This is a genomic window from Thioalkalivibrio thiocyanoxidans ARh2 (genome assembly GCF_000385215.1).
Classification (GTDB): Bacteria; Pseudomonadota; Gammaproteobacteria; order Ectothiorhodospirales; family Ectothiorhodospiraceae; genus Thioalkalivibrio; species Thioalkalivibrio thiocyanoxidans.
The window spans coordinates 1-45741 of sequence record NZ_ARQK01000033.1 but is presented as its reverse complement, the minus strand read 5'-3'; the positions used below and the strand labels follow the sequence as shown (position 1 = coordinate 45741).

General features: G+C 67.1%; 42 protein-coding genes, 3 tRNA genes and 1 other RNA gene. 36 read left to right on the top strand and 10 right to left on the bottom strand.

Features of this window, described 5'->3' with window-relative positions; translation table 11 throughout:
* The first annotated feature begins 86 nt into the window (after positions 1–86).
* The 3 genes from G372_RS0102535 to G372_RS0102525 all read left to right on the top strand — a co-directional run bounded on the left by G372_RS0102535 (position 87) and on the right by G372_RS0102525 (position 2897).
* Positions 87–1508, top strand: a complete 1422-nt coding sequence (locus G372_RS0102535; protein ID WP_018864671.1) for a multicopper oxidase family protein — start codon at positions 87–89, stop codon at positions 1506–1508.
* A gap of 108 nt (positions 1509–1616) precedes the next feature.
* On the top strand, positions 1617–1985 hold the full coding sequence (locus tag G372_RS0102530; protein WP_018864672.1) for a copper resistance CopC family protein: 369 nt from the start codon (positions 1617–1619) through the stop codon (positions 1983–1985).
* Between the two features lie 3 nt (positions 1986–1988).
* Positions 1989–2897 carry a copper resistance D family protein gene (locus G372_RS0102525; RefSeq protein WP_018864673.1) on the top strand — a complete coding sequence of 303 codons (909 nt, stop codon included), beginning with the start codon at positions 1989–1991 and terminating at the stop codon, positions 2895–2897.
* 42 nt (positions 2898–2939) lie between these two features.
* Here G372_RS0102525 and G372_RS0102520 read toward each other — a convergent pair whose 3' ends face one another.
* Positions 2940–4064 carry a S1C family serine protease gene (locus tag G372_RS0102520; RefSeq protein WP_018864674.1) on the bottom strand — a complete coding sequence of 375 codons (1125 nt, stop codon included), beginning with the start codon at positions 4062–4064 and terminating at the stop codon, positions 2940–2942.
* A gap of 223 nt (positions 4065–4287) precedes the next feature.
* Here G372_RS0102520 and G372_RS0102515 point away from each other — a divergent pair, with 223 nt between their 5' ends.
* From G372_RS0102515 to G372_RS0102490, 6 genes are all read left to right on the top strand, one after another.
* Positions 4288–5037, top strand: coding sequence for a Nif3-like dinuclear metal center hexameric protein (locus tag G372_RS0102515; protein WP_026279050.1), 750 nt, complete (start codon positions 4288–4290; stop codon positions 5035–5037).
* 332 nt (positions 5038–5369) lie between these two features.
* Positions 5370–5972 carry a ubiquinol-cytochrome c reductase iron-sulfur subunit gene (petA, locus tag G372_RS0102510; RefSeq protein ID WP_026279051.1) on the top strand — a complete coding sequence of 201 codons (603 nt, stop codon included), beginning with the start codon at positions 5370–5372 and terminating at the stop codon, positions 5970–5972.
* Complete coding sequence (locus tag G372_RS0102505; RefSeq protein WP_018864677.1) at positions 5972–7381, top strand: cytochrome b; 1410 nt, start codon at positions 5972–5974, stop codon at positions 7379–7381. The genes petA and G372_RS0102505 overlap by 1 nt, the downstream gene beginning before the upstream one ends.
* Positions 7381–8124 carry a cytochrome c1 gene (locus G372_RS0102500; protein WP_018864678.1) on the top strand — a complete coding sequence of 248 codons (744 nt, stop codon included), beginning with the start codon at positions 7381–7383 and terminating at the stop codon, positions 8122–8124. Before G372_RS0102505 ends, G372_RS0102500 begins: the two co-directional genes overlap by 1 nt.
* A gap of 105 nt (positions 8125–8229) precedes the next feature.
* Entirely contained in the window at positions 8230–8856 is a 627-nt protein-coding gene (locus G372_RS0102495) for a glutathione S-transferase N-terminal domain-containing protein (protein WP_018864679.1), read from the top strand.
* Positions 8853–9287, top strand: coding sequence for a ClpXP protease specificity-enhancing factor (locus G372_RS0102490; RefSeq protein WP_018864680.1), 435 nt, complete (start codon positions 8853–8855; stop codon positions 9285–9287). The genes G372_RS0102495 and G372_RS0102490 overlap by 4 nt, the downstream gene beginning before the upstream one ends.
* Here G372_RS0102490 and G372_RS0102485 read toward each other — a convergent pair.
* From G372_RS0102485 to G372_RS0102475, 3 genes are read right to left on the bottom strand one after another with little or no spacing between them, the layout of a single operon-like run.
* Complete coding sequence (locus tag G372_RS0102485) at positions 9280–10674, bottom strand: FAD-binding oxidoreductase (protein WP_018864681.1); 1395 nt, start codon at positions 10672–10674, stop codon at positions 9280–9282. The genes G372_RS0102490 and G372_RS0102485 overlap by 8 nt on opposite strands.
* Positions 10671–11027: a YraN family protein gene (locus G372_RS0102480; RefSeq protein WP_018864682.1), complete on the bottom strand. Its 357-nt coding sequence runs from the start codon at positions 11025–11027 to the stop codon at positions 10671–10673. Before G372_RS0102480 ends, G372_RS0102485 begins: the two co-directional genes overlap by 4 nt.
* 3 nt (positions 11028–11030) lie before the next feature.
* Positions 11031–12896, bottom strand: a complete 1866-nt coding sequence (locus tag G372_RS0102475; RefSeq protein ID WP_019624086.1) for a penicillin-binding protein activator — start codon at positions 12894–12896, stop codon at positions 11031–11033.
* Positions 12897–12976: 80 nt separating this feature from the next.
* On the opposite strand from G372_RS0102475, the gene rsmI reads away from it, so the two are divergent.
* The 19 genes from rsmI to lpxC all read left to right on the top strand — a co-directional run bounded on the left by rsmI (position 12977) and on the right by lpxC (position 33114).
* Positions 12977–13813, top strand: a complete 837-nt coding sequence (rsmI, locus tag G372_RS0102470; RefSeq protein ID WP_018864684.1) for a 16S rRNA (cytidine(1402)-2'-O)-methyltransferase — start codon at positions 12977–12979, stop codon at positions 13811–13813.
* 47 nt (positions 13814–13860) lie between these two features.
* Positions 13861–14207: RNase P RNA component class A (gene rnpB, locus G372_RS13630), an RNA gene on the top strand.
* A 292-nt stretch (positions 14208–14499) separates the two neighbouring features.
* Positions 14500–14940, top strand: a complete 441-nt coding sequence (gene mraZ / locus G372_RS0102465; RefSeq protein WP_018862592.1) for a division/cell wall cluster transcriptional repressor MraZ — start codon at positions 14500–14502, stop codon at positions 14938–14940.
* A gap of 2 nt (positions 14941–14942) precedes the next feature.
* Positions 14943–15872, top strand: a complete 930-nt coding sequence (gene rsmH / locus G372_RS0102460; RefSeq protein WP_038070513.1) for a 16S rRNA (cytosine(1402)-N(4))-methyltransferase RsmH — start codon at positions 14943–14945, stop codon at positions 15870–15872.
* Positions 15872–16156 (top strand): cell division protein FtsL, encoded by a 285-nt coding sequence (gene ftsL / locus G372_RS0102455; protein ID WP_018864686.1) that lies wholly within the window; start codon positions 15872–15874, stop codon positions 16154–16156. Before rsmH ends, ftsL begins: the two co-directional genes overlap by 1 nt.
* A complete protein-coding gene (locus G372_RS0102450) occupies positions 16144–17859 on the top strand; it encodes a peptidoglycan D,D-transpeptidase FtsI family protein (protein WP_019624087.1) in 1716 nt (571 codons plus the stop codon). The genes ftsL and G372_RS0102450 overlap by 13 nt, the downstream gene beginning before the upstream one ends.
* Positions 17856–19373: a UDP-N-acetylmuramoyl-L-alanyl-D-glutamate--2,6-diaminopimelate ligase gene (locus G372_RS0102445; protein WP_020008817.1), complete on the top strand. Its 1518-nt coding sequence runs from the start codon at positions 17856–17858 to the stop codon at positions 19371–19373. Before G372_RS0102450 ends, G372_RS0102445 begins: the two co-directional genes overlap by 4 nt.
* Positions 19370–20743, top strand: coding sequence for a UDP-N-acetylmuramoyl-tripeptide--D-alanyl-D-alanine ligase (locus G372_RS0102440; RefSeq protein WP_019624089.1), 1374 nt, complete (start codon positions 19370–19372; stop codon positions 20741–20743). Before G372_RS0102445 ends, G372_RS0102440 begins: the two co-directional genes overlap by 4 nt.
* Positions 20724–21806 (top strand): phospho-N-acetylmuramoyl-pentapeptide-transferase, encoded by a 1083-nt coding sequence (gene mraY / locus G372_RS0102435; RefSeq protein WP_018864690.1) that lies wholly within the window; start codon positions 20724–20726, stop codon positions 21804–21806. Before G372_RS0102440 ends, mraY begins: the two co-directional genes overlap by 20 nt.
* Before the next feature lie 4 nt (positions 21807–21810).
* On the top strand, positions 21811–23157 hold the full coding sequence (gene murD / locus G372_RS0102430) for a UDP-N-acetylmuramoyl-L-alanine--D-glutamate ligase (protein ID WP_019624090.1): 1347 nt from the start codon (positions 21811–21813) through the stop codon (positions 23155–23157).
* On the top strand, positions 23154–24356 hold the full coding sequence (gene ftsW / locus G372_RS0102425; protein ID WP_019624091.1) for a putative lipid II flippase FtsW: 1203 nt from the start codon (positions 23154–23156) through the stop codon (positions 24354–24356). The genes murD and ftsW overlap by 4 nt, the downstream gene beginning before the upstream one ends.
* Positions 24353–25453 carry an undecaprenyldiphospho-muramoylpentapeptide beta-N-acetylglucosaminyltransferase gene (gene murG / locus G372_RS0102420; protein WP_018864693.1) on the top strand — a complete coding sequence of 367 codons (1101 nt, stop codon included), beginning with the start codon at positions 24353–24355 and terminating at the stop codon, positions 25451–25453. The genes ftsW and murG overlap by 4 nt, the downstream gene beginning before the upstream one ends.
* Positions 25450–26886: a UDP-N-acetylmuramate--L-alanine ligase gene (gene murC, locus G372_RS0102415; protein WP_019624092.1), complete on the top strand. Its 1437-nt coding sequence runs from the start codon at positions 25450–25452 to the stop codon at positions 26884–26886. Before murG ends, murC begins: the two co-directional genes overlap by 4 nt.
* Positions 26883–27842, top strand: coding sequence for a UDP-N-acetylmuramate dehydrogenase (murB, locus tag G372_RS0102410; protein ID WP_018864695.1), 960 nt, complete (start codon positions 26883–26885; stop codon positions 27840–27842). Before murC ends, murB begins: the two co-directional genes overlap by 4 nt.
* Positions 27839–28780: a D-alanine--D-alanine ligase gene (locus G372_RS0102405; protein WP_018864696.1), complete on the top strand. Its 942-nt coding sequence runs from the start codon at positions 27839–27841 to the stop codon at positions 28778–28780. The genes murB and G372_RS0102405 overlap by 4 nt, the downstream gene beginning before the upstream one ends.
* A gap of 59 nt (positions 28781–28839) precedes the next feature.
* Positions 28840–29562 (top strand): cell division protein FtsQ/DivIB, encoded by a 723-nt coding sequence (locus G372_RS0102400; RefSeq protein WP_019624093.1) that lies wholly within the window; start codon positions 28840–28842, stop codon positions 29560–29562.
* 23 nt (positions 29563–29585) lie between these two features.
* Positions 29586–30821 carry a cell division protein FtsA gene (ftsA, locus tag G372_RS0102395; RefSeq protein WP_018864698.1) on the top strand — a complete coding sequence of 412 codons (1236 nt, stop codon included), beginning with the start codon at positions 29586–29588 and terminating at the stop codon, positions 30819–30821.
* A gap of 91 nt (positions 30822–30912) precedes the next feature.
* Positions 30913–32070, top strand: coding sequence for a cell division protein FtsZ (gene ftsZ / locus G372_RS0102390; protein ID WP_018864699.1), 1158 nt, complete (start codon positions 30913–30915; stop codon positions 32068–32070).
* 120 nt (positions 32071–32190) lie between these two features.
* Complete coding sequence (lpxC, locus tag G372_RS0102385; protein ID WP_012983556.1) at positions 32191–33114, top strand: UDP-3-O-acyl-N-acetylglucosamine deacetylase; 924 nt, start codon at positions 32191–32193, stop codon at positions 33112–33114.
* Between the two features lie 12 nt (positions 33115–33126).
* Here lpxC and G372_RS0102380 read toward each other — a convergent pair whose 3' ends face one another.
* Positions 33127–33555, bottom strand: coding sequence for a DciA family protein (locus tag G372_RS0102380; RefSeq protein WP_018864701.1), 429 nt, complete (start codon positions 33553–33555; stop codon positions 33127–33129).
* Between the two features lie 48 nt (positions 33556–33603).
* Between G372_RS0102380 and G372_RS0102375 the strand changes: the two genes are divergently transcribed.
* The 4 genes from G372_RS0102375 (at position 33604) to G372_RS0102360 (ending at position 39608) form a co-directional block, all read left to right on the top strand.
* Complete coding sequence (locus G372_RS0102375) at positions 33604–34494, top strand: M23 family metallopeptidase (RefSeq protein WP_018864702.1); 891 nt, start codon at positions 33604–33606, stop codon at positions 34492–34494.
* A gap of 112 nt (positions 34495–34606) precedes the next feature.
* On the top strand, positions 34607–37393 hold the full coding sequence (gene secA / locus G372_RS0102370; protein WP_019624094.1) for a preprotein translocase subunit SecA: 2787 nt from the start codon (positions 34607–34609) through the stop codon (positions 37391–37393).
* Positions 37394–37414: 21 nt separating this feature from the next.
* Positions 37415–38626 (top strand): bifunctional glutamate N-acetyltransferase/amino-acid acetyltransferase ArgJ, encoded by a 1212-nt coding sequence (argJ, locus tag G372_RS0102365; RefSeq protein ID WP_018864704.1) that lies wholly within the window; start codon positions 37415–37417, stop codon positions 38624–38626.
* Complete coding sequence (locus G372_RS0102360) at positions 38607–39608, top strand: Nudix family hydrolase (protein ID WP_018864705.1); 1002 nt, start codon at positions 38607–38609, stop codon at positions 39606–39608. The genes argJ and G372_RS0102360 overlap by 20 nt, the downstream gene beginning before the upstream one ends.
* A gap of 22 nt (positions 39609–39630) precedes the next feature.
* On the opposite strand, the gene zapD is transcribed toward G372_RS0102360, so the two are convergent.
* The 5 genes from zapD to pilB all read right to left on the bottom strand — a co-directional run bounded on the left by zapD (position 39631) and on the right by pilB (position 45020).
* Entirely contained in the window at positions 39631–40401 is a 771-nt protein-coding gene (zapD, locus tag G372_RS0102355; protein WP_018864706.1) for a cell division protein ZapD, read from the bottom strand.
* Between the two features lie 148 nt (positions 40402–40549).
* A complete protein-coding gene (coaE, locus tag G372_RS0102350; RefSeq protein WP_018864707.1) occupies positions 40550–41158 on the bottom strand; it encodes a dephospho-CoA kinase in 609 nt (202 codons plus the stop codon).
* A 3-nt stretch (positions 41159–41161) separates the two neighbouring features.
* Positions 41162–42025: a prepilin peptidase gene (locus G372_RS0102345; RefSeq protein ID WP_018864708.1), complete on the bottom strand. Its 864-nt coding sequence runs from the start codon at positions 42023–42025 to the stop codon at positions 41162–41164.
* Position 42026: 1 nt separating this feature from the next.
* On the bottom strand, positions 42027–43238 hold the full coding sequence (locus G372_RS0102340; protein ID WP_018864709.1) for a type II secretion system F family protein: 1212 nt from the start codon (positions 43236–43238) through the stop codon (positions 42027–42029).
* 63 nt (positions 43239–43301) lie between these two features.
* The gene (gene pilB, locus G372_RS0102335) at positions 43302–45020 is read right to left on the bottom strand and encodes a type IV-A pilus assembly ATPase PilB (protein WP_018864710.1); all 1719 of its coding nucleotides are present in this window, start codon (positions 45018–45020) and stop codon (positions 43302–43304) included.
* Positions 45021–45238: 218 nt separating this feature from the next.
* On the opposite strand from pilB, the gene G372_RS0102330 reads away from it, so the two are divergent.
* From G372_RS0102330 to G372_RS13455, 4 genes are all read left to right on the top strand, one after another.
* Positions 45239–45323, top strand: a tRNA-Tyr gene (locus G372_RS0102330).
* 57 nt (positions 45324–45380) lie between these two features.
* Positions 45381–45454, top strand: a tRNA-Gly gene (locus G372_RS0102325).
* Between the two features lie 47 nt (positions 45455–45501).
* Positions 45502–45577, top strand: a tRNA-Thr gene (locus G372_RS0102320).
* Between the two features lie 68 nt (positions 45578–45645).
* On the top strand, positions 45646–45741 hold a 96-nt coding region (locus G372_RS13455; protein WP_018137563.1), incomplete at its 3' end, for a GTP-binding protein.

Here is a 45741-nt window from a genome sequence, read left to right as displayed (position 1 = left end):
GATCACGGAGATCACGGAGATCACGGAGATCATGACCATGGCGATCACGGTGACCACGGCGACGACGGTCACGGAGGGCATCACTGATGAAACGGCGTAACTTCCTGCTGGCCGCCGGCGCGGCAATGCTGCCGGCAACCACCCTGACCCGGGTGATGGCCGAAACGGGTCACGAGCACCACAACGAGGGCGAAACCACGCCCGGCGAGCGCACCGATCAGGGCTACATGCCGGTGCACACGCCGAACGGCTGGACCCTGCCGTACGAGATGAACAACGGCGTGAAGGAGTTCCACTTGGTTGCCGAAGAGATCGAGCACGAGTTCGCGCCCGGTTCGGTGGCCAGGTGCTGGGGCTACAACGGCACCACGCCGGGGCCGACCATCGAGGCGGTGGAGGGCGACAAGGTCCGGATCTACGTGACCAATCGCCTGCCGGAGTACACCTCGGTGCACTGGCACGGCATCCATCTGCCCTCGGGCATGGACGGCGTGAAGGGCGTGACCCAGCCGCCGATCCATCCGGGCGAGACCTTCGTCTACGAGTTCGAGCTGAACCAGCACGGCACGCACATGTACCACCCGCATGCCGACGAGATGGTGCAGATGGCGATGGGGATGATGGGGATGTTCATCATCCACCCGAAGGACGGCGAGATCGAGCCGGTGGACCGCGACTACGCGATCCTGCTGCACAACTGGGCGCTGCATCCCGGCACCCGCACGCCGGACCCGTCGATCATGGTCGACTTCGACCTGTGGTCGATGAACTCCAAGGTGTTCCCGGCCATCGACTCGCTGGTGGCGAAGACCGGCGAGCGGGTGCGCATCCGCATGGGCAACCTGTCGATGTGGAACCACCCGATGCACGTGCACGGGGTGTCCTTCGAGGTGACCGGCTCCGATGGCGGGCGCTGGCCGCGCGAGCAGTGGCGCAAGGAGACCACCGAGATCGTGGCGGTCGGCCAGACCCGGGATATCGAATTCATCGCGCCACCCGGTGACTGGGCGTTCCACTGCCACATGACCCACCACACGATGAACCCGATGGGGCACGGCATCGCCAACACCCTGGGTGTGGACCAGTCCGGCCTCGAGGAGGAGATCCGCACCCTGCTGCCCGGCTACATGGCGATGGGTGAACACGGCATGGCGGACCACCAGGATCACACCGATGCGGGCCACATGCCGGGGCCGGAGAACACCCTGCCGATGGGCATGGGGCACGGACCGTTCGGCAACATCGGTATGGGCGGCATGTTCACCCTGGTCAAGGTGCGTGACGACCAGGAGCCCGGGGACTTCAGCGATCCGGGTTGGTACTGGCACCCGGAAGGTGAGGTCGCCTGGAGAGTGAGCAGTGACCCCGATTTCGGCAATCCGGTACGTCGCGGCAAGGTCGCGGATGCGGATTCCGACGGGCTCCCGACCCCCAGCCGCGATGCCCACGGGCATCACGGCCATGGTGGACATGGAGGACATAACGGCCACGAAGGCCATAACCACTGAGCTTCCACCGGCGCGGGTGCCGGGGCCGCCGCAAGGCGGCCCCCGGTGGCCTGCGGCCGGCGGACTCTGACACGACACGACTGCACTTAAGAAAGAGGAAACTCAATCATGATGACGATTCGTACCCGCAATACCCTGCGTTCCGCCCTTGCGGCCCTGCTGCTGGCTGTCGCCGCGCCCCTGCTGGCCCACGAGGGCGAGATGGGGCATGTCCCGGAGGACGGTTCCACGGTGCAGGGCACCCCGGAGGAGATCGGGATTCACTTCGATGGCGCGATGCGCATTACCCAGTTCGACGTGGTGGGCCCGCAGGGCCGTGTGTCCCTCGAGAACGAGCCGGGCAATGACCCGACCGAGGAATACCATGTGCAACCGGCCGGCTCGATGGAGCCCGGCAATTACGAGGTGCGCTGGCGCGGTCTGGCCCGTGACGGCCACATGATGTCGGGGACCTTCCGCTTTACGGTGGAGGACTGAGCCGTGGCCTGGCTGTCCGCACTGGTCGGTGTGGATGCCTGGACGGTTGCCATAATCCTGGTGGCGACCGGGTTCTATGCCGGTGCCTTGCTGGCGGCCGGGGCGGTGCTGTTTCGCCTGGCGTTTCCGGATCTGCCTGATCCGGAGCGGCAGGCGGCCAGTCGTTCGGGCGCGATCGCGGCCTGGGTCGCGATCGCGCTGGCCCTGATCGAGTGGCCGCTTCAGGCCGGGTATCTCGGGGGCGGCAATGGCGCCGCGGCGTTCGACCCGATGCTGCTCGGGATGGTGTTCGAGGGCGCGCAGGGAACCCAGCTGATCCTGGCTGTGAGCGGTTTGCTGCTGGTGCAGGCGATCCTGCTGGATGCCCGGCGGCTGCCGGGGCTGGGTTACGGTCTCAGCCTTGCCGGTGTGTTGCTGGTCCTGCTCGCATTCGTGCAGGTCGGGCATACGGTCTACGAACCCCGGTGGTTGCTGGGTGGCCTGCTGATGCTTCATGTACTGGCGGCTGCGTTCTGGGTCGGCTCGCTGTGGCCCCTGTATCGCCTGGCGGGGCATCCGCCCGGCGGGGCGGATGCCATTCGTATCCTGGATCGCTTCGGTCGGGTGGCGGTATGGGGCGTGGGCCTGCTGGTGCTGGCAGGGGTGGCCCTGGCCGCGCTGCTGCTCGGGGGGGTCGCGCCACTGTTCACCACCGGCTACGGGCAGTTCCTGCTCGGCAAAGTGCTGATCGTGGCCCTGCTCCTGCTGCTGGCGGCGTCCAACAAGTGGCGCCTGGTGCCGGCCTTCGAGCGTGGTGAACCCCGGGCCTCGCAGCGCCTGCGGCGCAGCATCGCGCTGGAGATCGGGCTGGTGGGGCTGGTGTTGCTGGTTACGGCCGTACTGACCACGGTCAGTTCCCCGGCCAACGGGTAGAGAAAAGGCACCTCCCGGACGTCCGGGAGGTGCCGTTGGGTATCAGATCGGCCGCTGGGCGACGGTGGCCTCGAGTTCGACTTCTTCGCCGTCGCGCAGGAGCTTGATCGACAGAGCGGAACCCGGATCGGTCCGGGCGATGATGTTCAGGGCCTCGCGCGGGCTGTTGACCGCATCGCCCTTGAGGTGGGTAATCACGTCGCCGATCTCGATGCCGGCCTCCTGGGCCGGGCCGTCGCGCAGGATGCCGGCGACCAGGACTCCGCGCGGGGTATCCAGCCCGAAGGAGTCGGCCAGCTCGCGGTTCATCGCCTGGACCTCAATGCCCAGCCAGCCGCGGGCGACATAGCCCTGTTCAATGATCTCGGTCATTACCTCGCGGGCGAGGTCCACCGGGATCGCGAAGCCGATGCCATGCGAGCCCCCGGAGCGCGAGAAAATCGCGGTATTGATACCGATGACATCGCCCCGTGCATTGATCAGGGCGCCGCCGGAGTTGCCCGGGTTGATTGCCGCGTCGGTCTGAATGAAATCTTCAAAGGTGTTGATGCCGAGCTGGTTGCGCCCGGTGGCGGAGACAATCCCCTGGGTCACGGTCTGGCCGACCCCGAAGGGGTTGCCGATGGCGAGCACCACATCGCCGACGCGCAGGTTGCGCGAATGGCCGGCCGTGGCCACTGCCACATCCTCTGCGCGGATGCGCAAGACGGCGAGGTCGGTGTCGGGGTCGATGCCAATAATCTCGGCCGGGTGTGCTTCGCCATCGGGAAGCACTACCGCGATCGCGTCCGCCTCCTCGATTACGTGGTGATTGGTCAGGATATGCCCCTGATCGGTCATGATCACGCCGGAACCCAGGCTGGCCTGCTCGGTATCGCCAGGGGGTGGCGTCGGCTGGCCGAAGAACTCGTGCAGATCAAGGATGCCGGGGGTGTCGAGCACGCGCGAGGTCATGATGTTGACCACGGCGGGCGCGGCTCGCTCGACGCCGTCTGCATAGCTGACCGCGGCTTCGCCCGCCGTGGTGGGGAGGGGCTCGGCGACCTGAAGCTGCGCCCGTTCCTCCCCGTCGCGATCGAGGACATGCGGAAAGAACACGGCCACGACCACGGCGATCGCCACGCCGGTCAGGGCTGCTTGCAGCAGGAAACGCGAGAAATTCACCATAGGGCGAATATACCGAAATGGCAGGGGCTGCACAGCCGCCGGACCCGCAGGGCACCTGATCTATCGGCCCTGCCCTGTGGTATATCGACCTGCCGCGAGAACTGATCCCCCGCACGGGGCTTGTGTGAAGCAATTGGCAAACCGCGTGTTGCAGCGCGGCGTGCGGCTGGGAAGGCCGGGATGGTCTTGTTCAGTGTTTTTCCAGGTAACCGGAGACTCGATCGTGATCGAACGTGACGTGTTGATGCAGGCCCTGAACGAGGAGCTCCAGCCGGAGCGCTTTCGCGACTATTGTCCGAACGGGCTCCAGGTGGAGGGGCGAACCGAGGTGCGCCGCATCATCAGTGGGGTCACGGCGTCGCTGGCGCTGGTCGAGGCTGCGATCGAGGACGGGGCCGACACGATCCTGGTTCACCATGGCTATTTCTGGAAGGGCGAGCCGGAGGTGATCACCGGGATGAAGCGCGCGCGCCTGCGGCGTCTGCTGGAGCACGATATCAATCTTGTGGCCTACCACCTGCCGCTGGATGCGCACCCGGAGCTCGGCAATAACGCACAATTGGCCAGTCGCCTCGATTTCGCGATCGAGGGCGTGTTGCGCGAGGACGGCGTGGGTCAGTACGGACGCCCCGCCAGCGAGGTGTCAGGAGAGGGCCTGCGCGACCACATCTCATCGGTGCTGGGGCGGGAATGCCTGTGGGTGCCGGGTGCCGAGCGGCCGATCCGGCGTGTCGCCTGGTGTACCGGCGGGGCCCAGTCGTTGCTGATGGAAGCGGCGGCGCAGGGCGTGGATGCCTATATCAGTGGCGAGATCTCCGAACAGACCACCCACGAGGCGCGCGAGACGGGCGTGCACTATTTTGCCGCCGGGCATCACGCGACCGAGCGTTACGGGGCGCCCGCCCTGGGGGAATGGTGCGCCGAGCGCTTCGGTCTGGAGCACCGATTTATCGATATCGACAACCCCGCCTGAGTGTGGCGCCGCGGCGTGCCCCTTGGCGCGCTATTTCGTGCGCACTTCGGGGTGCCGCAATCCCGCCTTTATCATGAACAACTTATGATCTATCGGCCGCCTCGGGAGGCGGCCTGCGCCCGTTCTTAAGGCATTCAGCTACTTGACCTTATTAGCGTGTTCGGGAATTCTATCGGGATTTTACTGGCCGCCCGCGGCGGTCTGCCCGTTCGCCCGTCAGCGCGCCCCAGGCGGCGCGCTGACGGGGTGGCCGGCGGGTCCTTCCGCGCCCTCGTTCATGTACCGAGTGGCTGCCGGGACACGATTTCAACACGTTGTTTGGAGAGACAAACATGGCAAACCAAGGCGTAAATCGAGGCCGTCGCCGGTTCCTCGTCGCCGCGACGACAGTCGTGGGCGGTGCCGGTGTCGCAGCGGTCGCGACTCCGTTCCTGGCGTCCTTGCAGCCCAGCGCACGCGCTCAGGCGGCAGGGGCTCCGGTCGAGTTCGATGTGAGCGAGGTCGAGCCCGGTCAGCGCGTCAGCATCGAGTGGCGCGGCCAGCCGGTCTGGATCGTGCGGCGTACCGACGAGATGCTGGAAGGTTTGTCCAAGGTGACCGATCGCCTGCGCGACCCGGACTCCGAGAACGAGGCCCAGCAGCCGGAATACGCGCAGAACGAGCACCGCTCGATCAAGCCGGAAGTCCTGGTGGTGATCGGCATCTGCACCCACCTCGGCTGCTCCCCGTCCTTCCGCCCGGAAATCGGCGATCCCGACATGGGCTCCGACTGGCAGGGCGGCTGGCTGTGCGGCTGCCACGGTTCGCGCTTCGATATGGCCGGTCGCGTCTACCGCAACATGCCGGCGGTCGACAACCTCGAGATTCCGCCGCACCACTACATCACGGATGACCTGCTGCTCGTGGGTGAAGATGAAGACGGAGGGACTGTCTGATGGCCGGTAATCCCGCGGAAAAATGGCAGGGTGGTCTGCTGGGCTGGATCGATGCCCGCTTCCCCCTGTCCCAGATGTGGAATGAGCATCTGGCTCAGTATTACACGCCGAAGAACTTCAACTTCTGGTATTTCTTCGGCTCTCTGGCGCTGCTGGTGCTGGTCATCCAGATCGTCTCCGGCATCTTCCTGACCATGTTCTACAAGCCCGATGCGGAACTCGCGTTCGCGTCGGTCGAGTACATCATGCGTGACGTGGAGTGGGGCTGGCTGATTCGCTACATGCACTCCACCGGCGCCTCGATGTTCTTCGTGGTCGTCTATCTGCACATGTTCCGGGCGCTGCTGTACGGCTCCTACAAGAAGCCGCGCGAGCTGATCTGGATCTTCGGTGTGCTGATCTATCTGGTGCTGATGGCCGAAGCCTTCGCCGGCTACCTGCTGCCGTGGGGCCAGATGTCCTACTGGGGCGCGCAGGTGATCGTGAACCTGTTCCAGACCATCCCGTACATCGGGCCGGACCTGGTGACCTGGATTCGCGGTGACTTCCTGCTGTCCGACGCCACGCTGACGCGCTTCTTCGCGCTGCACGTGATTGCCCTGCCGCTGGTGCTGATCCTGCTGGTGGCCGCGCACATCATCGCGCTGCACGAGGTGGGCTCGAACAACCCGGACGGCGTCGAGATCAAGAAGAACAAGGACGAGAACGGCATCCCGAAGGACGGCATCCCGTTCCACCCGTACTACACCGTGAAGGACATCGTCGGCGTCGGCGTCTTCCTGATGGTCTTCGCGGTGATCATGTTCTTCTTCCCGATGGGCGGCGGTCTGTTCCTGAAGCCCGACAACATGATCCCGGCCGATCCGCTGGTTACGCCCGAGCTGATTCCGCCGGTCTGGTACTTCACCTCGATGTACTCGGTGCTGCGTTCCGTGCCGGATCCGTTCCTCGGCGTGGTGGCCATGGGTGCCGCGGTGATGATGCTGTTCTTTATCCCCTGGCTGGACCGCAACCCGGTTCTGTCGATGCGCTATCGCTCGTTCGCGGCCAAGTTCAACCTGGCGGCGTTCGTGGTGGCCTTCGTGGTTCTCGGCTGGCTGGGTCTGCAGCAGGCCACCACGATGGTGAGCGAAATGAGCTTCCGCTGGTCCATCGTGTACTTCGCGTTCTTCTTCCTGCTGTGGTTCCTCAGCAAGGAGCGGTCCGCGGTATTCAGTCTGGTCGCGTTTGCCGTGGTCGTGGGTATCTACACCATGTACGACATCTCGCGCTTCGACCCGAGTGACGCGAGCATGATCCTGTGGTCCTGGCTGATCCCGACCGCGCATCTGTTCGTCTGCATGGTGGTCCCGGTCTTTGCCCGGGGTCTGGGTCGTGACCGCGCCGTTCCGGAAAGGGTGACTTCGTAATGAAAACGTTTATCGCAACGACATTCGTGGCCCTCGTGGCCCTGCTCGCAACCCCGGCGGCCCTGGCCGCCGGCGGTTCCGGTGACCTGCAAAAGGCCAACGTGGACGTGAGCAACCAGGCGTCGCTGCAGCGGGGCGCCCGGCTGTACATGAACTACTGCATGGCCTGCCATTCGACCGAGTACATGCGCTACAACCGTGTGGGTCGCGACATCGGGCTGACCGAGGAGCAGGTAGAGCAGAACTTCATCTTCGTCACCGACGAGGACGGCGAGCTGGTCAACCCGGGTTCGCTGATGAAGAACGCCATGACCAAGGACTACGCCGACGAGGCGTTCGGCGTGACTCCGCCGGATCTGACGCTGACGACCCGTATCCACGGCGAAGACTGGGTGTACACCTTCCTCAAGAGCTTCTACATCGACGAGGATCGTCCGCTGGGTGCCAACAACACCCAGTTCAGCAACGTCGGCATGCCGCACGTGCTGTGGGAACTGCAGGGCTGGCAGGAGCTGGTCGAGGACGACGAGGGCAACGAGCGCCTGGAGCTCGTGCGCAGCGGTTCGATGAGCCAGAGCGAGTACGATCGTGCGGTGCGTGACCTGGTCACCTACCTTTCGTACATGGGCGAGCCGATGCAGCTCGACCGTCAGCGCATTGGCCTGTACGTTCTGATCTTCCTGGCCGTGTTTACCGTGCTGGCCTACTTCTTGAAAAAGGAGTACTGGAAAGACGTACACTAGGCGGCCTGAACCGTCGCCGGCGGGCGCTTATGGAAGAGCGCCTGCCGGTGTTATTGACCGTCTGCCCGGCGCGGCGTGCCGTTGGACCGGGGTAGGGAGAAAGCCATGGCGCTGGTCGCCAATCGTCGTTCCGTTATGACCCTGTTTTCCGCTCACGATTGTGTGCGCTGTCATCGCGTGCGCATCATCCTCGCCGAGAAGGACATCGCGGTGGATGTCGTCAACCTCGGGCCGGACGAACTCCCCGAGGATCTCTCCGATCTCAATCCCTACAACGAGGTGCCGACGCTGGTCGATCGGGACCTGGCGCTGTACGGGACGCATGTCATCACCGAGTACCTGGACGAGCGATTTCCTCATCCGCCGCTGATGCCGGTGGATCCCGTCTCGCGTGCCGCCGCGCGTCTGGCGCTTTATCGCGTCGAGCGCGACTGGTACGAAGGGCTGGACGCGGTCAACAAGGCCGCGGGCGGGGGGCTCACAAAGGCGCGCAAGATTCTGCGCGAGAGTCTGCTGAACTCGGCGGAGATTTTTGAGCTGAAACCGTACTTCCTGAGTGACGAGTTCAGCATCGTCGACTGCGCGATTGCCCCGGTGATGTGGCGCCTGCCGGCCCTGGGGATCGACCTCGATTCGCTCCCGACCGCGATCCAGGAATACGCTGATCGGGTCTGCAAGCGGGATTCCTTCCAGATTAGTCTCACCGAGGCCGAGCGCGAGCTGAGGCTGTGACCTCTTCGCGTCCCTATCTGCTCCGGGCCCTGTGGGAGTGGATCACGGATAACGGCTTTACGCCGCACATCCTGGTCGACGCCACGGTGGAGGGTACGCTGGTACCCGATGCCTTTGTCGAGCAGGGCAAGATCACCCTCAACATCGGCCCGTCCGCCGTGCAGGCCCTGAATATCGGGGACGAGGCCGTGGCCTTCTCTGCTCGCTTTGCCGGCAATCCAATGGATGTCTACGTACCCACACAGGCCGTGCTCGCCGTCTATGCGCGCGAGAACGGACAGGGGATGATGTTCGGCAGCGAGCCGGGACCGGGGCCGGAAGATGGCCCGGGTGGCGATGGACCGGACGACTCGGGCCCCACGGGTTCGGGACAGGACGGGGACAAGCCGGCTGCCAAGCGCAAGGGCCCCGCCCTCAAGGTCGTCAAGTAGTCCCGGTGATGTCCGGCCCTGGCGCCTTGCCGGGGTTCAGGATGTTGTCGGGATCGAAGCTCTGCTTGATCCCGGCCATCAGGTTCAGCGCCACGGGATCGATCTCCCGGCCCACAAAGGCGCGTTTTACCAGTCCGATGCCGTGTTCGCCGGACAGCGTGCCCCCCAGCCCCAGTACCAGCGTGAACACCTCGTCCAGGCAGCGTTCGGCGGCGGCGAGCTCCTGCGGATCGTCCGGGTTCACCAGCAGATTTACGTGGATGTTGCCGTTGCCGGCATGACCAAAGTTCACGATCTTGATCGCGTGCGTCTGCGCGAGCCGGTCGAGGCCGGCGATCAGGTCGGGTATGCGGGAGACGGGCACGACCACATCCTCGTTGATCTTCTTCGGCGCGACGGTGCGCAGGGCCGGCGAGAGGGCCTTGCGCACGGCCCACAGGGCCTGGGCCTCTTCCGGGGTGTCGGCACTGCTGGTCTGCAGGCAGCCCTCGCCACCCGCGGCGGCGCGGACGCCGCGCGTCGTGGCGTCGATCCCGGCCTCGGTGCCATCGGTCTCGATCATCAGAATGGCCCCGGCGTCGCGCGGCAGCGGGCAGTCCGGCGCATAGTCGCGGATCATGGCGATCGCCGAGTGGTCCATGAACTCCAGGGCCGACGGGATCTCGGCGCGGCCCATCAGCCGGGAGACTGCCGCAGCCGCGTCGCCCACGGTCCGATACACCGCCTGGATCAGGCGCGTCGCCTCGGGTTGCGGTGTGAGGCGCAGCGTGGCCTCGGTGATTACGGCCAGCGTCCCCTCGGAGCCGATCAGCAGCCGGGTCAGGTCATATCCTACAACCCCCTTCGTGGTGTGCACGCCGGTGCGGAATGGCTCGCCGGTGCCGGCGACCCCTGCCAGCCCGAGGGTGTTGTCGCGCGGCGTTCCGTACTTCACGGCGTGGGGCCCGGCCGAGTTGTAAGCGAGATTGCCCCCGAGTGTGCAGTAGGCGCTGCTCGTGGGGTCGGGGGGCCAGAAAAACCCGTGGGCATCCGCCGCCGCCTGCACCTCGCCGTTGGTCACGCCGGGCTCCGCGATCAGCCAGCGGTTTGCCGGGTCGACCTCCAGGATGCGGTTCATGCGCTCGAACGACAGGACCAGTCCGCCGTGATCGGGGACCGCCGCGCCGGTGGTCCCGGTGCCGCGCCCACGACAGGTCAGGGCTGCGCCGAGGCGCCGACAAAGCCGCACCAGTTCGGCGACGGTCTCCGCATCACGGGCGAAGGCCACTGCCTCCGGAGGGGCGTGCAGCTTGGAGTTGTCGGCGCCGTAGGACCAGCAGTCGGCCGGGTCCAGCAGGCGGTCCTCGGCGGGCAGCAGTTGCTCGATCTCGCGCGCCAGAGGCGTCATGCCGGATCCCCCTGAATGGCGTCGGGCAGCCATTCGATCGCGTCATCGCCGTCGAGGAGTACCACGTCAAAGCGAACGGGCCCTTGCCAGCGGGTCTCCTGCAGATACCCCTCCGCGGCGCGCAGCAGGCGCCTGCGTTTGCCCCTGTCGATGCTCTCGGCACCGCCGCCAAAGCCGCGGTGGCTGCGCTTGCGTACCTCCACCAGTACCAGCGTTTCGCCCTCGCGGGCGATCAGGTCGAGCTCTCCCCAGGGGCGGCGCACGTTGCGCGCCACGAGTTCGAGTCCTTGCCCTGCAAGGTACTGCGCCGCCCGCTCCTCGGCAGCCTGGCCGGTGGCACCCGGGCGGAACATCGGTCAGTTGCCTTCGCTGGTGGTCCCCAGCTGGCGGGGCTCGCCGCGCTCGAAGCGCGCCCAGGCCGGGTCGCGCACCCAGTCACCACTTACCGGGTTAAGTGACCAGGTGCCGGCGCCCCCGACGAGTTGATGGTGGGCCGCCTCGCGCACTGCACGATCATGCAGGCTCAGGCGCAGGGCATCCATGCCCAGCGCGACAAAGCGCGGAAGCGCCTCCGCTCCGCCGTCGGACATCTCGCCGTTCAGCGGCTCGATGGTCGTCAGCAGGTAGGGGGCGTCGGGGAACACGATGCCGTTCAGGTCGCGGTCGCGATTGGCGTTCGGTTGCCCGGCGTAGATGTGGGGGGTCGCCATAATCGGCAGCTGTCGCGCGCCATGGAAATGCAGATAGGGCACCAGCTGCCGCATCTGGCGAGAGGTCCCGGTCACAAACAGATGGTCGGCATCGCCTCGAACCTGGGGGTCGCCTTCCAGGCTCAAGCCGGTGCGGCGCGCGACCTCGCGAATGCGCGCCTCGCTCTGCTCGATCCCCAGTGCATCGCTGACTTGGGTATTGATGTCTTCGGCATCCGGGCGCAGTCGCACGATGTCGCGTGGCCGCAGCCCGTAGTCGGCGAGCGCATCCTGGTAGGCCTGAGCCACCCGGTCACCAAACTCGCCCTCCGGAAGGATGACCAGTGGATTCCTCCAGCCGGTACGTATCGCGCGGTCCACTACGGCGTATGCGTCTTCCTCGGGGTTCAGCGCGAGGGTGCCGAAGGCGCCGTTCCCGTCCAGGCGGGTCCGATTGAGCAGCAGCGTCGGCCGTGTGTCGTCGCTCCCGACCACCGCGCGCACGGCCTCACGGTCCAGTGGGCCGATGATACGGTCCACCCCGTCCTCGACGCCCCGGCGATAGAGCTCGGCCGCCGTCTCGGCGTCTCCGCGCGTATCCCTTATCACCAGTCGGCCCTGGCCCCCGGTTTCTGCGTAATAGGCCCGAGTGATCCCGTCCAGTATTGCATTGCCCAACTGGGCCAGATCCCCTGACAGGGGCAGCAGTACCAGGATGGTGTCCGGCATCTCGGCCTGGAGCGGGTGGCTCGCGACCAGCTCCGGGAGCAGGCTGTTGGCCGGGTGCGACGGGTAGCGCTCTCGCCACTGCCGCGCCACGTGCCGGGCTTCGTCTTGTGAATTCACGCCGCGAAGACCGGCGAACAGGCGTACCCAGGGTTCTGCGTCCGGAAGCTCGTTGGTGGCCAGACGGTCGCGCTGGGCCGGGCGCAGGGCCGCAAGCAGGCCCCAGATGCGTTCCTGGTTGGCGGTTTGTGCGTCCGGTTCCAGCACCAGCATGCTGTCCAGGCGCAGGCGGGCGTCCAGCCCCTGATACCATTGCCGTTCGTGCTCCAACAGCCGGGCGTGCAGCGCCAGGCCGTCGCGGTAGACCTCGGCGGTTCGTGTCTCGTCATCCGGGGCATCGGCCCCGAGCCGTTCGCGCGCCGCGTCCCAGTCACCGCGTGCGGCCGCCAGTCGGCCGCCGCGTACGCGGTCCGCCAGTGGCTCGCGGTCTTCGGCATCCAGGTCGCGCCACAGCGCGTCGGCGCGGTCGATCAGGTCGCCGTCCGGATCGTCCAGGTCCAGCACCGCGTCGATCGCTGCGCGCACGCTGTCCGGCTGCGGATCGGCCCAGGCCTCGCTGATCAGGACGGGCGCGCGCTCGTGCGCCGGAAGGTCGACGACCTCGGGTCGTTCCTCCTCCGGTTCCGGGGCGGGGGTCGGGTCGGGGCGCGGCGTCGCGCAGCCGGCGAGGATCGCGCCGGCGAGCAGACTCAGGGCGAGGCGGCCCCGGTAGCGCCCTCCGGCGGCAAAATAACGGTGCAAGTTCACGATAGCGGGATGATCAGCGTATTGAGGAGTCAGTATTGAAAGCGCATCAGGTTGTGTCAACGAATTGCGGCACGTTATGGGTGGTTGCGACCCCGATCGGCAATCTGGCCGATCTGAGCCCCCGTGCCCGTGATGTGCTGGCGCGAGTATCGCGTATCGCTGCGGAGGATACGCGACACAGCGCAGGATTGCTGTCGCATCTGGGGGTGCAGACCCCGCTGGTGAGCCTCCATGAGCATAACGAACGCGACCGTATCCCTTCGTTATTGTCCGCGCTGGAGGCGGGCGACGATCTGGCACTGATCTCGGATGCCGGGACACCGCTGGTCTCCGACCCGGGCTATCGCCTGGTACGGGCGGCGACCGAGGCGGGGCTGCCGGTGCGCGCGATACCCGGCGCCAGTGCGCCGCTCGCCGCGCTGGCCGTCGCCGGTCTGCCATCCGACCGTTTCTGTTTCGAGGGTTTCCTTCCGCATGCCGGCGGGGCCCGCCGTCGCCGCCTGGAGGCCCTGCTGGTGCAGCCGGTGACCACGATCCTGTTCGAGTCCTCGCATCGTGTGCGCGCCGCGGCCGACGACCTGGCCGCGCTGGCGCCGGAGCGGGTGGTGTTCCTCGGGCGCGAGTTGACCAAGCAGTTCGAGGAACACTACAGAGGAGCCGCTGCCGAACTCCCGGCCTGGCTCGATGCCGATGCCAATCGTCTGCGTGGTGAATTCGTCCTGATCCTTGCGCCGGCCCCGCAGGCGGCCGACCCGGAGTCCGAGGATGCCCCGCTGGCCGACGAACATGAGCGGTTGCTGGGGGCGTTGCTGGGTGAGCTCCCGTTGAAGCGGGCTGTGCGGGTGCTGGCCGATGCCACCGGGCTGCCGCGCAACCGTGTCTACGCCCGGGCCCTGCGTTTGAAGGACGAGGGCTGATGGGGTTTTCCTTGCTTTGTTGCGGGTGCGGGCGTAAAAGGAGCGCGGGAGCTGGCCTGGCAGTCGCTGCATCCACTGGATGCGGAGGAAAGTCCGGGCTCCACAGGGCAGGACGCCAGGTAACGCCTGGGCGGCGCGAGCCGACGGAAAGTGCCGCAGAAAATACACCGCCGATGGCCTTCGGGCACAGGTAAGGGTGAAATGGTGCGGTAAGAGCGCACCGCACGGCTGGTAACAGTCCGTGGCAGGGTAAACCCCGTCCGGAGCAAGGCCAAATAGGGGTGCATGGTGTGGCCCGCATCGCACCCGGGTAGGCTGCTCGAGGCGTCCGGTGACGGACGTCCCAGATGAATGACTGTCCACGACAGAACCCGGCTTACGGCCGGCTCCCACTTTTTCCCACCTTTCGTACCCCGTCCGCGGGCCTGCGTGTCGCCGTGTCGGCGGTTCCTGTCGAAAAATAGTGAAGTAGTTTCTTAAGTGTGGCCCTCAAGGCGCGGCTTTTGGGGTCTTATTTTGTGCCCGCGCCATGGCTGGGTGGGGCTTCGCTAAGTCTCTGTGATTCAACGCTTATTTTTGGTTTTTTCGGGTCAATTTTCTTGACTCCTGGAGATAGCCGTACCTATAGTGTCGAAAAGTGGGAAAAGGTGGGAAAAGGTGGGTAACCACCGCAACCGGTACCGGCCATGTTTCGAGGCGTAAGCCAGCTCAATCTGGATGCCAAGGGTCGCTTGGCCATGCCCGCGCGCTATCGCGATGCGCTGGCGGCATCCTGTGGCGGCCAGCTGGTGATCACCGTTGACCCCGACCGCTGCCTGCTCCTGTACCCGTTCCCCGAGTGGGAGCGCATCGAGCAAAGCCTGATGTCCCGCCCCAACATGAATCCGAAGGTCCGCAACCTGCAGCGCCTCCTGGTCGGTCATGCGACCGAGTGCGAGCTGGACGGCAGTGGCCGTCTGCTGCTGCCGACGCCGCTTCGCCAGTACGCCAGTCTGGACAAGCGCGCGGTGCTGCTGGGGCAGGGCAACAAGTTCGAGATCTGGGATGCCGATTCCTGGGATGCCCGTTGCGAGCAGGCGCTGGGGGGTGATGTGGATGACGACGCGCTCGAGTCCATTGCGTTGTGACCATGACGGAAGCCGCCATTCATATCCCGGTGCTGCGCGACGCGGTGCTGGAGGGGCTGGCCGTGCGCGCTGACGGGTTCTACGTGGATGGGACCTTCGGGCGCGGCGGACACAGCCGTGCGATTCTCGATCGCCTCGGTGCCGGCGGATGCCTGCTGGCGATGGACCGGGACCCCGAGGCGGCTGCGGCCGCCTCTTCGTTTGCGGACGATCCACGCTTTGTCTTCGAGCCGGGCCCGTTCTCGGCGATGGCCGATACCCTGCGCCGGCGCTTCCCCGATCGTGCGCCGGATGGCGTGTTCCTGGATCTGGGGGTCTCCTCGCCGCAGCTGGACACCCCCGAGCGCGGTTTCAGCTTCCAGCATGACGGCCCGCTGGATATGCGCATGGACCCCGCGCAGGGCGAGAGCGCGGCGGACTGGCTGGCCCGCGCGGAGCAGGACGAGATCGCGGATGTGATCTACCACTACGGCGAGGAGCGCCATTCGCGTCGTATCGCCCGTGCGATCATCGCCGCGCGCGCCGAGGCCCCGATTACGCGGACCGCCCAGCTGGCCGAGATCGTGCGCCGCGCAGTGCCCGGCCGCGAGCCGGGCAAACATCCGGCCACGCGCACCTTTCAGGCCCTGCGTATCCATGTGAATCGGGAGCTCGAGGAGCTGGAGCAGTGGCTCGAGACGATCCCGGAGGTGCTGCACCCGGGCGCGCGCATGGTGGTGATCAGCTTTCATTCGCTGGAGGACCGGATGGTCAAGCAGGCGTTGCGTGGCCCGCGCCCGGACGCGCGCCTGCCGCGCGGTTTGCCGGTCATGCCCGAAACGCCCGAGCGCCCGTGGCGCGCGATCGGCAAGCCGGTGCGTGCCGATGCCGAAGAGCAGCGCCGCAACCCGCGTGCGCGCTCGGCGGTGCTGCGCGTGGGGGAGCGCACCTGATGGTCTTTCGCGGCTTCATCCTGATCATCCTGGCGACCGGGGTCTTCGCCTCCGCCGTCGGCGTGGTGGCGGCCAAACACGAGGCACGCCAGGCCTTTATTGCGCACCAGTCGGAGCTTTCGGAGCGCGACACCCTGAACCTGGAGTGGACGCAGCTGCAGATCGAGCAGTCGACCTGGGCGACACAGGGGCGTATCGAGCAGCAGGCGCTCGAGGAACTGGGCATGATCAAGCCCGAGCCGGATCGCATCGTGGTGATCGGGGGGCGTACATGGGAGCCCTGAAGCGCCAAGTCAGCCATGGCCGCCTGAAGGTACTGCTGGTCGTGTCCGCGCTGGTGCTCGTGGCCCTGGTGCTGCGCGCCATCGATCTGCAGGTGCTCAGCCGCGACTTCCTGACGCAGCAGGGCGAGCAGCGCCAGGTGCGCACGCTGACCGAGTCGGCCCATCGCGGCATGGTGACCGATCGCAATGGCGAACCCCTGGCGATCTCCGCCCCGGTACAGACCGCCTGGGCCAATCCCAAGGACCTGCTGGAGCAGCGCGACCGCTGGCCGGAGCTGGCCGAGGCGCTGCAGGTCGATGCCGACTGGCTGGCCGAGCGCATCGAGACGCGTGCCGGCCGGGAGTTCATGTACCTGCGTCGGCATATGCTGCCGGCCCAGGCGGAGCAGGTGACCGCCCTGCGCATCCAGGGGCTTGGCCTGACGCGCGAGTTCCGGCGCTACTACCCGCATGGCGAGACGACCTCGCACGTCCTCGGCTACACCGATATTGACGATCGCGGGCAGGAGGGCGTGGAGCTTGCGTTCAACGACTGGCTGTCGGGCGCGCCGGGTGCCAAGCGTGTCCTGCGCGATCGCCACGGACGCACGATCCGCGATGTGGCCAGCATCCGGCCCGCCCGCGACGGTCGCACGTTGCGCCTGACCATCGACCAGCGCCTGCAGTACCTGGCCTACCGCGAGCTGAAGGCCGCGGTGGCCGAGCATGATGCTCAGGGCGGCTCTGCCGTGCTGCTGGATGCCCGTACGGGCGATGTCCTGGCGATGGTCAATCAGCCGAGCTTCAATCCGAACAATCGCGGCTCGATCCGCTCGGAACTCGCGCGCAACCGGTCGCTGACGGACAGCATGGAGCCGGGGTCGGTGGTCAAACCCTTCACCGTGGCCGCGGCGCTGGATGCGGGCATCATCGACCCCAACGTGACCCTGGACACCCGTCCCGGGACCATGCGTGTCGGGCGGCTGACCGTGCGCGACTTTCGTGACTATGGCGTGATCGACCTGACGACCCTGATCGCGCGTTCCAGCAATGTCGGGGCGACCAAGCTGGCACTGGACCTGCCGCCGGACCGGTTCTGGCAGGTGCTTCATCAGGCCGGGTTCGGCCAGTCGACCGGGACGCACTTCCCGGGCGAGGTGAGCGGCCGCCTGCGCGACTTCCCGACCTGGCGCGAGGTCGAGCAGGCCACGATGGGCTATGGCTACGGCCTGTCGATCACGCCCCTGCAGATGGCCGCGGCCTATACCGCATTCGCCAACGACGGCCAGCGCATCCCGGTGCAGTTGGTGCAGACTGCCGATGACCTGCGCGAGCCGGCCGCCGTGATGACCCCGGAGACCGCCCAGCGCGTGCTCGCGATGATGGAGCACACCATCGGCTCCGAGGGCACCGCCCGCCAGGCCGCGATCGACGGCTACCGCATCGCGGGCAAGACCGGAACCAGCCGCAAGAGCGGCCCCGGTGGCTACACGGAAGATCGCTATATCTCCAGCTTCGTAGGGCTGGCGCCGGCATCGGATCCGCGTTTCGTGATGGCCGTGGTGATCGACGAGCCCAATGCCGGCACCTACTTCGGTGGCGCGGTGGCGGCGCCGGTATTTCGGAACGTGATCGGCTCGGCGTTGCGGATGTTCAACGTGCGCCCGGACGCGATGCCGGATCTCCCGATGCAGTTCGCTGCCGAGCGCGAGGGCTCGACATGATGGCGGCGAATACGGTCCAGACCGTCCCGACGCTCGGCAGCCTGTGGCCCGCTGGTGCGCCGCCGCTGGCGGGCGAGGTCGCCGGACAGTGTGTGACCGATCTCGTCCAGGACAGCCGCCGCGTGACCCCGGGGGCAGTCTTTGTCGCTCTGCGCGGGACGCAGGGCCACGGCCTTGCCCATGCGCGGGCGGCAGCCGAGCAGGGCGCGGTGGCCATCCTGTGGGACGAGGCCGAGGCGGCCCCGGCCCTGGATATCCCGGTGCTGCATCTCCCCGGTCTGCGCGCCGCGCTGCCGGCGATCTGCGATGCCCTGTGGGGTGCCTGGCCGGCCGAGTACCCCGTGGTCGCGGTAACCGGTACCGATGGCAAGACCTCGGTCAGCCAGCTGCTGGCCAGCGCCCTGGAGCAGCTCGGTGTCCCCACGGGGGTGGTCGGCACGCTGGGCGTGGGCCGCTTCGGGGCGCTGGAGGACTGTGGCCACACGACCCCGGGCGTGATCGACCTGCACCGGCACCTGGCCCGGCTGGCCGCCGACGGCTGCCAGGCGCTCTCGATCGAGGCCTCGTCGCACGGGCTCGAACAGGGGCGCATGGCCGGGCTCCCGGTGCGCGTCGCCGTGCTGACCCGCCTCGGATCGGATCATCTGGATTTTCACGGCAGCGAGCAGGCCTATGCCGATGCCAAGGCACGGCTGTTTGCCTGGCCGGGGCTGGAGACCGCCGTACTCAACGCCGACGACGCCCTCGGGCAGCGCCTGATCCGCGAAACCACGGCCGGGCGCACCCTGACGTACAGCGCGGTGGGGGCAGCGGCCGATCTGGTTGCGCGCGAGGTCGAGGCCCGCGCCGACGGGATCCGTTTCACGCTGGAGGCGGAGGGTGGTGCCTGGCCCGTACAGACGGCCCTGTTCGGGCTGTTTCAGGTCGGCAACCTGCTGGCGACGCTCGCCGCTCTGCGTGCGCTGGGTCATTCCTGGCCCGCCGGTGTGGATGCGGTGTCGCGTCTGCGCGGTGTCCCGGGGCGCATGGAGCGCTTCGAACTGCCCGGCGGGGCGTTATTGGTTGTGGACTATGCCCACACCGCACAGGCCCTGGCCGCGGCACTCGACGCGCTGCGCCCGCACACGGCCGGTCGTCTGATCGTGGTCTTTGGCTGCGGCGGCGATCGCGATATCACCAAGCGTCCGGCCATGGGTCGGGTCGCCAGTGCGCGCGCCGATCAGGTGATCGTGACGGACGACAACCCGCGTTCGGAAGACCCGGCCGCGATCCGGACCGCCGTGCTGGCCGGCTGTGACCGGCCCGAGGCCTGCCGCGAGGTGGGCGATCGCGAGGCGGCAGTACGCGCGGCCGTGGCCGAGGCGGGCGCGGGCGACGTGATCCTGCTGGCGGGCAAGGGGCACGAGACCACCCAGCAGGTGGGTACGCGGTTTTATCCGTTCAGCGATCGCGAGCTGGCACGCCAGCTCGGCGCTCGCACGAACGCGGGAGACAGTGGGGGGGATATCCAATGATCCGGATGACCGGACAGGAACTGGCGGACGCCGTGCGCGGCCGACTGGAAAATGGCGACGGGGAGCAGGTCTTCGAGGGGGTCTTCACTGACACCCGGCAACCGCTCGACGGAGGGCTGTTCGTGGCCCTGCGCGGCCCGCGTTTTGATGCCCACGAGCATGTCGCCGCGGATCTGCCGGCGACCGTGCTGCTGGTGGAACGCATGCTGGAGGTTCCGCATCCGCAGGTGGTGGTGGCCGATGCCGGCGAGGCCCTGGGTCGACTGGCCCAGCACTGGCGCCGCCGCAGCCGGGCGCGCGTGATTGCGCTGACCGGCTCCAATGGCAAGACCACGACCAAGGAGATGCTGCGCTGCATCCTCGAGGGGGTGGGCTCGGTGCATGCCACCCAGGGCAACCTGAACAACGAGATCGGCGTGCCGCTGACCCTGCTGGCCATGCCCGAGGACATCGATTACGCGGTGATCGAGATGGGCGCCAACCATGCCGGCGAGATTGCCCGTATGGCGCGCTGGACCGAGCCGATGGTCGCGCTGATCACCAACGCGGGGCGGGCCCACCTGGAGGGCTTCGGCAGCCTCGAGGGCGTGGCTCACGCGAAGGCCGAAATCTTCTCCGGCCTGCCGTCCCAGGGCGGTACCGCGGTGATCAACCTGGATGATCCATTCGCCGATTACTGGCTGTCGTTGAACGAACACCATCACTGCCAGCGCTTTTCCCTGGAGGGTGGTGGAGAGGTCGAGGGCATGTGGCAGGCTCCCGACCGTTTGCGGCTGACCATCCTGGGGGGCGGACGTGACCTGCGCTTGTCCAGTCCGGGGCGCCATGTCGCCGCCAATGCGGTTGCCGCGGCCGCAGCGGCGAATGCGGTGGGGGTGCCGATCGATGCGATCGCCAACGGTCTGGCGCGCTGGACCCCGGTGCAGGGGCGTCTGCAGGAACTCTGGCACGTCAGTGGCGCCCGCCTGTGGGACGACACCTACAACGCCAACCCGGATTCTCTGCGCGCGGGGCTCGAGGTGCTGGCAGCCATGCCCGGCCGGAGGATCCTCGTCCTGGGCGCAATGGGCGAACTGGGTACGGAGACCCCGGCGCTGCACCGGGAGACCGGGAGCCTGGCCCGCGCAATGGGCCTCGACTACTGCCTGGCGCTGGGCGAGGCCGCCCGCGACAGTGCCGAGGCCTTTGGCGAGGGCGGCGAGTGGTTTGCCGATCATGATGCGCTGCAAGCGCGGCTGGAGGAACTGCTGCAGGACGACACTACGGTTCTGGTCAAGGGCTCGCGCAGCCAACGCATGGAGCGGATCATAGAGGGCCTGGAGCTGGCCCCGTCGGCACGGGGGGCTGCGAATGCTGTTCGCGCTGACTGAATATCTCGCGCAGTTCCATAGCGGCTTCACGGTCTTCCAGTACCTGACCCTGCGCGCGATCCTGGGCGTGGTGACCGCGCTGGCGATCGCGCTGCTGATTGGTCCGGCGATGATCCGCCGGCTGACGGTCGGCAATGTCGGCCAGCAGGTCCGGGACGACGGCCCGGAGTCGCACCTGAGCAAGGCCGGCACGCCGACGATGGGCGGGGCGCTGATCCTGGTGGCGGTCGCCGTAGCGACCCTGCTTTGGAGCGATCTGACCAATCGCTTTGTCTGGATCGTGCTGCTGACCACGCTGGCCTTTGGTGCGGTCGGAGGCTGGGACGACTACCTGAAGCTGCGCTACGGCAACAGCAAGGGGCTGACGGCCAGGGCAAAGATCCTGTGGCAGACCTTGTTCGCGCTGGTCGCCGCCGGGGTGATCATGGCGACCGCGCAAAGCCCGGTCGAAACGAGCTTCTATCTCCCCTTCTTCAAGGACTTCGAGTACCACCTCGGCTGGTTGTTTATCCCGCTGGTCTGGCTGGTCGTGGTCGGCTCCTCCAACGCGGTCAACCTGACCGACGGCCTCGATGGCCTGGCGATCATGCCGGCGGTGCTGGTGGCCGGGGCCCTCGGGGTCTTCGCCTATGCGGCCGGCCACGCAGTATTCGCGGATTACCTGCAGATCCCCGCAGTGCCGGGGGTGGGCGAGGTCGGGATCTTCGCCGCCGCACTGGTCGGGGCCGGGCTCGGCTTTTTGTGGTTCAACGCCTATCCCGCCCAGGTCTTCATGGGTGATGTCGGGGCCCTGGCCCTGGGGGCAGCCCTGGGCATGATGGCGATCCTGACCCGTCAGGAGATCGTGCTCCTGATCATGGGCGGCATCTTCGTGCTGGAGACGCTGTCGGTGATGCTGCAGGTCGCCTCGTTCAAGCTCACCGGGCGGCGCATCTTCCGCATGGCGCCGCTGCACCACCACTTCGAACTCAAGGGCTGGCCGGAGCCGCGCGTGATCGTGCGCTTCTGGATCCTGACCGTGGTGTTCGTCCTGATCGGTCTTGCGACCCTGAAGATCCGCTGACGCCATGTCGAAGCCACAGCCGCACAATCTGATCGTGGGAACCGGAGCGACGGGGCAGTCCGTCGCCCGATTCCTGCGTGCGCGTGGCGAGAACTTCGCGATCACCGACACGCGTCGCGACGCACCGGCACTGGCGGCCGGCCCCGATGCCGCCTGGCTGGCCAAGGCCTGGGCCGGCCCGCTGGACGAGCTTGATACCTCGCGCTATGCGCGACTGATCGTCTCCCCGGGAGTCGCGCTGGAATACCCGGCCGTCGCTCGGGCGCGCAAGGCGGGTGCGACCATCACCGGGGACATCGACCTGTTCGCCGAGGCTGTCGACGCCCCGGTCGTCGCGATTACGGGGTCCAACGGGAAGAGCACGGTCACGGCCCTGGTCGGCGAGATCCTGAGCGCGGCCGGCCAGAAGGTCGCCATGGGGGGCAATTTCGGTACCCCCGCGCTGGACCTGCTGGATGCGGCGGTGGAGGTCTATGTCCTGGAGCTGTCGAGCTTTCAGCTCGAGCGCAGCGATTGCCTGGCACCGGCCGGGGCCGCAATCCTGAATATCTCTCCGGACCATCTGGATCGCTATCCGGACCTCGGGGCGTACATCCAGGCCAAGGCCCGCATCCTCGATCGCGCCGAACGCGGCGTGCTCAACCGTGATGACCGTTGGTTGCGCGAACTGCCCCTGCCGGCAGGGTTGCGAGTGGTCTCGTTTGGACTGGATGCCCCGCTCGCAGCGACCGATTTTGGCGTCACCACCGGCGAGGACGAGCCGGATCTGGTGCGTGGCAACGAGCGCTTGCTGTCCACGGCACGTCTGCGCATCCGCGGGCAACACAACTGGGCCAATGCCCTGGCCGCCCTGGCCCTGGCCTGGCCGTGGCTGGAATCGCCGCAGGCGCGGGCGGAGGCATTGGCGGCGCTGGCCGATTTTGCGGGGCTGCCACACCGCTCGCAGTGGATCGCGCGGGTGGCCGAGGTCGACTACATCAACGACTCCAAGGGCACGAACGTGGGTGCGACCCTGGCCGCGCTGCGGGGTACCCCGGGGCCGCTGGTACTCATCGCCGGCGGGCAGGGCAAGGGGCAGGATTTCTCGCCGCTGGCGGACTACGTGCCCGGCAAGGTCCGGGGCGTGGTGCTGCTCGGCGAGGATGCCCCGCTGATTGCCCGGGCCCTGGCCTCGGTGGTGCCTGTGCAGCGGGTGGACGACATGACCGCGGCCGTGGAACAGGCGGCCGCCTGGGCGCAGCCCGGCGACACCGTACTGCTCTCGCCGGGCTGCGCGAGCCTCGACATGTACGACAACTACCAGGCGCGTGGTGACGACTTCGCGCGGGCTGTGCGGGAGCGAGCGGCATGAGTACCGGATCGCTGCCCCTCGGCCTGCCCTCGCGGGACTCGCTCGACGGCCTGCGCAACAGCGTGGACCTGCCGCTGCTGGCCGCGGCCGCGCTGCTGCTCGGGCTCGGTCTGATCATGGTCGCCTCGGCCTCGATGGATCTGGGCGAGCGCTACTACGGCAACACCTGGCACTTCTTCCAGCGCCAGGTCCTGTTCGCCGCCATCGGGCTCGCACTGGCGACGGTTATGTGGACGGTCCCGCTGCAGCGCTGGGAACGCGCCGGGCCGTGGCTGCTGATCCTGGTGATGGTGCTGCTGATCGCGGTGTTGCTGCCGGGCGTGGGCCGCACCGTGAACGGCGCGACCCGCTGGATCCCGATCGGGATGTTCAATCTCCAGGTGGCCGAGCCGGTGAAGCTGCTGGTAGTGATGTACCTGGCCGGTTATATCGTGCGCCACTACTCGACCCTGCGGTTGCACCTGCTGGGGTTTGTGCGTCCGCTGGTCGTGTTGGGCTTCGGCACCGTGTTGCTGCTGCTGCAACCCGACTTTGGCGGCGCGGCCATCATGCTGGCGATCGGCATGGGCATGCTGTTCCTGGCCGGTGCCAAGCTGTGGCAGTTCGCCGCGCTCGGCGCGACCATCGCGGTGGGCATGGCCTTTGTCGCGGTGGCCGCGCCCTACCGCGTTGCGCGCCTGACCGCATTCCTGGACCCCTGGCAGGATCCGTTTGCGACCGGGTTCCAGCTGACCCAGTCGCTGATCGCAATCGGCTCGGGCGGCTGGTTCGGCGCCGGTCTGGGCAACAGCGTGCAGAAGCTGTTCTACCTGCCGGAGGCCCACAACGACTTCCTGTTCGCGGTCTTCGCCGAGGAATTTGGCTTTATCGGTGTGCTTGCCCTGATCGTGCTGTTTACGGTGGTGGTCTGGCGTTGCGTGAAGATCGGGCTCTGGGCGGAGCGTGCGGGCCATGCGTTCGGCTCTCACCTGGCCTTCGGTGTCGCGATCTGGCTGGCGCTGCAAAGCGCGCTCAATCTCGCGGTGAACATGGGGCTCCTGCCGACCAAGGGCATGACGCTGCCGTTCCTCAGTTACGGCGGCAGTTCGCTGATCGTCACGCTGATGGCGATCGGGCTGGTGATGCGGGTCTATCGCGAGGCGCAGGTCCCGGCCCCGCGCCAGCCGAGCTCGCCGCGGCGCAAGAGGGGGCGGACATGAACAATCCCCTGCGCATCCTGATCATGGCCGGGGGTACCGGCGGACACGTCTTCCCGGGGCTGGCCGTCGCCGAGGCCCTGCGCGCCCGCGGTGCCGAGGTCCTCTGGCTGGGTACCTCGCGCGGCATCGAATCGCGCCTGGTGCCCGCGGCGGGGATCGAGCTGCACACCCTCCCGATCAGCGGCGTGCGCGGCAAGGGGCTGGTGGGGCTGCTGCTGGCCCCGTGGCGTCTCGGCATCTCGCTGTGGGCGGCGCTGGCCCTGATTACCCGGCTGCGTCCGGCCGCCGTGATCGGCTTTGGCGGATTTGCGGCCGGCCCCGGCGGCCTGATGGCCGCCGCGCTGGGCCGCCCGCTGGCGATCCACGAGCAGAACGCGGTCGCCGGTCTGACCAACCGCTGGCTGGCACGCATCGCAGACCGCGTCTATGCGGGCTTCGACCATGCCTTCCCCGAGCGCCATACGGTGACCGTCGTGGGCAATCCGGTGCGCACGGAGATCGCGGCGCTGCCGGAGCCCGAGGAGCGCTTCGACGCGCGCTCCGGCCCGCTGCGGGTGCTGGTGCTGGGCGGCAGCCTCGGCGCGCGTTCGCTGAACCGTGTCGTGCCGGCGGGGCTCGAGCAGGCCCGTCCCGCGCAGCCGCTGGTGATTCGCCACCAGGCCGGGGAGCGCACGCTGGACGAGGCGCGCGCGGCCTATGCCGAGACCGCGCTGGAATACGAAGTGACCCCGTTTATCGAGGACATGGCCGAGGCCTATGCCTGGGCGGATCTGGTGATCTGTCGGGCCGGTGCGCTGACCGTGGCCGAGGTTGCGGCGGCTGGCGTCCCGGCCCTGTTCGTGCCGTATCCGCATGCGGTCGACGATCATCAGACCGCGAATGCCCGAGCCCTCGTCGAGGCGGGTGCGGCCTGGCGCCTGGCGGATGCCGATCTGACGCCCGAGCGGGTCGCCGAGATTGTGCGTCCGCTGGGGCGCGAGGCCCTGCGGGAACGCGCGCGCCTGGCCCGCGACCAGGCCTGCCCGGACACTGCCGAGCGTCTGGCCGAGGCCTGCCTGGAGATGGCCAATGCCCGGCGGGGGAGGCAGAGCTCATGAATGCCCCGCGTCTGCCACGCCACGCGATGCGCCGCATCCGCCGTATTCACTGTGTCGGCATCGGTGGTTCCGGCATGAGCGGGATCGCCGAGGTCCTGCATCAGCTGGGCTACCAGGTCTCCGGATCGGATCTCGGCCAGTCCGCGATGGTCGCGCGACTGACCGGCATGGGGATCCCGGTGGCACCCGCTCATACGGAAGAGAACGTTGCCGAGGCCGATGTGCTGGTGGTGTCCAGCGCAATCGACCCCTCCAACCCCGAGGTGCAGGCGGCCCGCCGCCGCGGGATCCCGATCGTGCGCCGGGCGGAGATGCTCGCGGAGCTGATGCGCTTTCGCTACGGCATCGCCGTGGCGGGTACCCACGGCAAGACCACCACGACCAGCCTGGTGGCCAGCGTGCTTGCCGAGGCCGGCATGGACCCCACCTTCGTGATCGGCGGGCGCCTGAACAGCACCGCCAGTCACTCGAACCTGGGGGCGGGCGACTACCTGGTCGCCGAGGCCGACGAAAGCGACGCTTCGTTCCTGCACCTGCAGCCGATGATCAGCATCGTGACCAATATCGATGCCGACCACCTCGGGACCTATGGCAACGACTTCGGGAACCTGCGCGCGACCTTCCTCGAGTTCCTGCACCACCTGCCGTTCTACGGCATCGCCGTGTTGTGCGCGGACGACCCGCAGGTGCGCGATCTCTATCCGGAACTGGAGCGCCCGCGCCTGACCTACGGCATCGAGGCGGAAGCCGATGTGCGCGCCCTGAACGTGCGCCAGGAAGGCGTGCGCATGTTCTTTGATCTGAAGCTGCCGGGACAGGCCGCGTTCCCGGTCACGCTGAACCTGCCCGGGCGCCACAACGTGCTCAATGCCCTGGCTGCGGCGGCCGTCGCGCACGAACTGGAGGTCGCCCCCGACGCGATCCAGGCGGCGCTGGAGCGCTTCCAGGGGATCGGTCGGCGCTTCCAGGTGCAGGAGCTCGATACCGCGCAGGGCCCGCTGACCCTGGTCGACGACTACGGCCACCACCCGCGCGAGATCGCGGCGACCCAGGCCGCGGCGCGCGACGCCTGGCCCGACCGGCGGCGCATCACCGTGTTCCAGCCGCACCGTTACACCCGCACACGCGACCTGTTCGAGGACTTCGCCGAGGCCCTGTCCGAGGCCGATGTGCTGATCCTGCTGGAGGTCTATCCCGCCGGCGAGGAGCCGATCCCCAGCGCAGACGGCCGCAGCCTCGCGCGGGCGATCCGGCTGCGCGGACAGGTCGAGCCGGTGTTCGTCGAGCATGCGGCGGACGTCGCCGACGTCCTGTCCGGGATGCTCAAGTCCAACGACGTCGTGATCACCCAGGGGGCCGGTGATATCGGCCGGCTGGCGAGCCTGTTGCCGGAACAGCTGGGGGCGAAGAAGCGCCCCGGGAGTGCGACATGATGGCGGCGCGCGCGGTGGAACCGGTGAACGGCCCGTTTGCTCATGCCCCTCGGGGCCAGGTGCGGCCCGAGGCCCCGCTGGCCGGGTTGACCTCCTGGCGTGTGGGCGGTCCGGCCGACTGGCTGTTCCGGCCGGTGGACCGGGCCGACCTGGTGTCGGCACTGGCGGATCACGCCCGGCATGCCCCCGCTATGCCGGTGACCTTCCTGGGCCTGGGCAGCAACGTCCTGATCCGCGACGGCGGCATCGAAGGGCTCGTGGTGCACCTGTCCGGGGTCCTCAACGAGCGCGAGCGCCTGGAGGGCAACCGTGTACAACTGGGTGCGGGGCTCGCCTGTGCCCAGGCCGCACGGTTCTGTGCCCGCGAGGGCCTGGTGGGCGGCGAGTTCCTGGCCGGCATCCCGGGCACCCTGGGCGGCGCGCTGCGCATGAACGCGGGGGCCTGGGGCGGCGAGATCTGGCCGCTGGTCGAGTCGGTATCCACCGTGGATGCCGGCGGGCAGGAGCACCAGCGTCAACCGGGCGAGTACCGCATCGGCTATCGCAGCGTCGAGGGTCCGGACGAGTGGTTTACCGGCTGCGTGCTGCAGCTGGAGCCCGGCGATCCGGCCGCTGGCACGGCGCGCATCAAGGAGCTGCTGCGCGAGCGCTCACAGAAGCAGCCACTGGGCCTGCCGTCCTGCGGGTCGGTGTTCCGCAACCCGCCCGGCGATCACGCCGCGCGCCTGATCGAGGCGGCGGGACTGAAGGGCCTGCGCCACGGTGGCGCGGAGATCTCGCCCAAGCACGCGAATTTCATTACCCACGATGGCTCGGCGCAGGCCGCCGACATCGAATGGCTGCTACGCCACGCGCAAAGCGAGGTGGAGCGGCGCTTTGGTGTACGCCTGGAGCCGGAGGTGCGGCTGCTGGGTCGACCGGGTCCCACGGACGAGACAATCGAGGGAAGGCAATGAGCAGGCGCAAACCGGAAGAATATGGACGTGTGGCGGTCTTGATGGGCGGCTGGTCCGGCGAGCGGGACATCTCGCTCAAGAGCGGCAACGCCGTGCTGGCCGCGCTGCGCCGCCAGGGCGTCGATGCCCATGCCGTCGATCTCACCCGCGAGACGGCGCGCTGCATGGCGCTGGAGGACTATGACCGGGTGTTCATCGCCCTGCATGGCGAGTGCGGCGAGGACGGCACGCTGCAGGGCTGCCTCGACATGGCCGGCATGCCCTACACCGGGACCGGGGTGCTGGGCTCGGCGCTGGGCATGGACAAGCTGGCCTGCAAGCGACTCTGGGCGGGGACCAATCTCCCGAGCGCGCCGTATCGGCTGCTGACGCCGGGCTTCGATCCGGAGGCGGTGGCCGATGCCCTCGGCCTCCCGCTGATCGTCAAGCCCGCGCGCGGTGGTTCCAGTCTGGGCATCACCCGGGTTGATCGTGCCGAGGACCTGCCGGCTGCCTTTGATGCGGCGCGCGTGCAGCCGGGGCAGGTGTTCGCCGAGCAGTGGATCACCGGGCGCGAATACACGGTTGCGGTGCTCGGCAACGAGCCGCTGCCGGTGATCGAGATTCGCGCGGCGACCGGATTCTACGACTACCACGCGAAGTACGAGGCGGACGATACCGGCTACCTGTGCCCGCCCCCGGACCTGTCGCGCAGTGCCCAGCTGGAGCTGCAGTCGCTGGCGATCGCTGCCTTTGCCACGCTCGAGGGCTGCGGCTGGGGCCGGGTGGACATCCTGCAGGACGAGCACGGCGAGAACTTCCTGATCGAGGTCAACACCATCCCCGGCATGACCGACCACTCGCTGGTGCCGAAGGCGGCCGCGCAGGCGGGCATCGATTTCGACGAGCTGTGTCTGCGCATTCTCGATTCCAGCTTTGAATGCGGGGGGCTGCGTTGAGCGCGCGACGCACAACGCGACCCGCGCGGCGGCCGGAAGGTCCGTCGCGCCTGCAGGCCATGGCGGGGCCGGGGCTGCGACTGCTCGCCGGCATGGGACTGGCGGGGGCGCTGGTGCTGGGCTTCAGCCTGTGGCTGCACTTCGACCCGGATCAGCATCTGCCGATCGGCTCCATCCAGATTGCCGGCGAGCCGCGTCATGCCGACACGGACGCGATCCTCGAGCGGGTGCGGGCGCATGCGCCAGGGTTCGTGGGCACGGACCTCGAGGTCCTGCGCGAGGAGTTGCAGGCGATGCCCTGGGTGGACGCGGTGCAACTGCGCCGGCGCTGGCCGGACACCCTGGAGATCCACGTGACCGAGCCGGTTCCGGTAGCCCAGTGGGGCGACGACCACCTGGTGGACCGCCACGGCCGTCTGTTCGGACCGGTGGATCTCGCCGAATGGGATTTCCTGCCGGCACTGGCCGGCGAGGACGGCCGTCAGGTGGTGCTGATGCACCGCTACCTGGAGGTCTCCGCGCGCCTGGCCGATGCCGGGTTCGAGGTCGTGGGCGTGCACGAGGGCAAGCGGCATGACTGGACGATCCATCTGGCCGACGGGGCCGAGGTCCTGATGGGCCGCGACGTGAATCTGAACCGGCTGGGCCAGCTGGTGCGCGCGGCACCGGCCCTGCGGGCGCGCGAGGACGCTCCGATTGCGCGGGTGGACCTGCGCTATCCGCACGGTCTGGCCGTGGCCTGGGCCGAAGAAGCGGACAACAACGGCGGCAACGCCCGATGACACGAACGACAGGACGCAGAAAGATGATGGCAAAGAAGTCGGAACCCGGACTGATCGTTGGCCTGGATGTCGGCACCTCGAAGATCGAGGCGATCGTCGGCGAGCTGACCGACGAGGGCGAGATCGAGATCATCGGTATCGGCTCCTCGCCATCGCGCGGGCTGAAGAAGGGCGTGGTCGTGAACATTGAGTCCACCGTCCAGTCGATCCAGCGCGCGGTCGAGGAGGCCGAGTTGATGGCCGGCTGCGAGATCCATTCGGTCTACACCGGGATCGCCGGCTCCCACATCAAGAGCTACAACTCCACCGGCGTGGTCGCGATCAAGGATGGCGAGGTGGTCCCCGGTGACGTGGACCGGGTGATCGATGCCGCCCGTGCGATCGCCATCCCGGCCGACCAGCGCATCCTCCACGTGCTGCCGCAGGAATACATCATCGACGAACAGGAGGGCATCCGCGAGCCGATCGGGATGTCCGGGGTGCGGCTGGAGGCCAAGGTGCACCTGGTGACCGGCGCGGTGTCCGCGGCGCAGAACATCGTCAAGTGCGTGGAGCGCTGCGGGCTGCGGGTGGACGACATCATCCTGGAACAGCTGGCCTCCAGCTATTCGGTACTCAGCGAGGACGAGAAGGACCTGGGTGTCTGCCTGGTGGATGTCGGCGGCGGCACGACCGACATCGCAGTGTTCGCCCACGGCGCGATCATGCACACCGCGGTGATCCCGATTGCCGGGGACCAGGTGACCAACGACATCGCGGTGGCCCTGCGTACGCCGACCCAGTACGCCGACGAACTCAAGATCAAGTACGCCTGCGCGCTGCGCACGCTGGCCGACCCGGGCGAGACCATCGAGGTCCCCGGTGTCGGCGATCGCGCCGCGCGCCGGCTGTCGCGCCAGACGCTCGCCTCCGTGGTCGAGCCGCGCTACGAGGAACTGCTGCAACTGGTGCAGGCGGAACTGCGCCGCAGCGGTACCGAGGAAATGATTGCCGCCGGGGTGGTGCTGACCGGCGGCTCGTCCCGAATGGAAGGTGTGGTGGACCTCGCCGAAGAGGTCTTTCACATGCCCGTGCGCCTGGGGGTGCCGCAACGCGTCACCGGGCTCCTGGATGTGGTGAAGAATCCGATCCACGCGACGGGGGTGGGGCTGCTGCTCTATGCCCGCGAATCGCGTGCGGAGCAGGAGGCCCGGCCCGTGAGCAGCGGGTTCCAGGGTGTATGGGCGCGCATGAAGCGCTGGTTTTCCGGACAGCTCTGATGACCGGGGCCGCCGGAGTTATGGGGGTCGGACCGCTCTCCGACCATGGACAAACAACTGACATGTACACACGAACCGAGAGGACGCAGCCATGACGTTCGAACTGATGGATACCTTTAGCCAGAACGCCACGATCAAGGTCGTTGGTGTTGGGGGTGGTGGCGGCAATGCCGTACAGCACATGGTTCACTCGCAACTCGACGGCGTGGACTTCATCTGCGCCAACACCGATGCCCAGGCCCTGAAGAGCCTGGACTCCAAGACGCTGCTGCAGCTGGGCGGCGACATCACCAAGGGCCTGGGTGCCGGGGCCGATCCGTCGGTCGGGCGCGAGGCGGCCCTGGAGGACCGCGAGCGCATCCAGGACCTGCTCCAGGGTGCGGACATGGTGTTCATCACCGCCGGCATGGGTGGTGGTACCGGCACCGGGGCGGCCCCGGTGGTCGCGCAGATCGCAAAGGAGATGGGCATCCTGACCGTCGCGGTGGTCACCAAGCCGTTCCCGTTCGAGGGCAAGAAGCGCATGCAGGTGGCTGTGTCCGGGATCAAGGCGCTGACCGAGCAGGTCGATTCGCTGATCACCATCCCGAACGAGAAGCTGCTGACCGTGCTGGGCAAGAACACCACGCTGCTGGATGCCTTCAAGGCCGCCAACGACGTGCTGTTCGGTGCGGTACAGGGGATCGCCGAGCTGATCACCCGTCCGGGCCTGATCAACGTCGACTTTGCCGACGTGCGCAACGTGATGCGCGAGATGGGCATGGCCATGATGGGGACCGGGTCCGGGACCGGCGAGGACCGTGCGCGGCAGGCTGCCGAGGCTGCGATCGCCAGCCCGCTGCTGGAGGATGTGGACATCTCGGGCGCTCGCGGCATCCTGGTGAACGTTACCGGGGGTATGGATGTCGGCATCGGCGAGTTCGAGGAGGTTGGCGAGGCCGTGAAGGCCCTGGCCTCCGAGGACGCGACCGTGGTGGTCGGGACCGTGATCGATCCGGAGATGAGCGACGAACTGCGCGTGACCCTGGTGGCCACCGGTCTGGGGGCTCAGCCGTCCCAGCAGGAACGTCCCCAGGTACGCGTTGTGGATGCCCAGCCCAAGCGCGCGGTGGGCTCCGACGTCGAGGTGGACCTCGATCAGCCGACCGTCAAACGTCGTGGCGGGGACAATCTCGCGGTGGACTACAACCAGCAGCAAGGCATCGATGTGCTCGATATCCCGGCCTTTCTGCGCAAACAGGCCGACTGAGCAAGGGGCCGCATGCAGGGAGGGCGGAAACTTGCAATAATGCGGTAATCGTTGTGTGCATGAGGAGCCCGGGAGGGCCCGGGCTCCACTATGCGCCTGAAAAGAAAGAGGTTATACGCGTTGATTCGACAAAGAACGCTCAAGAACAGCATCCGGGCCACAGGCGTGGGGCTGCATACCGGGGAGAAGGTCGTGTTGACGTTGCGACCAGCGCCGGTGAATACCGGGATCGTTTTCCATCGGAGCGATCTGGATCCTGTCGTCGAAATCCCGGCCCGGGCGGAGAACGTGGGCGACACACGTTTGTCGACAACGCTGGTCAAGGGAGACGTGCGTGTTTCCACCGTGGAACACCTGCTCTCCGCGATCGCGGGGCTGGGTATCGACAACCTGCACGTGGATGTCAGTGCCGCCGAGGTCCCGATCATGGACGGCAGTGCCGGGCCGTTCGTGTTCCTGTTGCAGTCCGCCGGGCTCAAGGAACAGGACGCCCCCAAGGAATTCATCCGGGTGAAGCGCAGCGTGGAAGTCCGCGAGGGCGACAAATGGGTGCGCTTCGACCCCTACGACGGGTTCAAGGTCGGTTTCTGCATCGACTTCGAACACCCGATGTTCACCGACGGGAGCCAGCGTGCCGAGCTGGACTTCTCGTCCACCTCCTTTGTGAAGGAGGTTTCGCGTGCCCGGACCTTCGGGTTCATGCGCGACATCGAGGCCCTGCGCGCCAACCAGCTGGCGCTGGGCGGCAGCCTGGACAACGCCGTAGTGCTCGATGACTACAAGATCCTGAACGAGAATGGCCTGCGCTACGACAACGAGCTGGTCAAGCACAAGATCCTCGATGTGGTCGGGGATCTGTACCTGCTGGGCCACAGCCTGATCGGCGCGTTTACCGGGCACAAGTCCGGGCATGCGCTGAACAACCAGCTGATTCGCCAGCTGGCGGCGGACGAGACCGCCTGGGAAAAGGTTACCTTCGAGGACCCCTCGGAGCGGCTGCCGATCTCCTTCGGCCAGTTGGCGCCAACGATCGCTACCGGCTAGGCCCGGCGGGGGCTAGCGTCCCCGCGAGGACAGCGCGGCCAGGCGTTCCAGCGCCCCGGACAGCGCCGGATCGCTGACCGAACGGGCGGTCTGCCTGAGTAGCGAGCGGGCCGCCTCCGGGATCTCGCGCTGGACCGCGACCGGCTCGGGTTGCGGCGCGCGTGGCGTGCTGTCGAGTCGGATGCGCACCTCGGTGGTGCCGTCGATGCCGGCCGCCGCGAGCGTCTTGAGCAGCTCGCGCTGCTGGAAGCGGATCTCGGTCGCCAGCGCGCGATCGGTGCAAACCGCGATCAGGGTTTCTCCCTGTCGGGTCAGGGCCAGGCGCCCGCGCCGCAGTTCCTCGCCCACCACGGGGGCGAGAGCCCGCTCCAGCTCCAGATCGCGGGAACAGTGAACGCTCAGATTGGCCGCAACAAAGCGGTTGGCGGGGCGCGGCATCATCGCTGCCGCCCCGCGCAGTCCGACAGTACAAGAGTAATCGAGAAAGCCATGCAACTGATCGTACTACGACCGGACGGCCTGTGTACCCGGCTTCCGCTGCGTGCCACCCTTATCCTCGCCGCCACGCTGCTGGCCCTGATGGTGGCGGCCGTCGCTGGTGCCTACTGGGTGGGGCAGCAGCAGCGAGAGGTCGTCCAGGTCCCCGTTGTCCCGGGCAGTGACCAGGCCGTCATCGAGGCCGCCGAGCGCGAGGTTGCCCACGAGGGGCTCAAGCATCTGGCAGAGCGTGTGGTGACACTGGAGCGGCAGCTCGCTCGTGTGGATCTGCGCATGCGTTCGGTGGGGGAGACCCTCGATCTGGATCTGTCCGAACTGGTGCCCGCGATGGGGGGGCAGGGTGGCCCCGAACTGGAAGGCCCGGATTCCCCCATGGCCATGGATGAACGCCTCCATGCCTTGGAGCGTCTTCTCAATCGGCACCAGGCCTCGGTGGCCCTGATCGACGATACGCTGCGCGAGGATGCGTCGCGCGAGGCCCTGCGCCCTCAGCTCATGCCGGTGGATGACGAGGCCTGGATTAGCTCCGCGTTTGGCTATCGGAATGACCCGTTTACCGGCGAGCGACGCTTCCACTCGGGGATGGATTTCGCCGGCAGCCATGGCTCGGACATCCGTGCGGCGGGGGGTGGCGTGGTGGTTTTCTCGGGCAAGCGCGACGCCTACGGCAAGATGGTCGAAATCGACCATGGCGGTGGCTTGCGCACGCGCTATGCGCACAACTCGGAGTTGCTGGTCGAGGCCGGTCAGCGCGTGAGCGCCGGCGATAGCATTGCGCGGATGGGCCGCACCGGCCGCGCCACCGATACCCATCTGCACTACGAAGTCCTGAAAGCAGGGCGGGCCGTCAACCCCTACGACTTCCTGCCCGACGACGACTGAAACCGAAACCCCTTGCCGGTGTCCGCCCCCGCGCAGGTGGTGGGCGGATGGTTTATCCTAAGCGGGTTTCGGACAACGGTTGGCTCTCACAAGCCCCCTCAAGCGGATCCCTATGGTCAAGCAGCTCGTACAGAAGTTCTTCGGCAGTCGCAACGACCGCATCATCAAGCGATATCGCAAGCAGGTCGAGCAGATAAACGCCCTGGCGGAAGCCAACGAGGCCCTGCCGCGCGAAGAGCTGCATCACAAGACCACCGAGCTGCGCAAGCGGGCCCAGGACGGCGAGTCCCTCGACAAGCTGTTGCCGGAGGCCTTTGCAGTCTGCCGTGCCATGAGCATTCACGTGCTGGGCATGCGCCACTTCGATGTACAGCTGATCGGCGGCATGGTGCTGAACGACGGGCGCATCGCGGAGATGCGCACGGGGGAAGGCAAGACCCTGGTCGCCACGCTGCCCGTGTACCTCAATGCCCTGACTGGCGACGGCGTGCACGTGGTGACGGTGAACGACTACCTGGCCCGCCGCGATGCCGCCTGGATGGGTCGGCTTTATCATGCGCTGGGGCTAAGCGTCGGTGTAGTCAACTCCTCCGGGGGGCAGGGCGTGGACAGCGCCTCGTATCTGTACGACCCCGATTACAAGGCCGAGGAAGGGGGGATGGATCACCTGCGCCCCGTGACTCGCCGCGAGGCCTATGCCGCGGACATTACCTACGGCACCAACAACGAGTTCGGCTTTGACTACCTGCGTGACAACATGGCCTTTTCGGCCGATCAGCGGGTACAGCGCGGCCTCAATTTTGCGGTGGTCGACGAGGTCGACTCGATCCTGATCGACGAGGCCCGGACCCCGCTGATCATCTCCGGCCCCAGTGGCGACAGCTCCGAGCTGTACGAAAGGCTGAACAAGATCCCGCCCCAGCTCACCCGTCAGGAAGACGAGGAGAGCGAGGGCGACTACTACGTCGACGAGAAGGCCAAGCAGGTCTTCCTGAGCGAGGACGGTCACGAGAAGGCTGAGCAGTTGCTGCGCGAGGAGGGGCTGCTGGAGGAATACCAGTCCCTGTACGACGCCGGTTCGATCCAGGTCCTGCATCACCTGAATGCCGCGCTGCGGGCCCATGCCCTGTTCCACCGCGACGTGGACTACCTGGTGCGCGACAACAAGGTGCAGATCATCGACGAATTCACCGGCCGCATCATGGGCGGCCGCCGCTGGTCCGAGGGCCTGCATCAGGCGATCGAGGCGAAGGAGGGCGTGCCGATCCAGCGCGAGAATCAGACGCTGGCCTCGATCACCTTCCAGAACTACTTCCGCCTGTACGAGAAGCTCTCCGGCATGACCGGTACCGCGGACACCGAGGCCTACGAGTTCCAGACGATCTATGGACTCGAGGTCGTGGTCGTGCCCGGCAACAAGCCGCTCGTGCGCGACGACATGCAGGACCTCGTCTACCTGACCCAGGACGAGAAGTACGATGCGATCATCAAGGAGATCCAGTGGTGCGTGGATCGGGGCCAGCCCGTACTGGTCGGCACCGCCTCCGTGGAGGCCTCCGAGCGCCTGGCAGACCGGCTGAAGAAGACCGGGATCAAGTTCGAGGTGCTCAACGCCAAGCAGCACGAGCGCGAGGCGGCGATCATTGCCCATGCCGGGCGCCCGGGCGCGATCACGCTGGCGACCAACATGGCCGGCCGCGGGACCGACATCGTGCTGGGGGGCTCGCTGGATGCCGAGCTGGCCGAGGTCGATCCGGAGGACACCGCGACGCGGGAGAAGATCAAGGCCGACTGGCAGAAGCGTCACGACCAGGTGCTGGAGGCCGGGGGACTGCACATCATCGGTTCCGAGCGCCACGAATCCCGCCGTATCGACAACCAGTTGCGCGGGCGTTCCGGGCGCCAGGGCGATCCGGGTTCCAGCCGCTTCTTCCTTTCGCTGGAAGACAACCTGATGCGGGTGTTCGCCTCCGAGCGCGTCCGCGGCCTGATGCAGCGCCTGGGGATGAAGGAAGGCGAGGCGATCGAGAACGCCTGGGTTTCGCGGGCGATCGAGAACGCCCAGCGCAAGGTCGAGGCGCACAACTTCGATATCCGCAAGCAGCTGCTGGAGTACGACGACGTCGCCAATGACCAGCGGCGGGTGATCTACGAGCAGCGTGCGGAACTGCTGACCACCGAGGACATCAGTGACACCATCGATGCCTTGCTCGGCGACGTGATCAATGCCCAGATCAGCGAGTACATCCCGCCGGGCTCGATCGAGGACGAATGGGACGTCGAGGGTCTCGAGCAGGCCCTGACCGGCGAGTTCGGGATCGAACTACCCGTGAAGCAGTGGCTCGAGTCCGAGGAAGACCTGCACGAGGAGCCGCTGCGCGAGCGGATTATCGAGCACGCCCGAACGCTGCTCGCCGGCAAGCGCGAGCAGCTGGGCGACACCACGATGAACCGCCTGCAGCGCGACATGATGCTGCAGGTGCTGGATACCCAGTGGAAGGAACACCTGGCCGCGATGGACTACCTGCGCCAGGGCATCGGGCTGCGCGGTTACGCGCAACGCAACCCGAAGCAGGAATACAAAAAAGAAGCCTTCGCGATGTTCCAGTCCCTGCTGGAGCGCATCAAGCACGACGTGATCAAGTATCTGCTGCGTATCCAACTGCGTTCGCCCGAAGAGGTCGAGGCGCTGCAGCCGAAGAAGAAGGCCCCGGCCGAATCCGACATGGAGTTCCAGCACGAGAATCCGGACAGCGCGCTGGAGGCCGGGGCGGAAGAGCGCGAGCCGGTGGCGAGCGGTGATACCCCCTATCGTCGCGAGGGTCCCAAGCTCGGGCGCAACGAGCCCTGCTGGTGCGGTTCGGGCAAGAAGTACAAGCAGTGCCACGGCAAGCTCTGAGCGTCTAGGGAAACACTGAACATGGCCGTTGGGCTGCAACCCCCGGACACATTGCTGCCGGTGCCGGGCATCCGCCTGGCCACGACGGCGGCAGCCATTCGCTACGCCGGGCGTGACGATCTGGTGCTGGTCGACGCCGGCCCGGATGCCACCATTGCCGCGCTCTACACTACCAACGCCTTCTGTGCCGCCCCGGTCATCGTCGCCCGCGAGCATCAGGCCGAGGCTTCCGGCCGCTGGCTGCTGATCAACGCGGGCAATGCCAATGCCGGGACCGGCGAGCCGGGGCTGGCCGCCGCGCGTGCCTGTTGCGAGGCGGTCGCCGAGGTGGTGGGGGGCGATGCCCGCGCGGTGCTGCCGTTTTCCACCGGGGTGATTGGCGAGCCGTTACCGGTCGAGCGGATCACCACGGCCCTGCCCGCCCTGCACGCGGCCCTGGTCCCAAATGGCTGGATGCCGGCCGGCCGCGCGATCATGACCACCGATACGGTGCTCAAGGGCAGCAGTCGCCGCATCGAGCTGTCGGGCGGTACCGTGACCCTGACGGGGATCGCCAAGGGCTCCGGGATGATTCACCCGAACATGGCCACGATGCTCGGGTTCATCGGGACCGATCTCGCTATCACCGAAGCCGAGCTGCTGCCTTTGCTGCGTGAAGCGAATGCGGCCAGCTTCAACGCCATTACGGTGGATGGCGACACCTCCACGAACGATGCGGTCGTCTGCATGGCCTCGGGCGCCAGTGGCGCAACGCTGGCAACGGCCGAGGACCGCGAGGCCTTCGCGCGCGCACTCGGGGATCTGTGCCTTGAGCTCGCGCAGGCGATCGTGCGCGACGGCGAGGGTGCGACCAAGTTCGTGACCGTGGCGGTGGAATCGGCCCGTGACGGGGCCGAGGCCTCGCGGGTGGCCGAGACCGTTGCCCTGTCGCCGCTGGTCAAGACCGCCCTGTTCGCCTCCGACCCCAACTGGGGGCGCATCCTGGCCGCAGTCGGTCGCGCCGGCGTTACGGGCCTGGTGATCGAGCAGGTCGCCATCACCGTCAATGGTGTGGAGATCGTCCGTGGGGGCGGGCGTTCCCCGGACTACACCGAGGCAGCCGGGCAGCAGGCCTTTGCCCAGGACGAGATCGAGATCCGGATCGCGCTGGGTCGGGGGCAGGCCGCGGCCCGCAAGTACACCTGTGATTTCTCCCACGAGTACGTTCGTATCAATGCCGAATACCGGTCCTGAGCCGGGCCATCCGACTTCGCCGCTGGAGGTCGCGGTGGGGCTGGTCCTCAATGGCGACGGCCGCGTGCTGGTCAGTCGTCGCCTGGCCGGACGGCACCTGGGCGGTTACTGGGAGTTTCCGGGCGGCAAAATTGATGCCGGCGAGAGTGCCTTTGCGGGCCTTGCGCGCGAGCTGCACGAGGAGCTGGGGATCGTCGTGCGTGGGGGTGTCCAGTGCCTGACCGTGCGCCATGACTTTGCCGAGTGTTCCGTGGCCCTGCGCGTGTTCCGGGTGACCGACTGGTCCGGCGAGGTGCATGGTCGCGAGGGTCAGGAATGGGCCTGGCGCGACCCGGCGACTCTGGAACCCACGGATTTCCCCGCCGCCAATCACCCGATGTTCCAGGCCCTGGTCCTGCCGCAGCACTACCTGATCACCCCTGCACCCGCCGGGCGGTCCGAGATCCCGGCTGTGATCGAGCAGGTACAGGCGGCGCTGGCGCGTCTGTCGAGTCCGATGGTACAGGTGCGCGCCCCGGGCCTCGAGCGGGCGGATTACCGGGCCCTGATCGAGCCGCTGCATCGCTTCGCTCGGGCGCGCGGCATCCCGCTGCTCGCAAATGCGCCCTGGGAGTGGGTCGATGATCTGCCGGGGACGGGCTGGCACCTGCCGGAACGGCGCTGGCGAGAGTGTTCGGGGCGTCCTCCCGTCTCGGGACCGGTCGCCGCCTCGGTGCACGACGCCGAAGGGCTGGCGGCGGTTGCCCGCCTGGGGCTGGACTTTGCGGTCCTGAGCCCGGTTCGGGCTACCGCATCCCACCCGGGTCTGCCCGGTATGGGGTGGGAGCGCTTTGCGGCACAGGTGCGCGAGGCGGGGGTCCCGGTTTATGCCCTGGGCGGGATGCAGGAGGCAGACCTGGGGCAGGCCCGGACCTGCGGTGCGCAGGGTATCGCGGCGATCCGCGGGTTGCTCGAACAAGGCCCCGGTTCACAACCGGGTTAAAGCGCGGGGGCGTGCGGCCGGCTCAAAGGGCGCAGCAACACAGCTGGAACTCGATGTCTCGTGCCGCGGGTACGGGGCGGTTGCGGAAGTCCTCGGGCGAGAAAAATCGGACCGTGAAGCGCTGGCGCCCCGCACTGATCTCCGGATAGAACCCCGCGTCGGGGTCGACACTGACGCGGATCAGTTGCCATGCGTGGCTCGTGTCCAGGCTGCGCTCGAAATAGCCGTCTTCCGCGAGGGCGGATTCCGAGCGTCCGGACTGGCGCATGTAGGACAGGACCTGCACGGTTGCCTCGGCGACTGTGTTTAGCGGCTCGAACCACTCCAGCAGCAGGGCCGTGCGCTCCGGGGAGCTCTGGGCCAGCCAGTGGTGATAGATGGGGAGGTCGAAGTCGAAAGCGCCGCCGGGCAGCGCCATGCGTTGGCGCACGCTGTTGAAAAATTCGTTTCCGCGCACCCGGTGATCGAGCGCGCCGGCCTGTTCCTCCAGCGCCGAGTGCAGGCGTTTCTGGGCCTGCATGGTCTCGGAAAAGCGTTCCGGGTCGACGCCAGGCTGGTTGGTGAGGCGGTTGAGATTTGCGGTCTGGCGTTCGATCTCGCCCATCAGTTCACGCTTGATGTCGACCCGGGTGACCAGCGCATAGATGTCGACCAGCGAGACCAGGGCCTCGTGGTGGTCGAACGGGCGTCCGGACTCCAGGGCGTCCCCGAACCGCTGCGCCAGCGCCTCCAGGCGCAACAGTAGTCGCACGCGTTCATGGAGCGGTTGTTCGAAGGTGAGCAATTGGGTCACGGGCGGCCCATCCGGCTTGGGTTCGCAGCGTTGCGCGGCAACAAGATCACGGCAGTATCCGGTATTTTGGGGGGGACTTTCTACCCGCCCCCGCCAGGAGTCGGGGCCGGCGCACAGTGTTGGTCCCGCGAGGCGCGCCGACCGGCTCCTAGTTGTCTGTTCCGGATCGCAGCTGTTGGTGCAGGGCGGAGACCTGGCGGTGGAGATCCTCGTCCGTGGTCGTGCTGTCGTTGGTGATCACCCGGTCGCCGCGCCGGCGGCGTTCTTCCGGGCTCAGCTGGCAGTCCATGATCGCCTGCACTTCGGCCGGTGTGCGGCCGTCGCGGTGGGTGACCCGCGCAAGCTGTTCCTCCGGCTGGCAGTCGACCACGATGACCTGGTCGAACTCGCTGTCCCAGCCGGCCTCGAACAGCAATGGCACGACGATCAGCGCATATCCGTTCGTGTCTGGCAGGTCGCGGAGCCGGCGTTCCAGTTCTGCGTGGACCGCGGGATGCACCAGCGCTTCCAGGGCCTTGCGCTCCTCGGGCTCGGCAAAGATCCGCGCGCGCAGGGCTCCTCGGTCCAGGTGCCCCCGGGGGTCCAGTATCCCCGGGCCGAAGTGGCGGACGATCGCGGCGTGCAGGTCGTGTCCGGGCTCCTGCAGTTCGCGGGTGACCCGGTCGGCGTCCAGCACCGGAACCCCCAGGCTGGCGAACAGTCCGGCGACGCGGCTCTTGCCGCAGCCAATCCCGCCTGTCAGTCCGACCCGCCGCATGAACTAGAGCCCCTGTGGGAAGTAGAACGCCACCAGCGTATCGCCCCAGATCAGCGCCAGCCAGCCGGCCGCCGCGAGATACGGTCCGAACGGGATCGGTATGTTGCGGTCGCGCCCGCGCAGCAGGATCAGCAGGACGCCGACCACTGCCCCGACCAGGGAGGCGAGCAGCAGGATGACCGGCAGCGCCTGCCAGCCCAGCCATGCCCCCAGTGCGGCGAGCAGCTTGAAGTCGCCGTACCCCATGCCCTCCTTGCCGGTAGCCAGGCGAAAGCCGTGGAAGATCAGCCACAGCACCAGGTAGCCTGCCGCTGCCCCGATCACGGCCGACTGCAGGTCGGTGAAGGTGCCCGGGATGTTGACCAGCAGGCCCAGCCACAGAAGCGGCAGGGTCAGCTGATCCGGCAGCAGGGTGGTGCGCGCATCGATCCCGGCGGCGGCGATGAGGACGCCGGTGAAGACCAGCGCCAGCAGCGCGGTCGTGCCAGCCCCGAAGTGCCAGATGGTCAGTGCAAACAGGGTCGCAGTGAGGATCTCGACCAGCGGATACTGCCAGCTGATGGCCGTGCCGCATCCCGGGCAGCGCCCGCGCAACCAGAGGAAGCTGAGTATCGGGATATTCTCGTGTGCCCGGATCGGCCGCTTGCAGTGGGGGCAGCGCGAACGCGGGCGCAGCAGGTCGAACGGGGTATCGTCCGCAGCGGGTTCCTGCTCCAGGATCGCCCGTGCCTCGGCATTCCAGCCGCGCTCCAGCATCACCGGCAGCCGGGCGATGACGACATTCAGAAAACTGCCGATCAGCAGCCCGAATACCGCCGCGACCGCGATTGCCCAGGACAGGGGCAGCAACGCTTCCGTGCCGGGCATCCTAGATAACCTGACCCATCTGGAAGATGGGCAGGTACATCGCGATCACGAGGCCGCCGACCAGCACGCCCAGGATCACCATGATCAGGGGCTCCAGCAGGCTCGAGAGGCTGTCCACGGCGTTGTCCACCTCCGCCTCGTAGAAGTCCGCGACTTTCGCCAGCATCGAGTCCAGCGACCCGGATTCTTCTCCGATCGAAACCATTTGTACGACCATGTTGGGGAACACCCCGGTATTGCGCATCGACCACTGCAGCTGGGCCCCGGCCGAGGTCTCGTCGCGCATGCGCAGCGTGGCCTCGCGATACAGCGCGTTACCCGTGGCGCCGGAGACCGAGGTCAGGGCATCGACCAGCGGTACACCCGCGGAGAACATGGTGGACAGCGTCCGCGCGAAGCGGGCGATGGCGGCCTTGCGCAGGATCGGGCCGAAAGCCGGAGCCTTGAGCGAGGCGAGGTCGAGGAAGCGTGCGAAGCGCGGCGAGCGCTGTCGGGTCTGCACGAAGGCGAAGCCGATTGCGACCATGATCGCGAGGATCAACCACCACCAGGCCTGCACGAAGTTGGAGAGGTCGACCACCATGCGGGTGAAGACCGGAAGGTCGGCGCCGAATCCCTGGAACAGCGATTCGAACTGCGGGACCACGTAGATCAGCAGGATCGCGGTGACCACGATCGCGACCACAATGACCGCGGCCGGATAGAACAAGGCCTTCTTGATCTTGGCCTTCAGGGCCTCGGTCTTTTCCTTGTAGGTGGCGACCTTGTCCAGCAGGGTCTCGAGCGTCCCTGCCTGTTCACCGGCCTCGACCAGGTTGACCACCAGGTCGTCGAAGTGCTTGGGCTGCTTGGCCAGTGCGGCGGCGAAGGTCTCGCCGCCCTCGACGTCGGCCTTGAGCTTGAGCACGAGATCGCGCATGGCCGGCTTTTCGTTGCCGCGGCCAACGATCTCGAAGGCCTGCACCAGCGGCACGCCGGATTGCAGCATCGTGGTCATCTGTCGCAGGAAGTAGGCGATGTCCGCCGGGACGATCTTCTTGTTGCCGCCGGAGAACAGCGACTTCGGTTTCTTGCGAATCTTGACGACGTTGATGCCGTTCTTGCGCAGCTCTGACCGTGCGACGGCCTCGCTGTCCGCCGGGGTCTCGCCCTTGACCCGGTCGCCGTTCTTGTTCAGCCCTTCCCACGCGTAGATTGTCCCGGAATCGGCCATCTACCTGTCCCCCTGTGCTGGCGACCCGGGTCGGAGGAGTCCCTCCCGACGGGTCGTGGCGTTCTAGTCTTTTGTCACCCGATTGACTTCCTCGAGGCTGGTCAGCCCTGCCATGACCTTCATCAGGCCGGCGCGACGCAGGTCCTCGACCCCTTCCTTTGCCGCTTGTTGGGCCAGTTGCATCGAGTTGTAGCCCTCCAGGATGCCGCGCTGCATCTCCTCGCTGATCGGCATGACTTGATAGATGCCGACCCGTCCCTTGTAGCCGTTGGTGCACTGGTCGCAGCCCGCCGCCCGATAGGCGGTTACCCCGGCCTGGATGTCCGCATCCGTGAAACCCTCCTTGCGCAGAACCTCCTCCGGGAGATCCTCCGGCTCCTTGCAGTTCGGGCACAGCCGGCGCGCCAGGCGCTGCGCAATGATCAGCAGGATCGACGAGGCGATGTTGTAGGGTGGGACACCCATGTTCGCCAGGCGGGTCAGGGTCTGCGGCGCATCGTTGGTGTGCAGCGTGGAGAGCACCAGATGTCCGGTCTGGGCGGCCTTGATCGAGATCTCCGCGGTCTCCAGGTCGCGGATCTCCCCGACCATGATCACGTCCGGATCCTGGCGCAGGAAGGCGCGCAGGGCGCTCGCGAAGGTCAGTCCGACCTTGGGGTTTATGTTCACCTGGTTGACCCCGGGCATGTTGATTTCGGAGGGGTCTTCCGCCGTCGAGATGTTGCGGTCCGCGGTGTTCAGGATCCCGAGGCCGGTATACAGGGACACCGTCTTGCCCGAGCCGGTCGGGCCCGTAACCAGGATCATCCCGTAGGGCCGCTTGAGCGCCTGGAGGTAGGCCTCCTTCTGGTGCTCCTCGTAGCCCAGCTGGTCGATCCCCATCTGGGTGCTGCTGGGGTCGAGGATACGCATCACGATCTTCTCGCCGTACAGCGTGGGCAGCGAGGAGACGCGGAAGTCGATCGCACGGGTGCGTGACAGCTTCAGCTTGATGCGTCCGTCCTGAGGGACACGGCGTTCGGCGATGTCCATGCGCGACATGACCTTCACGCGCGCGGTGATCCTTGGCGCCAGGGTGTTGGGTGGGTGGGCCACCTCGTGCAGCACGCCGTCGATGCGAAAGCGCACCCGGAAGTCCTTCTCGAAAGGCTCGAGGTGGATATCCGATGCCTTGCGGTTGATTGCGTCCATCAGCAGCTTGTTGACGAAGCGCACCACGGGCGCGTCGTCCACGGCATCGGCGGCATCCGAGGTGTCGCCCTCGTCGCCGCCACCGGACTCGATCGCCAGGTTTTCCAGGTCGTCGTCACCGAGGTCGTCCATCAGTGACGAGGCGGCGCTCAGGGCGCTGTCGATCAGCCGGTCCAGCTTGTGCCCCTCGACGAGCACGGCCTCTACGGGCATCCCGGTGGCGAACTTGAACTCGTCGGTGGCGCCCAGGTTGGTGGGGTCGGAGACGGCGATATAGAGCCGGTTGCCGCGCTGCATGATCGGCAGGGCGTGATGCTTCTGGATCAGCTTCTCGTTCAGGTGATCCTTGGGCAGCAGCTCTGGTTCAAAGCAGGACAAATCCAGTACCGGGAGCCCGAACTCCTCGGCCGCGGCCTCGGCGAGGCGGGCCTCGGACACCTGCCCCTTGCTGGCGAGCAGGGCCATTAACGGGGTCTGCTGAGCGCGCGATTCCTCGGCGATCTGGGCAGCGATATCTTCCGCGATCAGGCCAGCGTCCACGAGACGCTTGGCCAGCCCCGGCAGGCGGGGCGCCGTTGTGGTTTTGGACATGGGCGTCTACGCGCGAATCCTTGATCCTCAATAGGCACACTCTACGTGTGTCCGTGGTGGAATGGAAACCGTCAGACGCCACGTATGAGAGCGATCATAGGCAGAGAATGGAAGCCGAGCCCGCGCGTGCGGGCTGCGGATCCTGTCTTCGGTGCCGGTCCCGCAGTCTCCGCTTGACGCTGTCGTTCGCGCTGGTTCAGAATACGCGGCTTGATCGAGGAGGGATACCCAAGCGGTCAACGGGGGCAGACTGTAAATCTGCTGGCTCAGCCTTCGGAGGTTCGAATCCTCCTCCCTCCACCATCGGGTTTTCAAGCCAGCGGCCTGTAGCGGGGCGGTGGTTCGGCAAGCCAGGGTTCTGCGGGTGTAGTTCAATGGTAGAACCTCAGCCTTCCAAGCTGATGATGTGGGTTCGATTCCCATCACCCGCTCCAGTTGATCCGGCGCTAGGTTCGGGTCCGGCCCTGGCCAGGTAGGTCAGGCTCATGTAGCTCAGTCGGTAGAGCACTTCCTTGGTAAGGAAGAGGTCACCGGTTCAAGTCCGGTCATGAGCTCCAATTTTTTGTGTAAGTCAGCGTACAACCTGCGTCGCTTGTGAAAGCGTCACGATCCGGGGAAGCGAGAGATGTCCAAGGAAAAGTTCGAGCGTAAGAAGCCGCATGTGAATGTGGGGACGATTGGTCATGTGGACCATGGCAAGACCACGCTGACGGCGGCGATG

What these genes read in the sequence shown, in the direction of transcription:
- G372_RS0102535 (WP_018864671.1), top strand. Translation starts at nt 87, where the DNA reads ATGAAACGGCGTAACTTCCTGCTGGCCGCCGGCGCGGCAATGCTGCCG.
- G372_RS0102530 (WP_018864672.1), top strand. Translation starts at nt 1,617, where the DNA reads ATGATGACGATTCGTACCCGCAATACCCTGCGTTCCGCCCTTGCGGCC.
- G372_RS0102520 (WP_018864674.1), bottom strand. Translation starts at nt 4,064, where the DNA reads ATGGTGAATTTCTCGCGTTTCCTGCTGCAAGCAGCCCTGACCGGCGTG.
- petA (WP_026279051.1), top strand. Translation starts at nt 5,370, where the DNA reads ATGGCAAACCAAGGCGTAAATCGAGGCCGTCGCCGGTTCCTCGTCGCC.
- G372_RS0102505 (WP_018864677.1), top strand. Translation starts at nt 5,972, where the DNA reads ATGGCCGGTAATCCCGCGGAAAAATGGCAGGGTGGTCTGCTGGGCTGG.
- G372_RS0102500 (WP_018864678.1), top strand. Translation starts at nt 7,381, where the DNA reads ATGAAAACGTTTATCGCAACGACATTCGTGGCCCTCGTGGCCCTGCTC.
- G372_RS0102495 (WP_018864679.1), top strand. Translation starts at nt 8,230, where the DNA reads ATGGCGCTGGTCGCCAATCGTCGTTCCGTTATGACCCTGTTTTCCGCT.
- G372_RS0102485 (WP_018864681.1), bottom strand. Translation starts at nt 10,674, where the DNA reads ATGACGCCTCTGGCGCGCGAGATCGAGCAACTGCTGCCCGCCGAGGAC.
- G372_RS0102480 (WP_018864682.1), bottom strand. Translation starts at nt 11,027, where the DNA reads ATGTTCCGCCCGGGTGCCACCGGCCAGGCTGCCGAGGAGCGGGCGGCG.
- mraZ (WP_018862592.1), top strand. Translation starts at nt 14,500, where the DNA reads ATGTTTCGAGGCGTAAGCCAGCTCAATCTGGATGCCAAGGGTCGCTTG.
- rsmH (WP_038070513.1), top strand. Translation starts at nt 14,943, where the DNA reads ATGACGGAAGCCGCCATTCATATCCCGGTGCTGCGCGACGCGGTGCTG.
- ftsL (WP_018864686.1), top strand. Translation starts at nt 15,872, where the DNA reads ATGGTCTTTCGCGGCTTCATCCTGATCATCCTGGCGACCGGGGTCTTC.
- G372_RS0102450 (WP_019624087.1), top strand. Translation starts at nt 16,144, where the DNA reads ATGGGAGCCCTGAAGCGCCAAGTCAGCCATGGCCGCCTGAAGGTACTG.
- G372_RS0102445 (WP_020008817.1), top strand. Translation starts at nt 17,856, where the DNA reads ATGATGGCGGCGAATACGGTCCAGACCGTCCCGACGCTCGGCAGCCTG.
- G372_RS0102440 (WP_019624089.1), top strand. Translation starts at nt 19,370, where the DNA reads ATGATCCGGATGACCGGACAGGAACTGGCGGACGCCGTGCGCGGCCGA.
- mraY (WP_018864690.1), top strand. Translation starts at nt 20,724, where the DNA reads ATGCTGTTCGCGCTGACTGAATATCTCGCGCAGTTCCATAGCGGCTTC.
- murD (WP_019624090.1), top strand. Translation starts at nt 21,811, where the DNA reads ATGTCGAAGCCACAGCCGCACAATCTGATCGTGGGAACCGGAGCGACG.
- ftsW (WP_019624091.1), top strand. Translation starts at nt 23,154, where the DNA reads ATGAGTACCGGATCGCTGCCCCTCGGCCTGCCCTCGCGGGACTCGCTC.
- murG (WP_018864693.1), top strand. Translation starts at nt 24,353, where the DNA reads ATGAACAATCCCCTGCGCATCCTGATCATGGCCGGGGGTACCGGCGGA.
- murC (WP_019624092.1), top strand. Translation starts at nt 25,450, where the DNA reads ATGAATGCCCCGCGTCTGCCACGCCACGCGATGCGCCGCATCCGCCGT.
- murB (WP_018864695.1), top strand. Translation starts at nt 26,883, where the DNA reads ATGATGGCGGCGCGCGCGGTGGAACCGGTGAACGGCCCGTTTGCTCAT.
- G372_RS0102405 (WP_018864696.1), top strand. Translation starts at nt 27,839, where the DNA reads ATGAGCAGGCGCAAACCGGAAGAATATGGACGTGTGGCGGTCTTGATG.
- G372_RS0102400 (WP_019624093.1), top strand. Translation starts at nt 28,840, where the DNA reads ATGGCGGGGCCGGGGCTGCGACTGCTCGCCGGCATGGGACTGGCGGGG.
- ftsA (WP_018864698.1), top strand. Translation starts at nt 29,586, where the DNA reads ATGATGGCAAAGAAGTCGGAACCCGGACTGATCGTTGGCCTGGATGTC.
- ftsZ (WP_018864699.1), top strand. Translation starts at nt 30,913, where the DNA reads ATGACGTTCGAACTGATGGATACCTTTAGCCAGAACGCCACGATCAAG.
- G372_RS0102380 (WP_018864701.1), bottom strand. Translation starts at nt 33,555, where the DNA reads ATGATGCCGCGCCCCGCCAACCGCTTTGTTGCGGCCAATCTGAGCGTT.
- G372_RS0102375 (WP_018864702.1), top strand. Translation starts at nt 33,604, where the DNA reads ATGCAACTGATCGTACTACGACCGGACGGCCTGTGTACCCGGCTTCCG.
- secA (WP_019624094.1), top strand. Translation starts at nt 34,607, where the DNA reads ATGGTCAAGCAGCTCGTACAGAAGTTCTTCGGCAGTCGCAACGACCGC.
- argJ (WP_018864704.1), top strand. Translation starts at nt 37,415, where the DNA reads ATGGCCGTTGGGCTGCAACCCCCGGACACATTGCTGCCGGTGCCGGGC.
- G372_RS0102360 (WP_018864705.1), top strand. Translation starts at nt 38,607, where the DNA reads ATGCCGAATACCGGTCCTGAGCCGGGCCATCCGACTTCGCCGCTGGAG.
- coaE (WP_018864707.1), bottom strand. Translation starts at nt 41,158, where the DNA reads ATGCGGCGGGTCGGACTGACAGGCGGGATTGGCTGCGGCAAGAGCCGC.
- G372_RS0102345 (WP_018864708.1), bottom strand. Translation starts at nt 42,025, where the DNA reads ATGCCCGGCACGGAAGCGTTGCTGCCCCTGTCCTGGGCAATCGCGGTC.
- G372_RS0102340 (WP_018864709.1), bottom strand. Translation starts at nt 43,238, where the DNA reads ATGGCCGATTCCGGGACAATCTACGCGTGGGAAGGGCTGAACAAGAAC.
- pilB (WP_018864710.1), bottom strand. Translation starts at nt 45,020, where the DNA reads ATGTCCAAAACCACAACGGCGCCCCGCCTGCCGGGGCTGGCCAAGCGT.